This window comes from Mycoplasma sp. 327 (assembly GCF_053851655.1).
Genome location: NZ_JBSQBA010000005.1, coordinates 1 through 57,671 on the forward strand (window position 1 = coordinate 1; position 57,671 = coordinate 57,671).

Annotated in this window: 45 protein-coding genes, 3 tRNA genes and 1 pseudogene (1 of these 49 running past the window's edge); 35 read left to right on the plus strand and 14 right to left on the minus strand. The window is 28.3% G+C overall.

What is annotated here, in order from left to right:
• The first annotated feature begins 147 nt into the window (after positions 1-147).
• Positions 148-885 (plus strand): hypothetical protein, encoded by a 738-nt coding sequence (locus tag ACWXVS_RS01715; RefSeq protein ID WP_438340690.1) that lies wholly within the window; start codon positions 148-150, stop codon positions 883-885.
• A 58-nt stretch (positions 886-943) separates the two neighbouring features.
• On the opposite strand, the gene thrS is transcribed toward ACWXVS_RS01715, so the two are convergent.
• Together thrS and trpS are read right to left on the minus strand one after the other, a co-directional pair.
• Positions 944-2,683, minus strand: coding sequence for a threonine--tRNA ligase (gene thrS, locus ACWXVS_RS01720; protein ID WP_455994717.1), 1,740 nt, complete (start codon positions 2,681-2,683; stop codon positions 944-946).
• Positions 2,670-3,674, minus strand: coding sequence for a tryptophan--tRNA ligase (gene trpS / locus ACWXVS_RS01725; RefSeq protein WP_455994719.1), 1,005 nt, complete (start codon positions 3,672-3,674; stop codon positions 2,670-2,672). Before trpS ends, thrS begins: the two co-directional genes overlap by 14 nt.
• A gap of 253 nt (positions 3,675-3,927) precedes the next feature.
• Between trpS and ACWXVS_RS01730 the strand changes: the two genes are divergently transcribed.
• Genes ACWXVS_RS01730 through ACWXVS_RS01740 form a run of 3 tightly spaced genes read left to right on the plus strand, consistent with a single transcriptional unit; the run spans position 3,928 to position 9,357 of the window.
• Positions 3,928-4,290 carry a hypothetical protein gene (locus ACWXVS_RS01730; RefSeq protein ID WP_455994721.1) on the plus strand — a complete coding sequence of 121 codons (363 nt, stop codon included), beginning with the start codon at positions 3,928-3,930 and terminating at the stop codon, positions 4,288-4,290.
• Position 4,291: 1 nt separating this feature from the next.
• Positions 4,292-8,215: an AAA domain-containing protein gene (locus ACWXVS_RS01735; RefSeq protein ID WP_455994723.1), complete on the plus strand. Its 3,924-nt coding sequence runs from the start codon at positions 4,292-4,294 to the stop codon at positions 8,213-8,215.
• Positions 8,215-9,357, plus strand: coding sequence for a hypothetical protein (locus ACWXVS_RS01740; protein ID WP_455994724.1), 1,143 nt, complete (start codon positions 8,215-8,217; stop codon positions 9,355-9,357). The genes ACWXVS_RS01735 and ACWXVS_RS01740 overlap by 1 nt, the downstream gene beginning before the upstream one ends.
• Positions 9,358-9,393: 36 nt before the next feature.
• Here ACWXVS_RS01740 and def read toward each other — a convergent pair whose 3' ends face one another.
• Positions 9,394-9,951, minus strand: a complete 558-nt coding sequence (def, locus tag ACWXVS_RS01745) for a peptide deformylase (RefSeq protein WP_438340696.1) — start codon at positions 9,949-9,951, stop codon at positions 9,394-9,396.
• 102 nt (positions 9,952-10,053) lie between these two features.
• Here def and ACWXVS_RS01750 point away from each other — a divergent pair, with 102 nt between their 5' ends.
• Complete coding sequence (locus ACWXVS_RS01750) at positions 10,054-11,307, plus strand: CNNM domain-containing protein (protein ID WP_438340697.1); 1,254 nt, start codon at positions 10,054-10,056, stop codon at positions 11,305-11,307.
• 42 nt (positions 11,308-11,349) lie between these two features.
• On the opposite strand, the gene ACWXVS_RS01755 is transcribed toward ACWXVS_RS01750, so the two are convergent.
• Positions 11,350-12,963, minus strand: a complete 1,614-nt coding sequence (locus ACWXVS_RS01755; RefSeq protein WP_455994726.1) for an ABC-F family ATP-binding cassette domain-containing protein — start codon at positions 12,961-12,963, stop codon at positions 11,350-11,352.
• 304 nt (positions 12,964-13,267) lie between these two features.
• On the opposite strand from ACWXVS_RS01755, the gene ACWXVS_RS01760 reads away from it, so the two are divergent.
• A tRNA-Lys gene (locus tag ACWXVS_RS01760) sits at positions 13,268-13,343 on the plus strand.
• Positions 13,344-13,378: 35 nt separating this feature from the next.
• Here the strand turns inward: ACWXVS_RS01760 and ACWXVS_RS01765 are convergent.
• Positions 13,379-15,541: an ATP-dependent Clp protease ATP-binding subunit gene (locus tag ACWXVS_RS01765; protein WP_455994728.1), complete on the minus strand. Its 2,163-nt coding sequence runs from the start codon at positions 15,539-15,541 to the stop codon at positions 13,379-13,381.
• A 228-nt stretch (positions 15,542-15,769) separates the two neighbouring features.
• Here ACWXVS_RS01765 and ACWXVS_RS01770 point away from each other — a divergent pair, with 228 nt between their 5' ends.
• From ACWXVS_RS01770 to ACWXVS_RS01835, 14 genes are all read left to right on the plus strand, one after another.
• Complete coding sequence (locus ACWXVS_RS01770; RefSeq protein WP_438340700.1) at positions 15,770-16,222, plus strand: hypothetical protein; 453 nt, start codon at positions 15,770-15,772, stop codon at positions 16,220-16,222.
• Positions 16,215-17,009 (plus strand): F0F1 ATP synthase subunit A, encoded by a 795-nt coding sequence (locus ACWXVS_RS01775; protein ID WP_438340701.1) that lies wholly within the window; start codon positions 16,215-16,217, stop codon positions 17,007-17,009. The genes ACWXVS_RS01770 and ACWXVS_RS01775 overlap by 8 nt, the downstream gene beginning before the upstream one ends.
• Before the next feature lie 28 nt (positions 17,010-17,037).
• Entirely contained in the window at positions 17,038-17,346 is a 309-nt protein-coding gene (gene atpE, locus ACWXVS_RS01780; protein ID WP_438340702.1) for an ATP synthase F0 subunit C, read from the plus strand.
• A 42-nt stretch (positions 17,347-17,388) separates the two neighbouring features.
• Positions 17,389-17,919 carry a F0F1 ATP synthase subunit B family protein gene (locus ACWXVS_RS01785; protein ID WP_438340703.1) on the plus strand — a complete coding sequence of 177 codons (531 nt, stop codon included), beginning with the start codon at positions 17,389-17,391 and terminating at the stop codon, positions 17,917-17,919.
• A 2-nt stretch (positions 17,920-17,921) separates the two neighbouring features.
• A complete protein-coding gene (locus tag ACWXVS_RS01790; RefSeq protein WP_438340704.1) occupies positions 17,922-18,452 on the plus strand; it encodes a F0F1 ATP synthase subunit delta in 531 nt (176 codons plus the stop codon).
• Positions 18,453-18,465: 13 nt separating this feature from the next.
• The gene (atpA, locus tag ACWXVS_RS01795) at positions 18,466-20,049 is read left to right on the plus strand and encodes a F0F1 ATP synthase subunit alpha (RefSeq protein WP_438340705.1); all 1,584 of its coding nucleotides are present in this window, start codon (positions 18,466-18,468) and stop codon (positions 20,047-20,049) included.
• The gene (gene atpG / locus ACWXVS_RS01800; RefSeq protein ID WP_444705052.1) at positions 20,028-20,912 is read left to right on the plus strand and encodes an ATP synthase F1 subunit gamma; all 885 of its coding nucleotides are present in this window, start codon (positions 20,028-20,030) and stop codon (positions 20,910-20,912) included. Before atpA ends, atpG begins: the two co-directional genes overlap by 22 nt.
• Entirely contained in the window at positions 20,896-22,362 is a 1,467-nt protein-coding gene (atpD, locus tag ACWXVS_RS01805) for a F0F1 ATP synthase subunit beta (RefSeq protein ID WP_438340707.1), read from the plus strand. The genes atpG and atpD overlap by 17 nt, the downstream gene beginning before the upstream one ends.
• Before the next feature lie 2 nt (positions 22,363-22,364).
• Positions 22,365-22,736 carry a hypothetical protein gene (locus tag ACWXVS_RS01810; RefSeq protein WP_438340708.1) on the plus strand — a complete coding sequence of 124 codons (372 nt, stop codon included), beginning with the start codon at positions 22,365-22,367 and terminating at the stop codon, positions 22,734-22,736.
• Between the two features lie 280 nt (positions 22,737-23,016).
• Complete coding sequence (locus tag ACWXVS_RS01815; protein WP_455994730.1) at positions 23,017-25,959, plus strand: hypothetical protein; 2,943 nt, start codon at positions 23,017-23,019, stop codon at positions 25,957-25,959.
• A 57-nt stretch (positions 25,960-26,016) separates the two neighbouring features.
• Complete coding sequence (locus ACWXVS_RS01820; RefSeq protein ID WP_455994732.1) at positions 26,017-28,293, plus strand: hypothetical protein; 2,277 nt, start codon at positions 26,017-26,019, stop codon at positions 28,291-28,293.
• Positions 28,294-28,363: 70 nt separating this feature from the next.
• A complete protein-coding gene (locus tag ACWXVS_RS01825) occupies positions 28,364-29,902 on the plus strand; it encodes a hypothetical protein (RefSeq protein ID WP_455994734.1) in 1,539 nt (512 codons plus the stop codon).
• 91 nt (positions 29,903-29,993) lie between these two features.
• Positions 29,994-31,781 (plus strand): hypothetical protein, encoded by a 1,788-nt coding sequence (locus ACWXVS_RS01830; RefSeq protein ID WP_455994736.1) that lies wholly within the window; start codon positions 29,994-29,996, stop codon positions 31,779-31,781.
• 156 nt (positions 31,782-31,937) lie between these two features.
• Positions 31,938-32,013: transfer RNA gene (locus ACWXVS_RS01835), tRNA-His, on the plus strand.
• Positions 32,014-32,018: 5 nt separating this feature from the next.
• On the opposite strand, the gene ACWXVS_RS01840 is transcribed toward ACWXVS_RS01835, so the two are convergent.
• On the minus strand, positions 32,019-32,597 hold the full coding sequence (locus ACWXVS_RS01840) for a thymidine kinase (protein ID WP_438340723.1): 579 nt from the start codon (positions 32,595-32,597) through the stop codon (positions 32,019-32,021).
• Between the two features lie 110 nt (positions 32,598-32,707).
• Between ACWXVS_RS01840 and ychF the strand changes: the two genes are divergently transcribed.
• The 4 genes from ychF (at position 32,708) to ACWXVS_RS01860 (ending at position 36,396) form a co-directional block, all read left to right on the plus strand.
• Complete coding sequence (ychF, locus tag ACWXVS_RS01845; RefSeq protein WP_455994738.1) at positions 32,708-33,811, plus strand: redox-regulated ATPase YchF; 1,104 nt, start codon at positions 32,708-32,710, stop codon at positions 33,809-33,811.
• A 283-nt stretch (positions 33,812-34,094) separates the two neighbouring features.
• Positions 34,095-34,835 carry a hypothetical protein gene (locus ACWXVS_RS01850; RefSeq protein ID WP_455994740.1) on the plus strand — a complete coding sequence of 247 codons (741 nt, stop codon included), beginning with the start codon at positions 34,095-34,097 and terminating at the stop codon, positions 34,833-34,835.
• Between the two features lie 5 nt (positions 34,836-34,840).
• Positions 34,841-35,572, plus strand: coding sequence for a hypothetical protein (locus tag ACWXVS_RS01855; protein ID WP_455994742.1), 732 nt, complete (start codon positions 34,841-34,843; stop codon positions 35,570-35,572).
• Positions 35,572-36,396: a hypothetical protein gene (locus ACWXVS_RS01860; protein WP_455994744.1), complete on the plus strand. Its 825-nt coding sequence runs from the start codon at positions 35,572-35,574 to the stop codon at positions 36,394-36,396. The genes ACWXVS_RS01855 and ACWXVS_RS01860 overlap by 1 nt, the downstream gene beginning before the upstream one ends.
• 185 nt (positions 36,397-36,581) lie before the next feature.
• Here the strand turns inward: ACWXVS_RS01860 and ACWXVS_RS01865 are convergent, their stop codons facing one another.
• The 7 genes and pseudogenes from ACWXVS_RS01865 to ACWXVS_RS01895 all read right to left on the minus strand — a co-directional run bounded on the left by ACWXVS_RS01865 (position 36,582) and on the right by ACWXVS_RS01895 (position 43,011).
• On the minus strand, positions 36,582-37,169 hold the full coding sequence (locus ACWXVS_RS01865; protein WP_455994771.1) for an IS256 family transposase: 588 nt from the start codon (positions 37,167-37,169) through the stop codon (positions 36,582-36,584).
• Between the two features lie 210 nt (positions 37,170-37,379).
• Positions 37,380-37,700, minus strand: a pseudogene (locus ACWXVS_RS01870) (transposase).
• A 137-nt stretch (positions 37,701-37,837) separates the two neighbouring features.
• Positions 37,838-38,905, minus strand: coding sequence for an alanine/ornithine racemase family PLP-dependent enzyme (locus ACWXVS_RS01875; RefSeq protein WP_455994746.1), 1,068 nt, complete (start codon positions 38,903-38,905; stop codon positions 37,838-37,840).
• Between the two features lie 392 nt (positions 38,906-39,297).
• Positions 39,298-39,371: transfer RNA gene (locus ACWXVS_RS01880), tRNA-Trp, on the minus strand.
• Between the two features lie 21 nt (positions 39,372-39,392).
• On the minus strand, positions 39,393-40,538 hold the full coding sequence (gene metK, locus ACWXVS_RS01885; protein ID WP_438340729.1) for a methionine adenosyltransferase: 1,146 nt from the start codon (positions 40,536-40,538) through the stop codon (positions 39,393-39,395).
• A 224-nt stretch (positions 40,539-40,762) separates the two neighbouring features.
• On the minus strand, positions 40,763-41,743 hold the full coding sequence (gene asnA, locus ACWXVS_RS01890; protein ID WP_455994748.1) for an aspartate--ammonia ligase: 981 nt from the start codon (positions 41,741-41,743) through the stop codon (positions 40,763-40,765).
• Positions 41,744-41,814: 71 nt separating this feature from the next.
• The gene (locus ACWXVS_RS01895) at positions 41,815-43,011 is read right to left on the minus strand and encodes a phosphoglycerate kinase (RefSeq protein WP_438340731.1); all 1,197 of its coding nucleotides are present in this window, start codon (positions 43,009-43,011) and stop codon (positions 41,815-41,817) included.
• Positions 43,012-43,138: 127 nt separating this feature from the next.
• Here ACWXVS_RS01895 and ACWXVS_RS01900 point away from each other — a divergent pair, with 127 nt between their 5' ends.
• The 3 genes from ACWXVS_RS01900 to tuf all read left to right on the plus strand — a co-directional run bounded on the left by ACWXVS_RS01900 (position 43,139) and on the right by tuf (position 45,639).
• A complete protein-coding gene (locus ACWXVS_RS01900) occupies positions 43,139-43,537 on the plus strand; it encodes a hypothetical protein (protein ID WP_455994750.1) in 399 nt (132 codons plus the stop codon).
• Between the two features lie 18 nt (positions 43,538-43,555).
• The gene (locus ACWXVS_RS01905) at positions 43,556-44,128 is read left to right on the plus strand and encodes a diadenylate cyclase (protein ID WP_438340733.1); all 573 of its coding nucleotides are present in this window, start codon (positions 43,556-43,558) and stop codon (positions 44,126-44,128) included.
• Between the two features lie 317 nt (positions 44,129-44,445).
• Positions 44,446-45,639: an elongation factor Tu gene (gene tuf / locus ACWXVS_RS01910; protein ID WP_438340734.1), complete on the plus strand. Its 1,194-nt coding sequence runs from the start codon at positions 44,446-44,448 to the stop codon at positions 45,637-45,639.
• A gap of 53 nt (positions 45,640-45,692) precedes the next feature.
• Here tuf and ACWXVS_RS01915 read toward each other — a convergent pair whose 3' ends face one another.
• The gene (locus tag ACWXVS_RS01915; protein WP_455994752.1) at positions 45,693-47,087 is read right to left on the minus strand and encodes a DNA recombination protein RmuC; all 1,395 of its coding nucleotides are present in this window, start codon (positions 47,085-47,087) and stop codon (positions 45,693-45,695) included.
• A 122-nt stretch (positions 47,088-47,209) separates the two neighbouring features.
• Between ACWXVS_RS01915 and ACWXVS_RS01920 the strand changes: the two genes are divergently transcribed.
• The 8 genes from ACWXVS_RS01920 to ACWXVS_RS01955 form a co-directional block, all read left to right on the plus strand.
• Positions 47,210-47,956 carry a hypothetical protein gene (locus ACWXVS_RS01920; RefSeq protein ID WP_438340736.1) on the plus strand — a complete coding sequence of 249 codons (747 nt, stop codon included), beginning with the start codon at positions 47,210-47,212 and terminating at the stop codon, positions 47,954-47,956.
• Entirely contained in the window at positions 47,956-48,852 is an 897-nt protein-coding gene (locus tag ACWXVS_RS01925) for a Cof-type HAD-IIB family hydrolase (protein ID WP_438340737.1), read from the plus strand. The genes ACWXVS_RS01920 and ACWXVS_RS01925 overlap by 1 nt, the downstream gene beginning before the upstream one ends.
• Position 48,853: 1 nt before the next feature.
• Positions 48,854-50,107 carry a hypothetical protein gene (locus ACWXVS_RS01930; protein ID WP_455994754.1) on the plus strand — a complete coding sequence of 418 codons (1,254 nt, stop codon included), beginning with the start codon at positions 48,854-48,856 and terminating at the stop codon, positions 50,105-50,107.
• Positions 50,108-50,367: 260 nt separating this feature from the next.
• Positions 50,368-53,205: an excinuclease ABC subunit UvrA gene (gene uvrA / locus ACWXVS_RS01935; RefSeq protein ID WP_455994756.1), complete on the plus strand. Its 2,838-nt coding sequence runs from the start codon at positions 50,368-50,370 to the stop codon at positions 53,203-53,205.
• Positions 53,206-53,287: 82 nt separating this feature from the next.
• Positions 53,288-54,229 carry a prolipoprotein diacylglyceryl transferase gene (lgt, locus tag ACWXVS_RS01940; protein ID WP_455994758.1) on the plus strand — a complete coding sequence of 314 codons (942 nt, stop codon included), beginning with the start codon at positions 53,288-53,290 and terminating at the stop codon, positions 54,227-54,229.
• 35 nt (positions 54,230-54,264) lie between these two features.
• Entirely contained in the window at positions 54,265-55,179 is a 915-nt protein-coding gene (locus ACWXVS_RS01945; protein WP_455994760.1) for an NAD(P)/FAD-dependent oxidoreductase, read from the plus strand.
• 5 nt (positions 55,180-55,184) lie between these two features.
• The gene (locus tag ACWXVS_RS01950; RefSeq protein WP_455994762.1) at positions 55,185-56,732 is read left to right on the plus strand and encodes a hypothetical protein; all 1,548 of its coding nucleotides are present in this window, start codon (positions 55,185-55,187) and stop codon (positions 56,730-56,732) included.
• Between the two features lie 12 nt (positions 56,733-56,744).
• Positions 56,745-57,671, plus strand: the 5' portion of a protein-coding gene (locus tag ACWXVS_RS01955; RefSeq protein WP_438340743.1) for a hypothetical protein. The gene runs 627 nt beyond the window's last position; 927 of the gene's 1,554 nt are visible here — the first part of the coding sequence; the start codon lies at positions 56,745-56,747; the stop codon falls past the right edge of the window.

Here is a 57,671-nt window from a genome sequence, read left to right on the forward strand (position 1 = left end):
TGTATAATTAAACAAATTCAAAATATCGGTGGCTCATTTTTCACGCTAATTAATGAAAAATTGTTTATATAAATGAATTAAATTATTTTTTTTGTCTATAATTAAAGCATAATATTATATAAAATATAAAACAATAGAAAGGAAATAATGACCAAAAGTAAACTAGAAAGATATTACATTTCTGAAAAGATTGGTGATGATAAAAAAGTGTCATTTAATTTCAAAAAAGCAAATCAAAAAATTTCAGGTAATTTTACTGAATTTGTTGATGCTGTTTCAGAATTTATTAGAGTTAGTGAAAAATCAAAAAATGATACTCGTGTGTGATTTCATCAAGACGGGGCCTACCGTGGAAGTGTTGATATAAAGAAAGCTCGTAACATAATTGAAAAAATATTAGAAGTTAAAGTTGAAAATGAAAAGGCTATTGAATATATTGAAAAGGAGGATTTGGTGGATAAACCAATGCCAGTTAAAAAGATGAAAACTACCCCTATGATCGATTTAGAAGCAGAAGCATCACAAACAACTTTTTATGTTGAAAATATTGAAACAAGAAAGGCTTCACAAGTTTCGGCTCTTGATGTTAAATCATTTTCAAAATACATAACAATTATTGAAAAGGTTAAACAGTTAGGCAATACATTAGTTGTTTCATTTCATTTAGAAAACGAAGGCAATTCATCAATGACTCATGAATACATTATTACAGGTTTTGCTGAAGAAGCAATGAGCTCATGTTCATCATGCAAAGCAATGCCTCACAATAAAAAACTTGGTTTATGACGTGAAAAAAGAGCTTTCCTTGCTTTATTCACAATATTAACATTATTAATTATTGTTAACATTATTTTAATTGTATTACGTGTAAAGGCTATAATCTAAATTAGATATATAAAAAGTAAAAATTTTAAAAAAGTTAGGATTACCTAACTTTTTTAAATTATTTTAATTCGCGTTTTAACATTGATAATTTAGTTATAAATTCTTCTTTTGAATATATTTCGGTTTTTTCGCTGCCATATTCTCTTACAGCTAATTTGTTATTTTCAACCTCTTGGCGTCCGATAATAACTATAAATTTAGATTTTTGAATTTGTGCATCGCGAATTTTTTTATTTATTCTTTCGTTTCTTAAGTCAACATTAACATTAAAATCTAAATCCAAAAATTCCTCAAATAGAGATTGACAATAATCATTTAAATCACTTACAATTGGCATTATTGTAACTTGTCTTGGACTTAATCAAAACGGTAGAATACCTTTGGTTTGTTCCAATAATGTAGCGATAAATCTTTCATAAGTTCCAATTAAGCCACGATGAATTAAAACAGGTGTTTCAAATTCTTCATTATCATTAACAAACTTCATGTTAAATCTATGAGGGAGCAAGAAATCAAGTTGAAGTGTTGACATTGTTATTATTCTATTTAACGCAGTTCTAACTTGAAAATCGACTTTTGGACCATAAAAAGCTGCTTCACCTATAAATTCCTTGTATTCAATGTTTAATTCTCTTAATACTTCACGAAGGTCATTTTCGGCTTTGTTTCACATTTGATCATCCTTAAAGAATTTTTCTTCATCATTTGGGTCCCTTAAGGAAAGCGAAACATGGTCTATTTCAATTTTAAAATCTTTGAGTGCCTGTAGAATCATTTTATAAAGGTGTTTAAATTCAGATTTAATTTGGTCTGGTCTAACAAAAATATGTCCTTCGGTTAAATCCATAGATCTAACTCTTTCTAATCCAGAAAGGGCACCTGATTTTTCATAACGGTACAACCTAGATTGTTCAGAATATCGTATAGGTAAATCGCGATATGAACGTCTTGTTGAATTAAATAAGATTATATGATGCGGACAAGTCATAGGGCGTGCCACAAGAGTTTCATTATCCATCAATATAGGACTAAACATAACGTCTTGATAATGTGATCAGTGACCACTTATTTCATATAATTTTTTTTCTCCAAAATGAGGAGTTAAAACCTCGGTGAAACCAAATTTTTTATCTAACTTTAAAACATATCTTTGGATTGAATTGTGAATTTTCATTCCATCCTCGAGTCAAATTGGGAAACCTTGGCCCGACAGTTGGCTAAACATAAAAAGGTTTAGATCTTTGCCTATTTTGCGGTGGTCTCTTTCCCTTCTTTCTTTTAGAATTTCTATGTAATCATCAAGTTCTTGTTTAGTTTCTCACGAAGTACCATAGATTCTTGTTAGCATTTTGTTATTAGAATCACCCTTTCAATAGGCCCCTGCAATTGATAACAATTTAAAATGCTTAATTTCTTTAGTATTTTCGATATGCCCACCAGCACAAAGATCTGTGAATAAAATTTCATTAGTTTTTGGGTGTTTGAATTGAAAGAAGGTTATTTCTTTTTTTTCATTTACGAATTTATCATATAATTCTTGCTTGTAGGGTTGATTCTCAAAAGAGAAAAAGTCTTTTTCGACTTTTTTCATTTCATAACCTTGTTCAGCTAGTTTTTTCATTGTTTTTTCAATTCGAGGTAAGTCTGATTCAAAAATTGGATTTTCAAATTCAAAGTCATAGTAAAAACCCTCCTCGATAGCAGGACCAATTGCCAGTTTTGTATTTGGATACATTTTTAAAATTGCTGCAGCTAATAGATGACTAGTTGAGTGATTTAATTTATTATTTGATTTCATTATTTAAACCTAGGCCTTTCATAAATTTTTTAAGAGTAATTGAAGCAGTTTTTGAAGCCTTTTGTGCTCCCTTTTTTGCTTTTTTTTCGATATCTTTTATTACTTCATTGTATTTTGATTGAATTTTAGTTAAAAAATCTTTAACTAAGGTGCCCACTTCTTGCTTTAATTCACCATAATTTTTTTCTTTGAAATGTTGTTCAGCTTCCCTTAAGTCTATATCTTTAAGTGAAGAATAAATTGATAATAAATTTTTAATGCCCGGCTTATCGTCTGAGATGTAAATTTTTCCTTCAGAATCAGTAACTGCTTTCATTATTTTTTTATATCCTAATTCAGGATCGTCCAATAAATAAATTGCTGATTTTTCATTTGCATCTGATTTTGACATTTTTTTAGTTGGGTCAACTAGTGACATAATTTTTGCCCCAACTTCCGGTATATATGGCTCAGGAACCTTGAATTTAATATTGAATTTATTATTTAGTCTTTGAGCTATATTTCTTGTTAATTCAACATGCTGCTTCTGATCAATTCCGACAGGCACTAAATCAGCATCATATAAGAGAATATCAGCAACCATCAATGTTGGATACATTAAAAGTCCTGTTGGAATTGTTTCCATACCATTTGAACTTTTTACTTTTTGAGATTTATCTTTAAATTGAGTCATTCTGGATAATTCACCAATAGTTGTATTTGTTAAAATTAACCAGTTCATTAAACCGTGTTCCATAACATCTGATTGAAAAAAAAGGGTCGATTTTTCAGGATCAATTCCACAGGCAATAAATAAAGCGTATATATTTTTACGATTTTCTTCAAGGATATGTGGTTCAATAGGGAGGGTTAGAGCATGGAGATCAGCGATAAATATATAGCTATCATAATTTTCTTGCAATTTAACCATATTTTTTATTGCTCCAATATAGTTTGCTATGGTTAATTTTCCTGTAGCCGTAATTCCACTTAAAACTCTTTTTTTGTCCATTTTGTGCCTTCTTTTTTTAATAAATTCTTGTATAAATTTTATAACTTTTTTAAAAATATCATATTAAATAATTTATTATTTAATAATCCAACATTATAACTTTTTTATGCTTAAATTAAGTTGAAAAAATAATTAATAAATTTTATTTGATATCTTTGTTGAAAATTACTATTAATTAAATGTTTTTTTGATATTAATTTTAAATTAAAATATAATTTAAAAGTAGAAATTTTTAAGTGAAAAAGGTGTTAATATGAACCCAAAAAACAAATTCTTATATATCTTTTTAATCATAGTTACTTTTGGATTTATTTTAATTTATTGAAAGAAAAAATTTAGACAAACCAAACCCAAGAATTATCTCTCAAAGGAAACTAAATTAAGTTTTAATTTTGATGTGTTTGTTTCGCTATTAGGTGGAAAAGAAAATATTAAATCGGTATCGGCTACACAAAAAATTTTAAAAATTAATTTTTTTGATAAGAGCAAGATTGCTATACCGCAATTAAAAAATCTTGATGGTATAACCGGAGTTGCAATTCAAAGTAAAACTATTTCTTTTGTAGTCGGCAATGTAGCCAAACACATAGAGCACTTAATTAATGAGGTAAATTAAAATGAATAACAATACCAAATATCAAATGTTAATGGCTAATCTGCTAAATATTGATACCTTTGATTCTTCATTGTACAGTTCAATTGATAACGAAAAATATTTTGATGTGTTAAAAAATTTCGGTGAAGAAACTTTTGATCATATATACAATAATTTTAATATAAATTGCACGATTTCTGATATTGCAAATCGGATGATTGCAACAAAGGTTTATGAAGCTAAAAATAAGAATGAAGTAATTGCTATTTTTGAAGACTATAATAAACGAATACCAGAAAATTTATTTAAGATGCTTGGTACAAATTTTGAAAAAGCAAAAGCCATTATTGTTGCTAGTCAGGAAACGGAGTTTCAAAAATCAGTTGTTAAGTGAAAGAAAATTTTAAATAAAGCGCAAAATATCAATATTGAAACCAATATTTGGCCTTTGCATATAGGCTTTTTCTATATATCAATAAAAACAGAAAATAAAACAATTTATGCTCCATTATTTTTTAAAGAGATATTAGTTGAAGTTAAAAATTCATTAGTCACCTTAAGTTCTAGTTCTGACATAAGAGTAAATAGCAAGCTAGTCACGTTCTTGAATCAAGAAGGCTTTTCACTCAATGTTGACTCATTTGATTTTAATAACCTATCAATTCGTGAAGTATTTGAAAGTTTTAAAAATGCTTGAAAACCACTCTTCAATATGCCCTCAACTTTGAAAGAAGGTATTAAAAATTTAACAATTGAAAATATTGAAAATAGCTCAATAGAATTTTATCCCGGAATAGTTCTTGGTTTTTATAATGTTTCGTCAGGATATTTGTGAAATCAAATGAAAAAAATTATTGAAAATGATGAGTTCGATGAGATTTTAAATCCAAATTTTAATAAGAATTTATATCGTGAAAAGGTTAATAGAGTAATTTTTGATAACAAGTTTAAGCTTTTTAAAATTCAAGAAACTAATTTTTCTCAGGATGTTGCAACAATCTCGTCACTATATCAGGATACAATTATTTGAGGTCCTCCTGGGACAGGGAAATCACAAACTATTTCTAATTTAATAACTAATATTATGACAAGAGGCTACACCGCTTTAGTTGTAAGTCAAAAGAAAGCGGCATTAGACGTTTTACGTAGCAGGCTAAAAAAGCTTTCTATTTTTTGCTTATTTGCATTAAATGATAAAAATCTGAGACCTGAGAATTTTTACAAGCCATTGCGTGAATTTATTCATTTGTTAGAAAATTATGAAAATTCAAATGCTGAAGAAGGTCTTAGTGTTTTTAGCGATGAAGATGAAAGTTATGTTGATAATGTAAATTTAATTAAGCAAACTAAAAATATAGATAATATCATTAATTTTTATAGCGCGGTAATGAATGGTAATTTTAGCGTGCAAACATATGAAAACCTTAAAAAAATGGATCATAATCTTAAATATAATCAATGTTGCGAATTTAGTGATAAGAAGCTAATTATAAAAAAACTATATGAAAAAAATTTTAATAAGAAATGCACTATTTTTAGTATTATTCCTAAAATAATTAAAAACATGGCGGAAATAATATCGAATGATCAAAGTTTAATGACTATTGATATTGATGAGGCGCTTAAATATGTAAATCTTGTTTCATTTGAAGAAATTACTAATTTTGAAAAACAATATAAAAAAATTCTCAACAAAAAAACCAATTATTTAAATGATGATAAAAATATTGTTAAGATGCTTCTTGAAAAAACATTTGATCGGATGACCAATTTTAGCGATGAGCAAAAAATGCAATATACTTCCTTTGCTATGGCTATAAGAACTGGCCATTTAAAGCCTTACAAGTTTTTTCACAAACATAAGGAGATGATTAAGATATTATTTCCAATAATTATCACTACTCCTGAACTTGATTTGTCGATGTGGTCTAAACAGGAGTTTGATTTTGCTATTCTTGATGAATCATCGCAAATGTTTATTGAAAAGGGCATTCCAATTTTATATTTAGCAAAGCGAAAAATTCTTGCCGGTGATAGCCAACAAATGCAACCCACAAGATGATTCTCTGCGACATATAGTTTTGATGAAGAAGATGACTTTGGCAATATTGAATCGTTGCTAGATTATGCTAGGGCAAGAGGTGTTTATTCGCTGCTATTAGATAAAAATTACCGTTCTAAAAAGGCGACATTAATGACTTTTTCATCAAAGCATTTTTATGAATCAAAACTTGATGTTATTGATAACTATGAACTATCAGTTTCTAATGAAAAAGCAATTGAGGTTTTTCAAGTTGATGGAACTTGGGATAATAGCATGAATGTTGCTGAGGGTGAAAAGGTTATTGAATTATGCAAGCAAAATCTTGAAAAATATAACAAAATAATCATTCTAGTTTTTAATGTTAAACAACAAGAATATCTATTTAATAGAATATTCGGAAATGATTCAGAATTAGAAGATGCTCTAAATAGTGAAAAAGTTGTTTTGAAAAATATTGAAAATATCCAAGGCGATGAAGCTGATTTGGTTATTATGTCAGTTGTGTATGATAAAAATACTGCTTTATATAACACATACGTTGCAAGAAAAGGCGGGAAAAATGCTCTTAATGTGGCAATATCACGCGCTAAAGAAAAGGTCTTTGTTGTTAAATCGATTTATGCCGATGATATTGAAATTACAGATCGATCAACAGCTGACATGATAGTATTTAAGGAATGATTAAAATTTCTTGACTTATCAATTGATGAGCAAAAAAATTATTTAGATGAGGTTGAAGATTTTTTGGCTACTAAAATTATTTCATTGCCCGAAGATATTAAATTTAAGGTTGATGTACTAGATGAACTTCGCAATTTTATTGATGACAAAAACCTTCAATTTGAAACAGATTACTCTGTTGGAACTAAAACCATCGATATTGTTTTAATTAATAAGCTTAACAACAAGCTTATTCAAGGATTTATTTTAGATAATTTTTTATATAAGAATGATTATCGTAAATATCTTATTTTTAGAGACAATATTAAGTTTCTTGAATCTAAGGAATATCCAATTATTACTATTTCTGAAATTGAATGGCCAATTATTAAAAATAAGATATTTGCATATTTAGAAGCATTGATATCACAACAACAAGTAGAAAATCAAGCTATTATAGAATTACAAAAAAATAATATGTATGAATTAAAAGAATATAAAGAAGTTAATTTTATTCCTCAATCTGGAGAAGAAGATATGAATATAGAAACTAAACTAAAAGATAATAATATTGTTAGTTTGAAAGAAAATAATATAAAAACAGGTGATGAAACAGCAAAAAACAATGATCATATTGATGACGTCGATGATTTTTATGTCGCAGAAATGGATAATCATAATCAAATAGCGGTTGAAATTGATGAATTCGAAGAACAAAATAATTATTTGGAAATTCATCCAGATGAGACAGATGATATTGATTCTCTTACTGATGATTTTAAGGTAGAACAATTTAAGCAAGATGATTTGGAAGTTGCTCAGGATAATGAAGATTATTCTTCCGATGTTATTATGAATTTAAATGAAAATACACATGAAGAATTCGAAGATAGTGAAGTTTCATTAAATAATTTATCATCTGATTTTTCGGAAGATGATACCTATATAATTGATCAAGAAAATGATGAAACTATCTCAAAAACTGAAATTAATGATTTTAAAATAAATTCCAACAAGATAAACAATAAAACAGATGAGTTTAATAATATTGAATTATTAGGATTATCTAGTGTTGAAGAAAATGATTTTGAATTTGAAGAATTAAAAGAAACTAATGTTAGAGCAGATAAGGAAAAACAGGTTGATTTTAAAAAGATAGAGAATACACCGGATAATATAATTGATGAGTTTGGTTTAGTTGATACTGATGAAAAAACAACGGAATTTGAATTTGGGGATTAATGAAAAAAGATAACAAAGATTTGGAATTTGATTGGGTTGATTCGATTGACAAGGATGTTAGCTTTGAAGACCAATTAAAACATAAAAAAGTTGCTCAACGTCTAACAAAAGCAAAGAAGATAAGAAAAATATTATTTTGATCACTTTCAGGTGCTTTGCTTTCTTCTGTTATTATTGCAACAGTCAGTATACAACTTACAAAACCTAAAAAAGCACTTATTTATTGGTTTAATAGTGTTAAAAAATACTCATTTAATTTAAATAATAATAAAAACAAAGATGTTAATATAAAAATAAACAACGATATAAAAATTGATGGCACTCCAGAAAGTGTCATGGCTAAAATTATTAATAATAGTGATTCCGATAATATTAGTCTTTTGTTTAAAAAAAATGTTCAAAAAGAAATAAGTGAATATGCAATTTTTGAAAATAAAAATTCTAATGTTAAATGGAAAATTGAATTTGAAAATTTTGTAATTGATACATTATCTAAAAATACATTGTTTGTTGATCTTGTTTTTAAACATCAAGAAGGGACAAATACTGAATTTGTTATTAGAAATTTTCCTATTTATACAACATTAAAAACAAAACAATTTAATGAAGAAACAATAAAGAAAAAACAAGACCAATTTGATAGTAAATTTATTGAATCAATTAGGAATAAGGTCGCTTATAAGTTGCTTTTACCTATTGATGTAAAAGATAAATTTTCTAATGAAAAAATTAATAGATATAAAGCGGAATTTAGAAAATTTATACAAGACTTTAATGATAAATTTTTTTCTATTAAAAATGACTCATCAAAATTAATTGATTATTCTTGGGCTTTTGGTGAACCACATAAGATAAATAACGGCATTGAACAAATGACGGTTGTATCTAACTTTGTAACAGAAACTAATAATTTTTATTCCCCTATTTTATTTACATCTCCAATAAAAATTGAGGGTTTTGATAATGAAGATTGAAAAACATCAACACGAATAAAATTTAAAGGTAGAATTATTACCTTATCTACAAATAAAGAGAAACTAGGCAGATATCATTCTCAATATGGCATTTATATCGAACCTAACTATGGCAATAACCAAAAGGAAATAGAGTTTGATGTTCCATTATTTTTTGAAAAAGGTTAATAAAAAAAATAGGTTATTATCTAACCTATTTTTCTATTACAAAACTTGCAAATCTTTGTCTTTTGCTCATGGACTCTTTTTATTTATTCTATCTATAAATAATCCACCTTGTAAATGGTCAAATTCATGCTGAAATACGATTGCGCTATAGCCACTTGCTTCAAATCTTTTGTATTTCTTTTCCATATATGAATATCCATCAAAAATAACTCTTGCATATCTAGGGACTAAGCCTTCCTGATTTGGTCAATCTTCGCTAACACTTAGGCATCCTTCACCTTCCGATAAGGCAATTTTATGCTCTGAGTGACCAATAAGTTTTGGGTTTATTATGGCATCATTAAAAATCACATTGTTATTATTATCAACTATCAGAATATAAAATATGTTTTTTGGTATTCCATATTGAATAGCTGCGACACCGACAGCTGGTCTAAATTTTGTATTTTGTTTTTGACTATCGCTGACATGAAAAATCATTTTTTCAATCAAATCAATATTTTCTTGTGATAAGGGAATTTCTACATCTTTTGATTTTTCTCGTAATATTTTTTTAGGTAATTGCACTATACTAACATCTTCAAATTTAAACATAATATAACATTATAAAATATTTAAATATAAATAATAATTATTTTTGCTATTATATAATACTAATGATAGTTATATTTTAAATTTTTGCATGGAGACATTTAGATGGACCTCGAACCTTGACATTACGCTTTATTAATAATTTTACTAGCCATATTGCTCGTTTGTTCTGGAATTTTTTCCGCAACTGAAACGGCATATACTTCTTTAACCAAGGCCAAAATCGAGACAATGATTGAAAAGAATCAAAAAAGATATAAAATAATTCTAAAACAGCACAATTTCTTTAATAGAACACTCGGAACCATTCTGATTGCTAATAATCTGGTAAATATTGGTTCTTCAACATTATTAGTTTATCTTTTAACACAAGCCTTTGGAGCTCCTAAGGCAGGCTTGGCATCAATTATTTCAACAATTGTAATGACACCAATTATTGTTTTATTTGCTGAAATATTGCCAAAATTGGTTGCAAAGCGCTATCCAGAAAAAACCGTTAAATCATTTTATTGGTTTATTGAAATGTTATATTGAATATTTATTCCCATAACATATCCTATTTCTAAAATTGGAAAGAAGATTTATATTACCAATACTGAGGAAGATGTTAAAAACTTATTAAATATCGCACATGATGAGGGTGTTTTGGAATTTAAAGAATCTGCAATGGCCCAAAATGTCTTAGATCTTGATTCAACTAAGGTTTCACAGCATTATATTAAAATGAAAAATGTGGATTTCATCAGTTCTAAGGCTACTATGCAAGAAGCACTAAAAATGTTTAGAGAAACTAATTATTCACGAATACCAGTTGAAAAAGATGGTAATTTAATTGGCATATTGTTGCTTAAGGATATATTTTTTCTTAAAAAAGGAAATATTTTAAATTATATTAAAACTGTTCCTAAGGTTTCTGCTAACTCAATCTTATCATCAGCACTTGAAAAGTTGAGACAATCGCGCGCGCAAATGGCCTTCGTTACCGAAACTAACAGTGATGATAAACCAATAGGTATTATTACTATCGAGGATATTCTTGAAGAAGTTGTTGGCGAAATATATGACGAATATGACAACGATGAACAAATCTACGAAATTAGTCTTGAAAGATGTGAAGCTAAGGGTTCTGTCTTAATGAAGGTTCTATGAAAACAATTGGAACTTTATGAATATCTCGATTATCAATTAACTGATAAGGAAAAGAATCAAACACTTTCAAGTTGGATTGAGTCAAAAAAAGGTCATTCATTAAGAAAAAATACCAAATTTGAACTTGAAGACAAAATAACATTTTTGGTTTTAGAAAAGAAGTCAAGAGAAAAAAAATATGATTATTTCGAGATAGATTGAAGCAATTAGCTAAATTTAAAAATCCGGAAACTAATTTCCGGATTTTATTAATTAATATCCCATAGCTTCTTCATATTCGTCGAGATTTCCATAAAATAAGAAACTTGATTTTGGTTTTATTTCAAGAATAACATTCGCGCATTCTTTAATCATAGCACGATTATAGGTTGTAAAAATGCATGAGCTCTTATATGATTTAACGCCTTCAATTAAGCTATCAATTGACTCCGAATCTAAGTGATCAAGAGGTTGATCAAAAATTAAAAAGTTGCTTTCTTCTAGCATCAATTTAGACATCATTAACCTAACCTTTTCTCCCCCACTTGTTACTTGGACGTTTTTAAAAACACTATCATTAGAAAATAACATTCTTCCCAGAAATGCTCTCATTCTAGCATCACTGTTATCTTTTGTTTCTTGTGTAGTGTTATTTAATGGCCATTTACTTAATCAATCAATAATGCTTTCTGATTCATTAAAATATTCTTGATTATTTGAGGGAAAATAGTTAGGAGAAATAGTTATACCTCATTCAACAGTCCCGGAAGTTGGCTTTCTTCTATTCATTAATATTTCAAGGAATCTGGTTTTAGTAATATCATCATTGCCTACAATAACCATTTTATCACCAGGTTTTAAGGAAAAAGTTACATTTTCAAATAGTGTGTCTCCATTTTCATTTTTATATGTTAAATTATGAACATTTAAAATTTGTTTTCCGGGCAATCTATTTAGTTCAAATTTAATATATGGATACTTTCTTGATGAAGGTTTTAGTTCATCAATCACAATTTTTTCTAATAATTTTTTCCGGCTTGTTGCTTGTTTGGATTTTGAAGCATTGGCAGAAAATCTGGCAATGAATTCACGCAACTTTTGTGCTTGCTCTTCTTTTTTTAGATTGGTTTTTTGTTGCATTTCAACTAATAATTGACTCGATTGCTTTCAAAATGAATAATTACCAACAAATAACTTCGCTTCTGAATAGTCGATATCAATGATATGGGTACATATTGCATCTAAAAAGTCGCTATCATGACTAACAACAATGACAATATTTGGATAATCCATTAAGAAGTTTTCTAATCACTTTATAGTCTTTAAATCTAATCTATTAGTTGGTTCGTCCATGATCAAGATGTCTGGATTTCCAAATAGGGCTTTTGCTAATAAAACTTTAACTTTCTCGTTTGCTTTAAGATTAGACATTTGCATATTTCATTTTTCAGGTTCAATACCTAAATTTGAAAGAAGAGTTTGGGCATCATTTTCAGCGTTTCATCCGCCCATTTCTCCAAAAAGTTGTTCTAAGTGGCTTGCCTTTTCATAATCTTCCATTGTAGCCTCAGGGTTTTCATAAATTTTATTCTTTTCAATATTTATTTGATAAAGTTCCTTATTGCCCATGATTACAACATCAGTAACATTAAAATCATTAAATTCATCTTGGTTTTGGCTCAAAACACTCATACGAGCATTTTTTTCTTTAATAATTTGACCCTCAGTTGCCTCGATCTCGCCACTTAAAATTTTTAGAAAAGTAGATTTTCCTACACCATTAGCTCCAATTATTCCATACACATTTCCAGGCAAGAATTTCAGATTGATATTGGTAAATAATTTTTTATCTGGAAAGATTTTGCTTATTCCACAAACATCTAGCATAGTAAACTCCTTAAAATATATCAGTATATAACTAAAAAATTTTACTAAATTTTGTAGGTTTTTATATTATATTGAAGGCCTCGGATTATATAAACATTATTTATATTGCTTTTTATATTAAAACTTAATCTTTTAATAGACTTTTTTAATTATTTCATAGTATTTTATGCCTTGCGAAATATTAATAAAATTGGTTTAATTTATTGTATTCCTGAAAAGTCTTACATTTATTTGCAATAAATAATTATTTTTTTTAATATCATCAAAGATATTTGTTTATAATTTATTAGGTATTATTTTAAATGCATCCTTAGCTCAGCAGGTAGAGCAAGGGACTCTTAATCCCTGGGTCGTGGGTTCGATCCCCACAGGATGTACCATATAAAAATACAAGGCTAATTGCCTTGTATTTTTTTTAATTACCTTCATGATCTATTTCTATTTTAATTTCATTGTTTACAATTGATAGATAAATAATCGAATCTTCTTTTATTGAGTTGCGTAATATAAAATCTGCAAGTTTATTTTCGATATTGTTTTGAATAAATCTTCTAATAACTCTAGCACCAAAAGCTGTGTTATATGACTTATCTGCAATATAGTCGATAACTCCTTGATCGTATTGCAACTCAGATTTAATATTTATCGAAATACGGTTGGCTAGTTTTTTTAATTCTAAATCAACAATTTCTTTTGTGACTGAGTTACTCAATTTATTGAATGGAACAATTTCATCAATACGGTTAATAAATTCCGGCTTAAACTTAGTTAACAAGATTTTTATAATTTCATCCTTGCTAGGAATTTTTGTCATAATTTGTTCTGATCCAATGTTTGAGGTCATTATAATTATTGTGTTTCGAAAATTTATTTTTCGACCTTTATTGTCGCTTAGTATCCCGTCATCCAATATTTGCAAAAGAATATTTAGAACATCAGCATGAGCTTTTTCAATTTCATCAAATAAAACTATTGAATAAGGGTTTTGTCTTACCTTTTCTGTTAATTGACCACCATTATCATCATATCCAATATATCCTGGGGGTGAACCGATTAGTTTTGATATGCTATGTTTTTCCATATATTCAGACATATCTAAACGAATAATATTGTTTTCATTGTCAAATAGATTGAATGCTAATGCTTTAGCAAGTTCTGTTTTTCCTACACCTGTTGGCCCTAGAAATAGAAATGAACCAATAGGTCGATTAGGATCATTAATATTAGCTTTAGCTCTTTTGATAGCTTCTGAAACTAGGTTGATAGCATTTATTTGCCCTTTAACCCTTAATGCAAGATTTTCACTTAATTTAAGAAGTTTATTTTTTTGCTTTTCAAGCAATTTTGTTACCGGTATTTTAGTTCATTTGCTTACAACCTCAGCAATTTCTCCCTCATCAATTGTTTCTCTTATTAAACGATTTGGCAAATTGGTTAGTTTGTTTTCAATTTCTTTTTTTGAATCATCAAGTTCTGGTAATAAAACATACATAACTTTTGAAGCTTCAAGGTATTTGCCTTCATTTTGTAAAGTGTTTAGCTGTCTTTTTAAATCTTCAATATTGTCTTTTAGTGAGGATAGTTTAGCAATTAAATTTTTTTCTTCTTCTCATTGGCTAGACAGCTTTTTATGCTCTGCCTTGATTTTTGTTAGATGTTCATTTATTTGTTTTATGCGGTCATTATTGTTGTTATTTTCTTTACCAACAGAGTTTTTTATTGCTGCCTTTTCGATCTCCAGTTTAGTTATTTCATAATTTAGTTTTTCAATTGGCTCGGGAATATACTTCATTTCTGTTTTAATAGATGCTGAGGCTTCATCTACTAGGTCTATTGCCTTATCAGGTAGAAAACGATCTTGGATATATCTGGCCGATAGGTTTGCTGCGGCTACTAGGGCTTCATCCTTGATTTTTACCTCATGAAAAGTTTCAAGTCGTTCTTTGATTCCCCTTAAAATGGTAATGGTGTCCTCAATAGTTGGTTCATTAATAAAAATCTTTTGCATTCTTCTCTCGAGAGCAGAATCTTTTTCAATGTGTTTTCTGTATTCGTCGAGAGTGGTAGCGCCAATTAGGTGTAATTGTCCTCTTGCCATCATTGGTTTTAACATGTTACCTATATCCATACTACTATCACCTGTTCCACCAGCTCCGACGATCATATGAATTTCATCAATAAAAAGAATAATTTCGCCATTAGAATCTTTAATTCTTTTTAAAATAGCTTCAATTCTTTCCTCAAATTGACCTCGAAATTGTGTTCCTGCAACAATAGATGAAATATTAAGCTCGTATACTTTTTTATTTTTTAAATTCTCAGGCACTTGGTTATCAATGATTTTTTTAGCTAATCCTTCAACAATTGCTGTTTTTCCAACGCCTGGTTCTCCAATTAAAACTGGGTTATTTTTTGTCTTGCGAGATAAGATTCTTACTAATGATCTTATTTCTTCGTCGCGATTTATAACTGGTTCTAGCTTTCCTTCCAAAGCCAGTTCAGTAAGATTGCGGCCATATTTTAATAATGGGTCTTTATCTTCTTTGTTATCCTCTGCAGGTGTTCATGATGCATGCATATTTCGACCTCCTTAATTTAAATATATATTAATTATAACATAATTTAGCACTCTATTGCTTAAAGTGCTAAATAAAGTGCTAAAAAACTATTTTTTCATATTTGATTTTAGGTTTTAAGGATGTATATTTTTTGGCATTATTTTGTGAATATATTTATAAAAACAAAAAATTCAAAAGTAATATAATTTTACATTAGGTTATTAAAATATAAAAATAACCACTTGAGCATGAATAAAACACATGGAAAAAAAATTTGAATAACTTATACTACATTAAATGTTGCGTTGTTGTTAATATTTTCATCAATGTCATTTTTTGACTACTCGTTATTGTTAGGGTATTTAGTGGGTATAGTTAGTTTTTTATTATTTTTATTATCAGTATATGTGATCCTAAAAATTGTGAAAAATAGTATTAATGTTCAAGGTAAAAAACATTATAAAATAAGGATGCTTATTTCTGTTCTTATATTTTTTGCATTGAATATTTTTAATGGAGCAATATTTGCTATTTTTATTTATATTAATACTTACCTTCACAAAGACTATCCCGGTTTAAATGCTGCTTTTTTTCCATTTAATACAATCACAATGACAGCACCTTATATTCTATTGTCCATTTTTTCAATAGTGTGGGCCGTTGTTACTATGGTTAATAAAAGAAAGGAGCTAAATGGATAAATTACTAAAAATTAATTGATTTGGTTCGACAGAAATTAATAGTAATCAAATATTTTCATTAATATCCTTAGTTTTTATTGTTCTTATTTTGTCAGTTTTAATTTATGTAGCAGTAAAACGACAAAAAGTTGACAAGGCACCTAATGCTGCTTTAATCCTAGTTGAAACAGCTATTATCGGCGGAGATAATTTCTTTAGTGATACACATGAATCGAAGTTTGATAAAGCAAATCCATACTTAATATCATTATTTGTGTTTATGTTCTTTGGAAACATATTATCATTAGTTGGTTTTGCTCCGGTTGGCTCGAGTTTATCTGCGGTTTTAGCTGCCACAGTGGTGTCTTGATTAGGAACGGCTGGTGTTGGGATAGCTTATAACAAAATTAAGCATATTATTAAATTGCTAAATCCATTAGAATTTGCTTCAAATTTCTCACCAATTGTTTCTATGACTTTCCGGGTATATGGAAATATCATTGGGGGAGTTGTTCTTGTTTCATTGGCAACAATTTTCTTAAACAATATATGAGCAAAAATTATTGGTCTTGATGTTAGTGCTGAAGCTTCGACATTCAATCCATTTGGTGTTGTGGTATTGCCGGCATTTAATCTTTATTTTGATTTATTTGATGGTATTATTCAAGCATTTGTTTTTGTAGTGTTGACAATGTCATATTGGGCGCAAGCAGCTGAGGAAGACGTTAAGGAAAAACATAAGAAAAAAATTAGAGATTGAAAAAGTAAAATTATCGCTAATAAACAATTAATTCAAGAAAGTAATTAAAATATTTTTAAAAATATAGGAGAAAAAAATGATTGATAAATTAGATAAAATTTCAGATGTTATTAATAGATTTGACCCAAGTAAAGCCGGTGATGCTAGCGGTCAAAATTACCCCTTTGCATACGGTTTAACAATGTTAGGCGCCGGGTTAGCAATCTTTGGAGCTGGATTTGTTTCGATTGGTCAAGGTATGGCCGTTGCTAAAGCCTGTGAAGCTGTTGGTAGAAACCCAGAAGCTTTATCTAAAGTTCGTACTTTATTAATTTTAGGTTTGGCTATTGTTGAAACTGCATCAATTTATTGTTTAGTTATTGCTTTATTATTAATCTTTGTATAGTTAAATTATTTTTTGATTTATATGAGAGTATTAACTTATCTTATGAAAGCCCCTGAAGGTAAAGGGGGGGTTAGTGAAGAATTAGAAAAAACCTTCTCTGGCTTAACATTTAATTGGCCTCTATTTGTTTTTTCTTTAATTGTGTTAATGCTAATAACCATTATTATTACTTTTTTGGTATATAAACCAATTAAGAAAATGGTTAAAAAGCGTCAAGAATTAATTCAAAGTAATATTGATGCTTCAATCAAAGCAAAAGATGAAGCACTAAAAATACAAGAAGAACATGATTTAAAAATAATTGAGGCTACTAATCAGGCAAGAACTATTATCAATAATGCAAAAGCTGAAAGTGAAAGAATTGTAAATAGTGGTTCAGCTATTGCGAAGAAAAAAGCTGAAATGATGTTAGAACAAGCAGAAATTTTGATTAATAAAAAGCGTGTTGAATTCAGTAAAGAGCAAAAGAAAATTATTATGGAAAATGCTGTTGAAATTGCTAAAAAAATTATTGGCCGTGAAATAAAAGATGCTGATAATGTCAAAATGATTAATGAGGTTATTAAGAAATAGATATGACTGAATTAAATGAAGTAATTAATAATTGATCATTTGCCTTATATGATTTAGCTAATGGGTCTGATCAACTTCAGGAAATTACTAATCAGACTGCTGACATTATTAAGGTTTTGAAACAAAATAAAGATTATTTAAAAATCTTAAATTCTTTTGATATAACGGAAGAAAAAAAGTTTATGTTAATTAGTGAGGCTTTTGATTCATACCATCCATATATATTAAATATTATTAAATTAGCAACCAGAAAACATATTGTTAAATATATGGATATTATATTTCATCGCTTTATTGAATTAGCAAATGAAAAATTAAATATTAAGTATGGTTATGTATATTCAGTTAAACCATTAAGTACTGATAAGATGAAAAACCTTGAAAAAAAGATTTCATCTGATCTAAATGCAAAAGTTACTTTAACTAATCATATAGACCCTGATTTAATCGGTGGAATAAGAATAAAAGTAGATGAGTACTTGATTGATAACTCTGTTTTGGGAAAATTAAACAAGATAAAATCATTAGAATAATGAAAGGAAAGATATGGCTTTAAAACCCAGTGATTTATCAGCTATCATTAAAAATCAAATTAAAGATTTCAACGAAACTGTTAGTTATGATGAAGTAGGTAGAGTTATTACTGTTGGTGACGGTATTGCTCTAGTTAGTGGTTTAACTAATGTTGAATATGGTGAATTAGTAATATTTGATTGCGGTATTGTTGGTATGGCCTTAAACCTTGAAGAAGAGTTGGTTGGTGTTGTTGTTACTGGCGATGATCGTAATATTGTGGAAAATTCACATGTCAAGAGAACACACAACGTTATCTCGGTTCAAGTGGGTGACGCTTTATTGGGCCGCGTTATTAATGCCCTAGCATTACCAATTGATGGTAAGGGTAAAATTAATAGTGAAATAAAGCGACCAATTTTCAAAATTGCGCCTGGTGTTATGACACGTAAGGAAGTTTCAGAACCCTTACATACTGGTATTTTGGCAATTGATGCTTTAATTCCTATTGGAAAAGGACAACGTGAACTAATTATTGGTGATAGACAAACAGGAAAAACAGCCATTGCCATTGATGCGATATTAAACCAAAAAGGCAAAGATGTTTATTGTATCTATGTGGCTATCGGCCAAAAAAATTCAACAATTACCCAAATTGTTGATCAGCTTGAAAAGAATGATGCAATGAAATACACAACTATCATTGCAGCATCAGCTTCTGAAAGTGCGCCATTGCAATATATAGCACCCTATACTGGCGTAACTATTGCTGAGGAATGAATGGCAAGAGGTAAAAGTGTTTTAATAGTTTATGACGACTTATCAAAACATGCCGTTGCTTATCGAACATTATCTTTATTGTTAAGAAGACCTCCCGGCCGTGAAGCATATCCTGGTGACGTCTTTTATCTACATTCGCAATTACTAGAAAGATCTGCAAAACTAAATAACGATTATGGTGGTGGTTCAATAACTGCCTTGCCAATTATCGAAACACAAGCTGAAGATATTTCAGCATATATTCCAACTAATGTTATTTCAATTACTGATGGTCAGATTTTTACCAAAGAATCTTTATTTAATTCTGGACAAAGACCTGCAATTGATATTGGTTATTCTGTAAGTAGAGTTGGTTCAGCCGCGCAAACCAAAATGACTAAAAAGGTGGTTTCAAGTTTAAAGCTAGAATTAGCTCAATATAATGAAATGCAAGCATTTGCACAATTTGGTTCTGATTTAGACCAAAATACAAGAATTATTTTGGAACATGGTGCTAAGGTCTATGAGTTGTTGAAACAGTCACAATTTTCACCATATTCTCCTGGTCAACAAATTATCTTATTGTTCCTTGCTAAGTATCGCTTAATTAATGTAATCCCTAAAAACAACATTATTAAATATCGTCAAGAAATTCTAACTTATTTTGCAACAGAACCTAAAGCAATAAAAATCATGAGAAAGATCGATGAATCTAATGATTGAACTAATGAATTAATTGAAGAAATTTATAATCAAATCATTTTATTTAATGACTTGTTTATAAAGACTATTCCCCTATATAATCCTGAAAACTTTATGCCTATTCCTGAATTACCATGGAAAGCTTGCAAAAAATAAAGCAACGTATTAATTCAATTAATTCTACCAAAAAAATAACGAAGGCTATGGAACTTGTAGCCACTGCTAAGTTTTCAAAAATTAAAAACAAAATTAGTGAGGTTAAATCTTACTTTAAAAATGTTGAAGCTATTTTTATTAATCTTGTAAAAAATTCAACGCAGGATATTGACAAATTATTAAATAAGCATGCATGAAAATTTAGCAATCGTCGTAATTTATATATTATTTTTGGGAGTGATTTAGGTCTATGTGGATCATTCAATTCCGAAATGTATAAAATGATAAATGAAGTTGTTACAGGTGAAGATATTTTGATTGTTATTGGCTCTAAATTGTTAAGCCTAATTGAAAAAAATAAAAAATATCACATTATCCAAACCTTAACACAAATCGGTGATAATCCAACATATGAAATAGCTCAAGTGATTTCAAATAAGATTTATGATGTTTTAGAAATATCACTTTTAAATTCAGTTAAATTAATTTATACCAATTATGAAAACCCATTAAAGGCCGATCCTGTCGTTCAAGAAATTTTTCCAATTTCAGCAAACACGATTGGCAAAATCGAAAAAAATAACCAAAGTTTTCACCAAGATAAAGGGATCAGGGAGATTGTTTTTGAGCCCAACCCTGAAACCATTTTAATTAACTCATTTAGAATATTCTTTGAAGCATCTATTTTTCATGCTTTAACTAATGCAAAATTGGCAGAAACTAGTCAAAGAAGAACAGCAATGGAACAGGCTTCTGATAATGCCGAGGACCTTATTGATGAATTAAAAATTGAATATAATAGTTCGCGTCAATCAAAGATAACACAAGAATTGACTGAAATTGTTAATGGTGTCGGATCTTAAAGAAAGGATAAAGAAAATGACTAATAAAAAAAATAATGAATTAAATTATGGTGTTATTACCCAAATTCTTGGTGCTGTTATTGATGTCAGATTTAAGGAAGGCACTGCACCTAAAATGCTTAACGCCTTGGAAGTTATTGATGAAAAAAACCCTAACAACAAACAAATTCTTGAGGTTGCTCAACATATTGGTAATGACACTGTAAGAACAATAGCCATGAGTTTAACCATTGGTTTAAGACGTGGCATGAAGGTCTTAGACCTTAAAAGACCAATTACTGCACCTGTTGGTAAGGAAATTCTTTCAAGAATGTTTAATGTTTTAGGTCAACCTATTGACTTGCTAGGAGGCGATTTTGAGCAACAAATGCCTATCCATAGAAGCGCACCTAGTTTTGAAGAACAAAAATCCACTTTAGAAATATTTGAAACTGGTATTAAGGTTATTGACCTATTAATACCATACATTAAAGGTGGAAAAATTGGTCTTTTTGGTGGGGCTGGTGTCGGCAAAACTGTTTTAATACAAGAATTGATTAATAATATTGCAAAACAACATGGTGGTTTATCAGTATTTGCCGGTGTTGGCGAAAGAACAAGAGAGGGTAATGACTTATACCATGAAATGAAGGCAAGTGGTGTTTTAGATAAAACTGCATTAGTATTTGGACAAATGAATGAGCCTCCAGGCGCTAGAATGAGAGCACCATTTACTGCACTAACTATGGCCGAGTATTTCCGTGATCAAATGGGCCAAGATGTGCTTTTATTCATTGATAATATCTTTAGATTTACCCAAGCAGGTTCAGAAGTTTCGGCATTGCTAGGTAGAATGCCTTCTGCTGTTGGGTATCAACCAACATTAGCGGTCGAAATGGGGCAATTGCAAGAAAGAATTACTTCTACAAATAAGGGATCAATAACATCTGTTCAAGCAGTTTATGTTCCTGCTGATGACCTTACTGACCCTGCTCCTGCGACCACATTTACTCATCTAGATGCGAAAACTGTTTTAGATCGTGATATTGCAGCATTAGGTATTTATCCTGCTATTGATCCATTGGGTTCTAATTCCCGTATGATGGATCCTAATATCGTTGGTTTAGATCATTACAATACTGCGAGAGAAGTACAAAATATTTTGCAAAGATTTAAGGAATTACAAGATATTATTGCAATATTGGGTATGCATGAATTATCAGAGGAAGACAAGAAGGTTGTTGCTAGAGCACGTAGAATAAGAAGTTTCCTGTCCCAACCATTTTTTGTTGCTGAAAAATTTAGTGGTATAAAGGGTAGATACATTAAGTTACAAGATACCATTAGATCATTTAAAGAAATTTTAAGTGGAAAATATGATGATCTACCAGAAGAAGCATTTTTATATGTTGGTACTATTGAAGATGTTATTGAAAAAGCTAAAAACCTTGGATATGTATTTGACAAATAGTTATGAATGATAAATTCATTGAAATAGTTATAACAACACCAAATTGTGTATATTATCAAGGTAAAGGTAGTATCGTAACATTTACCACTACTGAGGGGCAAATTGGTCTAATGAAAGATGCTGTTCCATTTTTAGCGGCATTAGTTCCCTCACAAATAATTATTAAAGATCAAGATAATAATAACCGGATTTTTTACATCGATCGTGGGATTGTTGAATTTAGAGATAATTTGCTTTCATTGATTGTCAATAATATTGACGTTAAACCAATTGACACAGAAATCAAGTTTAAAAAAACAAATGAAAAGAAATATACTATTATTGAAGAAGTTGTTTTAAAAAAGAAATTGGCAGAACAAAATAAAAAACTATAAATACAGAGAAATCTGTATTTTATTTATTTTTTTAAGGACTCAAATAAGTTATTGGCGTTAGTTTAACTGCCAGTAGATATTTAAAATATATTAGCTAATATAAAAAACTATAAAAATAACTATAAATTAGATTTTTACATTAAACCTAAAGAAAACCCTAAATTTTCTTTAAAAAAAATTCCAAAACAAGTTAGAAAATAATGATTATTTTCACTCTGTACTACAATATATAATATATATAATTAAATTACAACTTAAACTTTCATAAAGGTATTAAAGAATGCGAAAATCTAGTAAATTATTAATAACATTATGTACCCTTAATGTGGGTGCTATTATTGCATCAGTAGGAATTTCTATTTCTACAACTATTAAACAAAAACCAAGAAACGCTCTGATTAAAAAGATTAAAGAAATTCAAGAAGAATTGGTAACTAATAAAAGACTTAGTGAAGAACAAAAGGTTGCTATTAAACAAGCTATCGAAGAAGCTAATAAGGTTCTTATTGGGCAAAACGTGGATGATACTAATTTTGAAAATGCTATTTCGCAATTAGTTAGTTCATATGAAGCAATCATACAAAATTTTGAACCAGTCCCAGATATTAAAGAAAAGGAAAATTCTAAAAATAGATATAATGCAAAGTTGCAGCAAGCTATGAAATTGTCTTCTATATTAGTTGATTCAAAATATGAAGAAGTTAAGAAAAAAATAGATGGAACTATTCAAAGAAACACCAATTTAATTAATGATAAAACTACAAAGGATCAATATGACCGAGCTGCAAAGGAATTAGAAGATGCTATTACTGAAGCTAATAAGCAAAAGAAAATGATTGATGATAGCAAAGATTCTGAATTAGAAAAAGCCAAAAAAGCGTTTGAATCTAAAAAAAGTGAAGCTGATGAATTATCTAAACAATTAATAGAATCTAAATTTGTTGAGGTTAAATCTACATTTGATAAAGAGGTTCAAGAAGCATCGCAAAGCTTATCAACAAAAGATCAATACAATGATGCTATTAATAAATTAGAAGAAGCAATTAACAAAGCCAAAAAAGCCAAAGAAACAATTTTGGAAACTGAAGTGTCAAAGGCAGCTTATGATGCCAAAGTTGCAGAGGTTGAAAAGTTTGAAAATGATAATTTTTCAGATAGTAGATATAGTTCAGTCAAAAATAAGCTACATTCAAAAGTGGAAGAAATAAAAACTAAATTAGGTAGTGGAAAACATACAAAAACAGAGTATGATGAAGCAACTAAGAAATTAGAAGATGCTATTACTGAAGCTAATAAGCAAAAGAAAATGATTGATGATAGCGAAGATTCTGGATTAGAAAAAGCCAAAAAAGCGTTTGAATCTAAAAAAAGTGAAGCTGATGAATTATCTAAACAATTAATAGAATCTAAATTTGTTGAAGTTAAATCTGCATTTGATAAAGAGGTTCAAGATGCATCACAAGGTTTATCAACAAAAGATCAATACAATGATGCTATTAATAAATTAGAAGAGGCAATTAAAAAAGCCAAAAAAGCCAAAGAAACAATTTTGGAAACTGAAGTGTCAAAAGCAGCTTATGATGCCAAAGTTAAAGAGGTCGAAAAGTTTGAAAATGATAATTTTTTAGATAGTAGATATAGTTCGGTCAAAAACAAATTGCATTCAAAAGTGGAAGAAATAAAAACTAAATTAGGTAGTGGAAAACATACAAAAACAGAGTATGATGAAGCAACTAGAAAATTGGAAGATGCTATTACTGAAGCTAATAAGCAAAAGAAAATGATTGATGATAGCGAAGATTCTGAATTAGAAAAAGCCAAAAAAGCGTTTGAATCTAAAAAAAGTGAAGCTGATGAATTATCTAAACAATTAATGGAATCTAAATTTGTTGAAGTTAAATCTACATTTGATAAAGAGGTTCAAGAAGCATCGCAAAGCTTATCAACAAAAGATCAATACAATGATGCTATTAATAAATTAGAAGAGGCAATTAAAAAAGCTAAAAAAGCCAAAGAAACAATTTTGGAAACTGAAGTGTCAAAAGCAGCTTATGATGCCAAAGTTAAAGAGGTTGAAAAGTTTGAAAATGATAATTTTTCAGATAGTAGATATAGTTCAGTCAAAAATAAGCTAGATTTGAAAGTGGAAGAAATAAAAACTAAATTAGGTAGTGGAAAACATACAAAAACAGAGTATGATGAAGCAACTAAGGAATTGGAAGAGTTAATTGCTAGTGCTTATGATAAAATACTAGAAATCGGAGCTAGATTAAAATTAATAGAAAAATTGCATGAAAAAGTTGCAGAAGCAGAAAGAATTGCTACTGAGCTCGGTAGTAACAATGAATATAAAAATATTAAAGACGATTTAGAAAAGGTGGTTAAAGAAAAGAAAGATTCAGTAAATGTGAATAATACTAGAGAAGAAATTGGTAATGCAATTGGTGAGGTAGATAAAGCCATCAAAATAGCTAAGTCAGAAAAGAAAAAAATTGATAAGAAATTAAATACTGAAAAAGAAAAAAAGGATGCTGAAGCAGAATTTATGGCCTTGGTAGTAAAGGTCGAAGATTTTTTAAAAACATTAACAAAATCTAGTCAAATGAGCATTAAAACTAATTTAGAAGATGAATTAAATAAGCAAAAACAAATAGTTAATAGCGAATCATCAACACCTAATAAAATCAAAAAAGCAACGGAAAAACTTACAAAAATATTTGAAAAAGCTAAATTAGAAGTAAACAAGGACGAAGAACCTGATGATGGATTAACACAAGAACAAAAAAATATAGTTAATAAGTTAAATAATAAAACATTATTAAAGACAGATAAAATTACAGAAGAAGTTAAAAATTATATTTTAGAAGTACTTAAAGACAATAGCAAAGTACCTGGTGAAAATTTTCATTATTATTTCGGATACATTGAATTTAAAAATAAAAGTTTTGAGTTCTCATCGAAAAAGCCTACTAGAAAGAATAAAAACAAAATAAAACATAAGAATCTTGGTATTGGATTTTTTGATGAGGAATTTATTAAACTTGTCTATGAAAAGGAAATAATTTTTCCAACTAATAAAACAGGTAAAAGTGCTCGAAAGGCGTTAGCTCTTGAATTAAAAAGTGATGGAAAAATAGTATTGCCATTTAAGTTTAAAGATCATACCAAGGTATATGAAATTGAATTATTTACAAGCAATGAGAAACCTAGCGACTATAAATAGGTTCAATGAGTTTTAAATATATAATTAGTAATTATTTTTATAAATAAGGAGTACGTAATGAAGTCTAGTAAATTATTAATTGCATTATGCGGAGCCAATGTTGGAACTATTGTCGCAGCCGCGGGAATATCAATCTATACTGTACAACAATCTATGCCTAGAAATGTTTTAATTCAAAAGATTGATCAATATGAAAAAGAATTAAAAACTAATATTTCGTTTAACGAAAACCAGAAGACAAAAATTAAGCTCGCAATAGAAGCTGCCAAGGCTTTTCTTTCTGGCACTTCTTCACAAAACTTAAATTTTGAAAATGCCATTGCGCAATTAGTTAATTCTGTTGAAGAAATTAAACAAAATCCAAATACTGAAGAAATGGATATTGACAAGTTAAAGAGGTTTGCAAAAAAATCGTATAATAACAAGTTACAAGAAGCTAAACAATTACAAATACTATTATCATATCCAAGGTATGAAGCTATTAAATCTAGACTTGATTTATTTATCTATGAGTCAACAAAAAATATAAATGATGGCAGTTTAAAAAGCGACTATGACGAAGCAAAACAAAAACTAGAAGTAGCGATAAAAGAAGCTATACAAGCTAAACAAGAAATTGATACTCTCGAAAATACTAAAAATGATTTTAATGACAAAGTTAAAGAAGCAAAAGAACTATCAAACAAGCTTTTAGCTAATAAGTATTATGATGTTAAAGCAAAATTAGATCTATCCATCAAAGAAATAACTAATAATTTAAATAACAAAAGTAAAAAACATGATTATGATGAAGCCAAAATTAAATTACAAATAGCAATAAATGAAGCTTCGAAATTAAAAGAGCAAATTGATTTGGAAGAAAAGAATTTATTGGAAGCTAAAAATAAATATGAAGAAAAAATTAGTGAAGGAGATAAATTATCAAAAGAACTTGATGGTGATTTATACAAAGATATTAAACAAAAATTTGATGAATCATTTAAGAAATTAAAAGACCAAGTTACAAACAAGAGTACTAAACAACAATATGATAGTGCTACAAAGTTAATAACTGAATTAATAGAAAAAACTAAGAATGATAAAAAAACAATTGATGATAAAATACAACACCAATTAGAAGAACAACAACAGATTTTTTATAATAAATTATCCAATGATTTTCTTGATATATATGATGTTGAATTAGCTGGTGACAAATATAAAGATATAAAAGATAAATTACAGGAAGAAGTTCAAGCGATTGTTAATAGTGTTAGTGATAGCAGTACCATTGATGATTTTAAAGAAGCAATAAAAAAACTAGAAAAAGCTTTTGACAATGCAAGAAAAGCAAAAATAGAACTTGATAAGCAAACCACACCAAAGGTTGATGCTAAAAAAGATTATGAAGAAAAATTAAAGGAGGCTGAGGAATTATCAAGTTCTCTTAAGGAAGCTAAATATGAAAATGTCAAGAAAAAATTAGATGATTCATTAAACCAAATTAAAGCAAAGATTAATGATAAAACCACTGACGAAGAATATAAAAGTGCAACTAAGGAATTGGAAACTGCTATCGAATCTGCTAATAATGAAAAAAAGGAAATAGATAAAAAAGAAATTTTAAAACAAAAAAATGATGAAGCAAAAGCTGAATTTAAAAAACTTGAAACTGAAATTACTGAATTTATTCAAAAATCATTAACAAAGCCTGAGCATACTCAACTTAAGATGAAACTTGAAGCTGAATTAGAAAAAAGCAAAAATGACATTAATAAAGAAAATTTAACAGCCAAAAAAATTCAAACAATTACAAAGAAACTTATGACTTTTTTTGAACAAATTAAGAAAGAATCTCAAAGAAGCGAACAGGCATCAGAAAATTTAAATCCAGAACAACAAAAAATAGTTGATAAGATTAAGGATAAAACAATTATAAAAGAAGCTGCCGTTACCGAGGATGTAAAAAATTCAATTATTGAAATATTTAAAAAGAAATCTAGAGTTAATGAAGAAAAGGTAAATTATTACTTTGGATATATAAGTTTTGATAAAAAAACTCATGATTTTAAATTCTCAGAAAAAAGACCAAAAGGAAAGATTAAGGCGAAAAATCTTGGCCATGAAATATTTGCTAGCGAATTTGTTAACTTAGTATTAAAGAAAGAAATTGTTTTTCCAACTTCATCTAAAGCAAGCAATGCTAGAAAAGCCTTATCGCTTGAATTAAAAGAAGACGGAACTGTCGTATTGCCCTTTAAATTTAAGGGACATGAAAAAAATTATGAAATAGTGTTATTCAAAAGTGATGAATTAAAGAATATGCTTAAAACAAATCCTAGCATTGTAGAATAATAACAGTTTAAATGATTTAATAAATTTGTTTAGTAAAATTTATTTTTAAATTTAGGGAGATTATAAAAAAATGAAAAAGTCAAGTAAATTATGAATCACGTTAGGTTCTATTACAGGCGCAGTAGTTTTACTTGCTACCGGTTTATCGGTTGGTTTAGTTATGAAAGCAAAACCAAAAAAAGAATTAGCACAACAAATTCAAGCTTTTGAATTAGAATTAGAATCTAATAGTAAGCTTAACGAATCACAAAAAACCGAGATTAAAAAGGTAATTGATGATGCTAAGAAAGTGTTAAATTCTGACAAATCATCAAATATTAATTTTAGAGAAGCATTATCAAAACTCGTTAGTCAGGTTAGTGAGATTAGGAAAAAAAGCTTTGATTCAAAACCTGATTTATTATTAAGCGAAGCTAAAAAAATATATGAATCTAAATTGAATGAAGCCAACGAATTACTAACTACGCTTTCAAAAGATGAATATAAAGAAATAAAAACAAAATTGGAATCATCTATTAATTTAGCAAAAAAAGGAATTAGCGATAAAAGTACAAAAGAACAGTATGAAAATGCTACTAAATCATTGATAAGTGCTATTGAAACTGCTAATAGTGAAAAACAATCAATTGATGTTCATAATTTAAATAATTCTAATAAAAATTTAGAAAATGCTAAAGAAGAATATGACAAAGTTATTTCTAAAGCTAATGAACTAATTAAAACATTAGAAGCAAAACCTGAATACGCAACTATTAAGAAGACATTAGAAGAAAAAGTTAATAAAAATAAAAAAACGATAACTAAATCAAGTTCTAAGGATGAATTTCTTGCTGCCACAAATGAAATTAATGACGCAATTAATCAAGCTAAGGCAGAAAAGAAAAAAAATGATAATAAATCAAAAACTGATGATACTAAAAAAGCAGCAAAAGCCGATTTTTATAAATTAGAAAATGAAATTAAAGAGTTTATTAAGACATTAAAAAAGCCTGAACAAGATGGTCTTAAAAATAAATTAGAGGCTGAGTTAAATAAACAAAAAAGTATTGTAGATCAGGAAAATACAACTTCTCGCAAAGTTAAAGATATTACTAAAGGTCTTAAAAAATTCTTTGAACAAATCAAAAGAGACGCACAAAAAGCAGATACTACAGAAGAAACTTTAACAGCCGAGCAAAAGGCGTTAGTTGAAAAAATAAAAAATAAAACAATTTTAAATAATAGCACCATTAGTGAGGATGTTAAAAAAGCTATTATTGAAATATACAAATCTCCTAAAAGTCATGATAAAAATGAACACGTGAGATACTTCTTTGGCTATTTAAGCTACAAGAGGCCAAAAAAAGGGCAAGAACCAACCTTGCAATTTTCTGAAAATTCAAAAGGAAAAAAGAAAGATCTTGGAAATTTATTTGCTAAAGAATTTATGGATTTAATAAATAGAAAAGATGTCTTATATGCCGGTTCAAATAGCAGAAGAAAAGCATTATGTCTTGAATTAAAGGAGGATGGCAAAGTTGTTCTACCTTTTAAGTTTAAAGGCAGCGATAAGATATATGAAATAGAACTATTTACTAGCGATGAATTAAAGAAAATGACAAATAACTAATTTAGTTATGTTATAAATTAGGTAAAACCTGTACAATAAATGAATTGCACTAATAATAATTTTTGCGCTAAAAATGTGGGAGAAAATTAAAATGAAAAAATCGAGTAAATTACTAATTTCGTTAGGTTCTATTAGCGGTACAGCTGTCGTGCTTGCAACTGGTTTATCAGTAGGGATCGTGTTACATGCTAAACCTAAAAAAGAGCTATCTCAGCAAATCGAAACCTTTGAGCAAGAATTAAAATCTAATAAGAAACTTAATGATTCACAAAAGTTAGAAATTAAAAAAGCTATCGATAACGCTAAAAAGGTGCTAAATTCTGATAAGTCAACAAATTCCAATTTTAAGGATGCATTATTAAAGTTAGTTAGTCAAGTTAGTGAAATTAAGAAAAATACTATAGATGTAAAAAATAATAATTCATTAGAAGCTGTTAAATCCTTATATAACACTAAATTGGATGAAGCAAATAAGTTATTATCCTCGTTGCTAGATGATAAGTATAAGGAAGCTAAAATTAAACTTGAATCATCTATTAATACTGCTAAAAAAGAAATTTCTGACAAGTCTAGTGTTGAGCAATTCAAGCAAGCAGCAAATAAAATAGCCAATGCTATTGATACTGCTAAAGAATCCAAACAAATGATAGATGGACAACACGGTAGTGATAATACAAATAATATTTTAGAAAAAACAAAACAAGAATATAAAAAGCAAAAAGATATCATCGATGATCAATTAACATATTTGAGTGGTCCTAAGTATGCGGAAATAAAGTCCATGCTGGAAAAGGAAGTTAATGAAATAGTTAAAAGTATTAATGATAATAGTACTGCTGAACAATTTGAAGCAGCAACTAAAAAATTAAAAGATGCATCAGAAAAAGCAAAAAAAATGGCTGAACCAATCGATGATGAAATCGAGGCAAGAGTTGAATTTGATAATAATCTTAATGCCGCTAAAAAAATAAGCAAGGAATTGGAGTCAGATTCTAGATATAAAGCAATAAAGGATGAATTGGATAAAGTCATTCAAGAAAATGAAAATGCTATTAATGATAAAAGTACTAAGGAGCAAATTGATTCTATTTCATCAGTATTAATTGAAGCTACACTTAAAGCCAAAAATGCAAAAAGGGATATTGATGATGCACAACAAGAAAAAGATTCTAAGCTACAAGCACTAGCCTCATTCAATAAAATAGCTAAAGAAGTGGAAAATTATTCAAAAACTCTTACTAACCAAAAACATGATGATATTAAAAAGCAATTAGACGATGAATTAAAAAAACAACAGGAAGTTGTTAAACAAGATAATTCAGATTTTGAAAAAATAGAAGATGCTACCAAAAAATTGTCTAATTTACTTGAGCAAGCAAAAAACAACTTAAATAAAAATACAGATGCCAAGAAAAAACAACCGGATGCAAATGTCAGGGAAAATCTAACTGAGGAACAACAAAAAATAGTTGATAAAATAAATAATAATTCAATTGTATCAACTAGTTCAATTACTGAAGATGTTAAAAATGCAATTATTACTATATCAAAAGGAAATAGTAGGTTGTCAAATGAAAGAAAACATCACTACTTTGGCTATGTTACTTTTGATCAAAAAAATGGTTTTATGTTCTCCGAAAAGAAACCCAACAAGAAAAACAAAGCAAAAAACCTTGGATCGGGAATTTTCTCAAAGGATTTCGTTGATCTTTGGCGTAAAAAAGAAATACTTTTTGCAAGTAATTCTAATAAGAAAAATAGTAGAAAAGCACTTTGCTTAGAAAAGAAAGCAGATGGTAAAATTGTTCTTCCATTTAAGTTTAAAGGTCACTCTACTATTTATGAAATTGAACTTTTTCAATTAGATACAAAAGCTTAATTTATCAAAAAAACACGCAAAATAAATGTGTGTTTTTTTGATTGCAACTACTAAAAACTCAAACTTATAAAATTTGCTTTACATTGTAGATAATAAACCTAAAATTTGTAAAAAAACGTTTATTTATGTTAAAATAATAAAGCAATTTAGAAAATGGCGTTCGTGGCGAAGTGGTTAACGCTCCGGGTTGTGGCTCCGGCATACGAGGGTTCGATCCCCTTCGAACGCCCCATTTTTTTATTTTATTTTTTGAACATTTTCACCTAATAAATGACACTTACGACATCTAGCTTCATATTCATTGTAATTACCTAATAAATTTAAGCTCTTATTTTTTATTTTTCTATATGAAGTAGTTGCAACATTTTGACATATTACGCAAATAGCATGCAATTTAGTAATTGTTTCAGCAATAGCCATTAAATTAGGCATCGGTCCAAAAGGTTGACGTCGATAATCTTGGTCAAGTCCAGCAATTATTATTAAATATCCCTTGTTTGCCAAATCATCGGCTACTGAAATTAAATTATTTCCAAAAAAATGAGCCTCATCAATTAAAATTGCATCATATTTAGCTTTGTCAAGCAATTCATAAATATCTTCAATTTGTTTAATTGAAAAAGTTCTTTCTTTTAATCCACAGCGACTTACTATTTCGCTATCAGAAAAACGATTGTCATATTCAGGCTTAATTACTAAACTATTAAATTTAGCATATGATAATGTTCTTAATCTTCTTAGCAGTTCCTCGGTTTTCCCACTAAACATGGGACCTGTGATAATCTCAATCATACCTTTTGAGAATCTTTTATACATAATAAACCTACCTTAAATTCTGTGAGTTATTTATTGTTATAATAATAAATTATTTTCTTATATTACATTAAAATTATTAGTATAAATTTTTTTCTTTATCGGAGGTTTTTATGTCATTAAAAGCAGGGATTGTGGGATTACCAAACGTTGGAAAAAGCACACTTTTTTCAGCCTTAACATTAAATGAAGCAGAGTCAGCTAATTACGCATTTACTACTATTGAACCTAATATTGCAATAGTTAATTTAGAAGATTCAAGATTATATAGTTTAGCATCTCTTGTTAATGCTAGAAAAATTGTTCCAGCAACATTTCAATTTGTTGATATTGCCGGACTTGTCGAAGGGGCCTCGAAGGGTGAGGGATTAGGTAATAAGTTTTTATCTAACATCCGTGAAGTGGATGCAATAGTACACGTAATTAGATGTTTTGAAAATGATGATATAGTTCATGTGAGAAATCATATTGATCCATTGGCCGACCTAAAAATAATTAATTTAGAACTAATTTTAGCAGATTTGCAGATGGTTGAGAATGTTCTAGGACGTATTGGCAAAAAGGCAATTAACTCAAATGATAAGGAATTAAAAAAAGAATATGAACTTTTGGTTAGAATTAAAGATTATTTATCTGATGAAAAAATGCTAAAGGATATTGACTTTTCATCTGAGGAATTGGCAATTATTAAAAATTATCAATTTCTTACAATTAAGCCTACTATTTATGTTGCTAATCTTGATGCAAATTCATACAAAAATCTATCAGAAGCAAAACATTTTTTAAGATTAAAACAAGAATTAGAAAAAAATAATGAATATATAATTCCAATTTGTATAAAAATTGAATATGAAGTATCTAGCTTTTTAAATGAAGAAAAAACAATGTTTTTAAATGAATATAATATCGATAAATCCGGACTTGCCGAACTTATATCTAAGAGTTTTTATTTATTAGATCAAGCTACCTATTTCACTGTTGGAGAAGTTGAAACAAGAGCTTGAGTGTTTAAAAAAGGAATGAATGCGGCTGAATGTGCCGGGATTATTCATACTGATTTTGAAAAGAAATTTGTTAAAGCTGAGGTTATTAAGTGCGATGACTATATTGCTTGTGGTGGTGAAAAACAAGCGAAAGAAGCGGGTAAAATGATGCTAGAAGGCCGAAATTATATAATGAAGGATGGAGATGTTTGTTATTTTAAGATAGCTAAATAAAATTACAAAAGAAATTTTTATAATGTATTTGTTTATTAATGACAGGGATAAAATATTAATTTTTATTTAATGTTTTAATTTTTAAAATATTAAATTGTAAGAATGAAGTATTTTATTAATGAATATTTTATAAAAAATAAAGGTTAATAATAGAACCAATAGGCCTAAAACTAGTTAGGGTTTTGGGTCTATTTTTTGATATTAAATATGTATTTTTTTGTAAAAAACGCCTCATTTATTGTTGAAAAAATTTAAAGTTTTAAAATTAAGTTAAGGGGGATATATGAAAAAGATAAGTTTTTTACTAGGATTGCCGCTAGTGGTTAGTCCAATATTGGTTATCTCTTATACTAAAAATAGTAACAATACAGATGAAGCATTAGAAATAAAATATAAGGAAAAAGTTGGTGCTTATTGTTTGTACGATTTTATAAGACTAACAGGGCGACAAGATACCAAAATTAAATTTATATCAGGTAATTTTTTTAATATTGATAAATATAACTATATAGTCGGCTATGAAAATGGTGGTTATTCAATCTTTGATCATGGTAGAGAAAAAATAGTAGAAGTTAATCCTTATTATATTTTTACGCCAGAAATGATGCTAATGTTTCCTAATAAGGATACAATAATATTAAGAAATAGCGAAACATCATTTGATTATACAAATATTCGCGATAGGGATAAACCATTTCCCGGTGACGTTCATAGGCCTATTAAGAAAACCAAAAATGTGACCGATGATTGAAAAGATCAATCTAAAAAAATTGAAAAAAATTTTAAAAATGTTAATTTTAGCAATTTTAATATTTGGAATTTAAACACCGTAAAAAATTCTAGTTTAACAGATTTCAAGAAAAATGGTATAAGAAATGAATACAACGGTTTTTTATATGCTGATGATGAAATTAGGCATTCATGATTTTTTAAATCAAATAACAATAAGGTTTTTGGATTAATGATGCTAAATATTACACAAACGAAGAAGACTGAGATGGAATATGCGGCTATATTGCCATAAATCAGATGATACTTTATAATAATTATTTTTTAAATCCTAGATATTTAGGATTTCAAGAAGAAGAAAAATATATAGATAAAACAGAATCCTTTGATGCAGGAATAATATATGATTATGACTCAATGCCATGGGAAATTATAAATGGTGACCTTGTTTATGATTATGAGTATGAAAAAACTCATCAGCTCAGAACATATTTTTCCAATTTAACTAATAATGAAAAAGTTAAATATTTAAAAGAAAATTATTTTTCTCCAAAATTAAATGATGTTTATATGAAAGATCTTTTAGAAAAATTTAAATTCAAGAAGGGTACAACATACTGAAATAGGAAAGAAATTATTAAAAATCTATTAAACAAAAAATATGTTGATTATACATTTAGTTATTGATATAACAGAAGCAATAATATTGTAAATTTTATTAAGGATAAAAAAATACCAGCATTTCTAGTTTCGGATACAAGAGAATTTAAGAATGGTGGATATGAATTGAATGGCGAATCTTCGCATATTTATGTAGCTTATGGAGTTTATGAAGATGGAAGAGCACTAGTTAATTTTAATTGATATGACAAATGAAATCAAGTTATTATTGATACAAACAACATTAAATGGCTTGAATATTTAGAAAATAAAGATCAAGGTGAACTAGGAAAATATTTTTGGGATGGTGCTAATTTTGTTACTGGAAGTGAAATTACAGAAAGATTAAAGGATTGCGAGTTAATAAAATAATGAAAAAGAAAACAAAAATTGCATTAATAGGCGCGCTGGTGCCAACTGTTGTGATTGGTGCTCCATTGCTTGGCTTTAGCATATATTCGGTGATAACGCATTTAGATCGTCTTAATATGCCAATCGGACCATCAATGCCTCATAGAAATTATTTAGAAGATGTAACCCTTTATAAGGATGCCTTTAAGGGCGATAACATTTTAATTAAAAATCCTTTTAAAAAATATGAATTTAAAACCTCTAATAAAATAGAGGAAGTTAAAAAATATATAAATAGCATTAAGAAAGAGGGTTTTTATGTTATCCCATTAAAAATTAAACTTATAAATACATCAAAAGATAATAAAGGAGATTTTAGAGAAGAATTTGAAGAAAAAATATCAAATTTAAAGGATATAGTGCTATTTTATCTTCCTAAAAAAATGATTACTCAATTTCTACCCTATGGGTTTGAATTTGAGCAATGATATGCTACACCATTTCAGGATTTAGAAGATTTTAAAATTTTTAAAACAAGCTCAGAAGACACTTATAAAGACGTAACAAATTGAAAAAAAACAATTCATTCACCTTATCCCAGTTTTTTACAAACAAGATCTTTTCTTTCAGCTATTAATAAACATAAGGTTAAATATAATGATAAGGAATTGGACATTGCAGATATTATAATAATCGGAATAGATAACGATAAAAAAGATGCAACTTTAAAAATTTTTATAAATAGATACATACCTAGTGATTATTCAAAAATAAAGGAATATGAAGAATTGGAAGCAAAGGATGGTAGCGAAAAAGAGATAAATATTTATAATTTGCATTATTAATAGGTAGTGTAGTAAATTTTGTGTAAATTTATCTCCTGCTTACTTTTTGAGTAAGAGATTTGAGAATAGCTTACATAAATCTAAATTTATTATGTAAAAATAACCAAATAACATAACAAAATCGGAGAATTTAATCTCCTAAATGTTATTTTGGTTATTTTAAATTATTATTATTATTATTATTATTATTCGAAAATTATTTGCAATTGGTTATAAACAACCCCTCAGTCAGAAACGGATTTCTCTCATTTTTCAACTTGATTTTGAATTGCAAAATAAATTATTTTTATTAAAGAGTCATCAGTAGGAAATGGAGTTTTATTTTTAGAAATTTTTCTAATATTTCTATTTAAATTTTCAATAACATTTGTTGTATAAATTAGTTTTCTAATTTCCGCTGGAAAATTAAAAAAAGTAACTAATTCATCGAAATTATTTCTTCAACTTTTGACTGCATAATGATATTTAGAATCTCATTTTTGTTCAAAAATTTCAAGAAATCTTGAAGCCTCATCCAGGTTGCTGGATTTATAAATATTTTTCATATCTTGGGTAAATTCTTTTAAATCTTTATAGTTAACATGTTTTGCCGAATTTCTTATTTGATGAACTATGCACTTTTGAATTTGTGTTTTAGGATAAACAGCTTTGATTGCTTCGCTAATTCCCACTAAATTATCACCCGCCATGAGATATATCCCATGAATGCCCCTTAATTTAAGGTCATTTAGTACTTGAATTCAATATTTTGCACTTTCAGATTCTCCGATTAAGAACCCCCCAAAACATCCTTATATCATTCCAAAGAGTATCTCATAACTATGTAAACTGGCTTTTCAACAAGTTTATTTTCTTCTTTAACTTTAAATCTTATTCACCAATAAAAAACATGGCATAAGTTTTTTCTAAAGGTCGATTTTTTCACTCCGCTATGTGTGAAAATTATCTTTATCAATTACTCTGTTAACGAAAGCAGCATCAACTTAAACTCCGTACATTTCCTTAAGAGTTTGAGAGATAACTCTCGTTGAAATTCCTTTTGAATAAAGACCGATAATTTGGCTTTCAATTTTAGAAATATCATACTGGTATTTTGGAACTATTGTTGGTTTAAATTAAGAGTTTCTATCCCTCGGAATTTGAAGTTCAATTTCACCTAAATTTGATCTTAGATTTTTAGAATAACTACCATTTCGATAGTTATCTTTTATCGCTTTTTCATGCTCATATCTATCGTAACAAGGTGTTTTTTCATTTCTTATTCTGGTATTATTGAATAAGATCTTTGGTATTTTGCTTAATAATTTTGCAAATCTTTTCCTAAGTTGCTAATTTATATTTATCATATAATTCTTTTGCTCTTAGCATTTTAATTTCTTTTTTGGCATATTAAAAAAATCTCTTTTTCAATAAGTTTGGTTATTTTTTTACAAAAATTAAACTATTTTTCAAATTCTTTAATTACATATGAAGAATTGAATAGATATAATAAACTTCCTCAGTCAAGATCAAAAGTAACGATGTCACCGGCTTTATATTCAATATCTGAATCTTGAGCATTGATAATCATATGATCTGAAGATCCACCTAAAATTTTTAGTTTTTCATCATATGGGATCATGGCATCAAACATTGTATCCAATTTACCAATTGCCAAAATAATTCTTTTTATATCACCAATGTTTTCAAAATAAGGAACATGTCCAAACGCATCAATTCCACAAGCACCAATTGGCATTGAGCTTTTATAATCAACTTCAACAACTTCAACTTCGCATCTAAATGCATCACGATACATTCCATCAATTGTTTGACGATACATATCTTCAGTACCAAAAATCATTGCAAAACCCATTCTTAAAACATTGATTTCTTCTGGCATACGATTTTCTCACACCATATGTAAACTTAATGAATTTCCGCCTGACATATGAGTTAATTTGATATTAAGTTCACTCTCAATTTGATGTTGGATTTCAACGAATTGTTTCATTGTTTCATCAGATGGTATTCTAGCACCATAACACCCAAAATTGCATCCTAAACCAATTAATTTAACACCTTTCATTTCATTAATTAATTTAGCTGATTTTAAAGCATCTTCTGGCAAAACGCCTTCTCTTCTATCACCTAAGTCCACCATTAAAACAATTTCATGCGGCTTTTTATTGTTTTTTAAACAATAATCACTAATTTTTTTAATAACATCTAAATCGCCATTTAATGATGAATCACATAATTCAATCATTTTTGGTATTTCAGAAATCATTGGTATTCTTAAAAGTTGTTTGTGACCCGGTATATCTTTATATATTTCAAAATTATCTAGCCGTGAATCTCCAAAGTTTTTTATGCCGGCCTCAGCATATAATTCCGCCATTCTTCTATTTCCGCAAAAACCTTTAGTTACTGCTAAAACTTCAATATTTTTAACCTTGCAAATTTCGATTGCTCTTTTAACGTTAGTTTTGAATTTAGTTTCATTAATAATAATTTTTGGGTATCCCATTTTTATTCCTTTATTTTAATTTAATTCCTATATTATTTGCTATTTTTAATAATTATAAATTCTTTTTTGCCATTTCTTAATAAGGCATATTTTTGTTCGTAATTTGTAAATTATCAATCATTTTGCAACATCCTATAGTTTAAAATCATTATAGGAGTTAATGTGAAATATAAAAAATAGAAATCCAGAATTTAACAGATTTTGAGAAAAAAAGAAAAGATATTTATACCGATATAACTAATGAAAAAATTAAAAATAAACCAAATCGCCATAGAACACGAAGTTATCCGTTTTACATTTCCTATTAAAACCTATTAATAAGAAATGCTTTACTTTTTTAAAAAAACAAGATACATTTGTAATGCATCTTGTTTTATAACAATTTTATGATATGGCAGGGGATGCAGGAATCGAACCCGCACAAATGGGTTTGGAGTCCATTGTTCTACCATTAAACTAATCCCCTAGACACATATAAAATTATAATTTATCTTTTTATATTTTTAAAGAAATCTTTTATTTCATTTATTTTGTCAATTTTTTCTCAACTTAAATTAAGGTCATTTCTACCAAAATGACCAAAAGTTGCGGTTGGTAGAAAAATTGGATTTAATAAATTTAGTGTGTTTATAATTCCTTCAACACTTAAATCAAATAATTTATAAACGGCATTAATTATTTCCTGTTCTGTATATTTAGAAGTACCAAAAGTTTCAATATAAATTGATTGTGGTCTAGGTAATCCTATGGCATAAGATAATTGGATTTCCATTTTTTTTGCAATGCCAGCAGCAACAAAATTTTTGGTTATATATCTTGCCATATATGCTGCAGAACGGTCTATCTTGGTTGCGTCCTTGCCTGAAAACGCCCCACCACCATGTCTTGCAAAACCACCATAAGTGTCGACAATTATTTTTCTACCAGTCAAGCCAGTATCTCCGGTTGGCCCCCCTATTACAAATCTACCGGTGGGATTTATTAATAATTCATAATCTAAATTGAAATTATGTTCTTTTAAAACATAGTCAACGATATTTGTTTTTATAAAGGTTTTAAATTTATCATAATTAAAATTTTCCTCATGTTGAATTGACATTAAAACTTTTTTAATAGTATATGTATTTTTTTTATCGTCATATTCAACTGTGACTTGGCTTTTCATATCTGACTTTGCATATGGAAATTTTTTATGTCTTCTTAAATTTTCGGCACGCTTTACTAATTCATGAGCTAGCACAATAGGTCATGGCATATAATACTCATTTTCGCAAGTGGCATAACCAAACAAAATCCCTTGATCGCCAGCACCTAATTCTTTATTGTTGTCCTTGTTTACTCCTTGAGCAATATCAGGACTTTGTTCAGTAATTGCGTTAATTATTTTAAAATCGTTTTCCTTATAGCCTAAATTTTTAAGTATTTTTCATGCTTCCTTAATAGTATCAATATAACCTTTTGTTGAAATTTGGCCACCAATATATATGAGGTCATCATTTGCTATAACGTCACATGCTACTCTTGAATATTTATCTTGCTTTAATAAAGCATCGACAATCGCATCTGAAATTTGGTCACAAATTTTATCTGGATGTCCCGCACCCACAGATTCGCTTGTTAATAATCTCTTCATTGTATTTCTCCTTTAAATTTCTATAGCTATAATTAAAAACATAAAAAAACAACTCTATTTTATAGGTTGTTTTTTGACTAAATAAACTTACAAATGATACATGTTAGATTTTTTGTAAAAATCTCTGACTATCCACCTTATTCTATATGAACAGGTTGGCATGTTTCATCGCCGTCAAGCTAACAACTCTTTATGTATTTTAATTATGATAAAAGTATATCATTTTATAAGAGAATTATGCCATTTTCATTGATCGTTTTTTTAGTCTCATCATTTCAAATGCTAACTTGAACTTCACCAATATGTCTTTTTTCTAATAAAAACATTGCAATTCTTGATTGCCCTAGTCCCCCACCGATAGTTAAAGGCAATTTGTTTTCTAAAATAGCCTTATGATATGGACTTATTTTTGCTATTTCATAGTCATTTAGTTGATATTGTTTTCTTAGTGAATCACCATCCACTCTAATTCCCATACTGCTTAGTTCCAAAGCGATATCGTTGATTGAATCATAAACAATTAAATCACCATTAAGCATCCAATCATCATAGTCCTTAGCTCTTTTTGAATGTGGCTTATTATCATTTAATAGATAACCAATTTGGTAAATAAAAATAGCTTTGTGTTCTTTTGCTATCTCGTATTCTCTTTCCTCAGGCGAAATATTTGGATAGAGATTATATAGTTCATTTGAACTAATAAAGAAAATTTTTTCTGGAAGTTTTGTTGCGAAAATTTGATAAATTTTATTAATGGTTTTTTCTGTTTCTTTAAGGCATTTATATATTTTTTTAACAACCTTTTTAAGAAAATTAATATTACGATCCTTTTTATTTATAACTAATTCTCAATCTCATTGGTCGACATAAAAAGAATGGGTTTTATCAATATTTTCTTGTTGTCTTATTGCATTCATATCAGTATAGATACCTTCATAAACGTTAAAATTATATCTTGCTAGGGCATCTCTTTTTCATTTTGCTAGTGAGTGAACAATTTCGATATCTTCATTAATATTTTTAGGTCTAAATATAACTGGTTTTTCTCCTGAGAGACCATCATTTAAGCCACTACTACTTCTTAGAAACATAGGTGCTGATACTCTTGTAAGATTTAAGGCTTTTCTTAATTTATGTGAAAAAACGTCTTTTAGTTTTTCAATCGCAAACTGAGTTTCTTTTAATGTTAAACATGTTTTTTTCATAAAAGAATTTTAACAAATTAAACAAAAAAGTCCATTGAAAAATGAACTCTCTTTTAATTTATATTAAACTATTACTCTTTATCTTGAATTGCTTCAAAACCGGGCATTTTATTACCTTGAATGAATTCGATAGAAGCTCCGCCACCGGTTGAAATAAAACTGAATTTTGATTGGTATCCTAGTTTGTTAATAGCAGTTACTGAATCACCGCCACCGACAACAGAGTAAGCTCTTTCATTATTTGCAATAGCTATAGCAATACCTTTTGTTCCATTTTCAAAGTTTTTGAATTCAGTTACTCCCGCAGGTCCGTTTCAAAATATTGTTTTTGCGGAAGCGATAATTTCGTTAAATAGCTCAACTGATTGTGGGCCAATATCTAATCCCATATATCCATCAGGAATGTTGATATTATCTTTTGTTGTAAATAAAGGAGTTTTATCAGCGAATTCATCAGTGTAAGCATTGTCAATTGGTAAAACAATTTTGTCCTTATATTCAATTAAATATTGTTTTGCCATTTCTACTTTGTCATCTTCACAAATTGATGTTCCCACTTTGTGACCCAACGCTTTTTGGAAGGTATATGCCATTCCACCAACAACTAGAACTTTATCAGCAACATTGAATAATTTTTCAAGTACCTTGATTTTGTCACTAACTTTTGCTCCTCCAATAATAGCAACATATGGTCTTTCGAATCCATCTAATATTTTAGATAAGTGTAAAACTTCATTGTTCATTAATAAACCAAGTGCTGATTCCTTGATGAATTTTGCAATACCTGCCGTTGAAGCATGAGCACGATGTGAAGCGCCAAAGGCATCATTAACATAAACATCTCCTAGGCTAGCTCAATATTTTGCTAATTCTTCATTGTTTCCCGACTCAGCCTTATCATTTAAATCCTCAAAACGAGTGTTTTCTAAGAAAATAATTTCTCCTGGTTTTAGGTTTGAAGCTGCCTTTTTAACTTCTTCACCTCTAGTTTCAGGAATAAAGTCCACTTTTTTGCCTAGAATTTCAGAAAACTTTTCTACAACAACCTTTAACGATTTATTTAATTTGTCTTCAGGAGCTTTTATTCTTCCTAAATGTGAAAGCATAATTAGTGATGCGCCATGGTCTAAAATGTACTTGATTGTTGGCAATGCTGCATCGATTCTTTTTGTGTCCATAACCATTCCGTTAGAAACAGGGACATTAAAATCAACTCTTAGAATTACTTTTTTTCCTTTAAGTTCAATATCCTTGATTGTTTTTTTCATTTTATCTCCTATATTTTTTAGTAATTTAATATAAAATTTTTATTAATATATGTGTAATTATAATAAAATAATCTTAATTAATAATCAAACATATTAAAATGATGATTTATTGATTGTTAGGAGAAAGATGGCTCAAAAACAAAAAGATACAAGAACCCTGAATTATGATCCTGAGAGCGATAATATCTCAAGAATCATTACTGAATTTCAGTCATATAAGAAGAATGCTAAATTTTTTAAGGATTATTCTGAGATGGAAATTTTTAATTATTTTCAAAAGATGAGATTTATGAATATTATGGATGAAAGAAATAAGGAAATAATTAAGCAAGCCCAGAATAGACAAACACAATTGCAAATGAAGTATCAAACATATATTGAGTTCGATAGATGATCTGATTCTCCACAGGCAACACAAGCAAAACCAATTAGTAAACTAAGAAGAATTTTGGCAATTATTTTTGTAATAATTATTCAAATCATTGTCTTGATAGTAATTATTAAATTAGCAAATGGTAATTCATAAAATTAGATGAGGTTTTTAATGGTTGAATATATTATTTTATTTTTTGTAATCTTTATTTCGGTTGTTTTATCAGTTAATTATATTATTAACATTGTAAATGCCAAGAAGAAAAATAAGTCTATTAAAAAGAGCCTTGGAAGCTCAACTAAAATTAGAATAATTTATCAATTGAGAGAAGCGTTAGAGAAGCTTTCGGCAACAAAAACTGGTGCAATTATAACAATTGAAAATAATGATAATTTAGACCCGCTAAGAACAGATGGAATTATTTTGGATGCGAATATTTCTTCCTCGATCTTAATTTCTATTTTTAATAAACATAGCCCCTTACATGATGGCGCGGTTATTATAAGAAATAATAAAATTTACTATGTTGCTACATTTTATAAAATAACTAAGAAGTCAATTGATAATAAATATGGTGCAAGACATCGAGCCGGAATGGGAATTTCTGAAATGAGTGATGCTTCAACATTAATTGTGAGCGAAGAAAACGGTGGTATAACGCTTGCTGAAAATGGCGTACTACAGTCTGTTCCTTTAGAACAATTGCAAATAGTTTTAGGTAGAATTTTAAGGGATTCTAATTAATAACTATTAATTTAGTATTATTATATTTTGTGATTTTTTGATAATTAAAAAAGAAAAAACGACTTAAATTAAATTGAAAAATTTATATTACTTTTTTAAAGTTTTTATAATAAAAGTTTAAAAAAATTTTAAAAATTTTTATTTTTGTTAAAATTATTTCATTACTTATTTACTTTAAAAATCAATGTTAAACGCCTTAATTTGGACAGGACATAGATGAAAGGCTATGCTTAGGTGGTTAAACGCGTTTAATCTTAAAGATTTTAATATCTATAAAAAAATTAAAAATTTATATAGTTAACTCGAAAGGAAAGAAAATGGCAAAAGTAGATTTTGACCGTTCAAAAGCTCACGTTAACGTTGGAACAATCGGTCACGTTGACCATGGTAAAACAACATTAACAGCTGCGATAGCAACAGTTTTATCTAAAAAAGGTTTATCAGAAGCTAGAGATTACGCTTCAATCGATAATGCCCCAGAAGAAAAAGCACGTGGTATTACAATTAACACCTCACACATCGAATACCAAACAGAAAAGCGTCACTATGCACACGTTGACTGTCCGGGTCACGCTGACTATGTTAAAAATATGATTACAGGTGCCGCTCAAATGGATGGTGCAATATTAGTAGTTGCTGCTACTGATGGTCCTATGCCTCAAACACGTGAACACATTTTATTGGCAAAACAAGTTGGTGTTCCTAAAATTGTTGTTTTCCTAAACAAAATTGATATGTTTAGTGATGATGAAAGAGAAGAAATGATTGGTTTAGTTGAAATGGATATCCGTGGATTGCTAAACGAATATGGTTTCGATGGAGACAATACACCTGTTATTGCTGGTTCAGCTCTTAAAGCATTACAAGGCGACGCCGCTTATGAGCAACAAATTATGGACTTAATGGATGCTGTTGATACATACATTGAAGAACCAAAACGTGAAACAGAAAAACCATTCTTAATGGCTATTGAAGACGTTTTCACAATTACAGGACGTGGAACAGTTGCAACTGGTAGAGTTGAACGTGGTGTTTTATCACTTAACGAAGAAGTTGAAATTGTTGGATTAAAGCCAACTAAGAAAACAGTTGTTACCGGTATCGAAATGTTTAGAAAGAACCTAAAAGAAGCTCAAGCTGGGGATAATGCTGGTTTATTACTACGTGGTATTGATAGATCAGAAATTGAACGTGGACAAGTTTTAGCAAAACCTAAAACAATCGTTCCTCACACAGAATTTGAAGCTACAGTTTATGTTCTTAAAAAAGAAGAAGGTGGACGTCACACACCTTTCTTCCAAAACTATAAACCACAATTCTACTTCCGTACAACAGACGTTACAGGTGGAATTGCATTCATCGGACAACGTGAAATGGTTATGCCAGGGGATACAGTTGAATTAAAAGTTACTTTAATTGCACCTATTGCTGTTGAAGAAGGAACAAGATTCTCAATCCGTGAAGGTGGTAGAACTGTTGGTGCCGGAACTGTAACAAAGATTACAAAATAATTTTAGTTTGAAAAATATGTTGCACAATATGTGCAACATATTTTTTTATTTTTTTAAATGTCATCAGAAATTAGGGCATTTATTTTATTTTTCTTCTTTTCAGTGGTTTCCTTTATAACGGGGGCAGGAATGCCTAATTCATTAGAGTTTTTGCTAATTTTATTAATGACTTCGTTTGTATATTTATATGCTTTTCCAATCTTTTTAGATGCTTGTCCAATAGAATCTAAACCATCAATAATATTGTTATTAACAGCATTGTATTTATTTTGAATTTCGATAAATAAATCTTTAATTTTTTCAATATCTTTTGCAACTCTATAATTTTGGTTTTGAACAGAGTAACTATATATAAAAGCCATCATAAAACTTGGGCCTATTATTAATATTTTATAATCATTGAATATTGCAGGTATAAAGTTATTGTCTTGAATTAATGTTAGGTGTATGCTTTCAGATGGCAGAAATAATATGGCAAAAGGTGTAGTATTATGATATGGCTTGATATATTTATCTCTAATACTTTTAGCCATTTCTTTAAGTTTATCTCTTAATTTTTTAAGAGCATCCTTTTTATCTACTTCATTTTCCTTATCAATATATTTATTTCATGTATCTAAAGGAAATTTACTATCAATCGGGATAATGATTTCTTGTTCTTTGCCATCAATAATATTTTTTGACCTAATAACAAAATCTACTTTTTCATCACTTTTTGGATCAATTTTATATTGTTCAAATCAGAGATTATTTTTAAGTGACGGAAAATGGTTTTCTAAAATTTGTCTTAATGAGAATTCACCAAAATTTCCTACAGTTTTATTGTTTGAAAAAGCTTTGTTAAGATCAATAACACTTTTTTGAATAGTGCTAAATTCAGTCATGCCTTTGTTCATTTCATCCATCGAGCTCTTGATATTATTAAAATGTTCATTGATTTGTTTTGTTAATTTATCTTCAAAGTGTTTATCTATTTTTGTTTTAATTTCTTCAAATCACTCACGATTTCTTTTAGTTATATCTTCAAGTCTTGTATTAACATTTTCTCTTAAAACATTTGATAATTTATTTAGATCTTCATTTTGAGCCTTATTACTTTCTTTTATAACACTAGCTATTCGAACCAAATTATTGTTGATTATTTCATTATAAGACTTTCCAAATTCATTTATTGTTTTGTTTAATTCATTTTTTAAATTATTTATTTTATCACCCATGATTTCAGCTAAAAAAACTTTTTGATTTAGTTCTAACTTATCTAATTTTATTTCAATATGGTTATTAATTTCATTTAGATGGTTTTGGATTTCATTTTTTATAATTTCCTCAGTTTTTGTTTTTGCCTTTTCAGCTCTTAATCTTTGTGTGATTAAATAAGATAATATGGAAACTATTCCTATTAGTGCTAATGCACTAATTACAATCAAGGCAATTAAAAGATTATTCATATTTTTACCTCCTTATTTTTAGAATAATGCTATTAATAATTTAAACATAAATAATGTAATATTTTTTGGTTATTTCAAATATTCAAAAAATAGCCTTAATTATTATAAAATTTATTGTAATTATGAAGAAAATGCAAAAAAAAATATTTCTATCATCATTAGTTACATTACCTGTTTTTGCAACTGCACCATTAGTTGTTTCATGTAAAAATAAAAATCAAGTTGAAGAAGATAAAAGTCTTGAATTTAGTGCTATTAAACAAAAATATGAAAAGCTTAATTGAGATGATTTTCTTTTGGCTAAAAAAGTAAAAGATGAAAATATTTCTTATAAGGATTATACTTATGAATCATTCTTTGAGTGGGGTAGTGAAAAAGGGTTAAACGCCTTGGATAAAATAGAAATAAATGGTAAAAGTTCTGATTTAACATCAAAAGAGTCACAAGCATTGGATAATAATATAACTGCTAAAAAATATATTTCTAAGGATTTTATTGATCTTGTTGATAACTATAATAAAACAAAAAATGATGATGAAAAATTGATAGTAATTTTGAGAAGTCAAAAACTCCCCTTGCCTGAAGCAGCCATATTAGTTTGAACTTGGTTAACAAAGAAAAAATATTTAAAAGAAGCCAAAAAAATTGAGGAATTAAAAAATATTAGTAGCAACAAGATTGTTCTATATGGCCATTGGTTTTATAATAGAGAATATGATAAAAATAATGATAGCAATAAAAAGTGGAAAATTGTTGGATATGTTGTCCCCACAATTAGCTTTAGTGCATTATTTTTATATATAATAATAGCAATATTGGTTAAGCGCAAGAAAATAGCTTTTAAAGCTAAGAAAGGAAGAGCTAAATAATGTATGCAATAATTAATAACAAAAAACCTGTTATTTTTAGCGATGTAGATGGTACGCTGTATCGAAATTTTGATTTAAGACCAGATACCGAATATGATATTAGGTTTGCTATTGATAATGGTGCTGATTTTAACATATGCACCGGAAATCCGGTGCAAGAGCGTATGTTAAATTTAGCTAAAAGACTAAATGTGAGATATCTTCTTTGTTCATCTGGTGCTGAAATATATGACGTGAAAAAAGCAGAGATTATTAAGAGTTGAAATATTGAATTCTCTTATTTAGAAGAAGTAATTAAAATTGCAAATGAGTTAAATTTACAAGTTATTTTTTGAGATGACAAAAATTATTTTTATCTAAAAGATGAAAAAATTATAATTGACGAGGTTATAAATTATCATTTTGTTAGTGACAAAAATAAGAAAATGATACCTAAATTGTGAAAAGGTGAGTTTATAAAACCTATTAAAATTGAGTTGTATGCCATTGACGATCAGCCATCAACAACACTATATGAAAAAATATATGATAGTATCAAACACCTAAAAGATAAAATGGAAATTATTGTGACCCATTGCAATATAGAAATTAATTCGTTAGGAGTTAATAAAGGAAGTGCCGTTAGATGAATGGTTGAAAATATTTATAGCAATGAAGAAGTAATGCTAAAAGAAGTAATGACTATCGGAGATAGTAATAATGATACCCCGATGTTAAAACTTACTGATTATTCATATGCAATGGATAATTCATCTAATGAAGTATTAAAAACTGCTAAACTTTTTACAAGTGATGTAGCACAAAATGGGTTAGGGGAAGCTATTTTGGACTATTTATATCGATTAAAGAATATTACAAGAAAATATATGTTTCATGAATTTATAAAGGAGAAGTAAAATGAAGGTAACAAGAATTGGACAAAATTATATTTTAAAGGTTAATAATATTAATAAATTATCTCCTTTTTTTAATGAAACTAATGTTAAACTAGTTGACTTTTTGGGCGAAGATCAGCCGTTAGAACTAATTATATCTGATAATTTAACATTTGAGGAATTGGGTAGATTAATTCTATCTTTCTATGGATATAATAAGAATCCATATTATCCAATCTTTGATACAAGTGAATTTGATGAGAAAGAACTTAGAGAAATAACTTTTGAAACAAGAGCTCAAAAAGGCTTGATTGTCAATGTTGATGACTTTTTATTCAAAAAAATAGAATATCTTGATAAGAAATCAAATTATTTTACAGCAATATTATCTGATTTTTCGGTTGTTTCGTTTGAATTTACTCTTAAGAAGGGCATTAAATACGCTGGTGTATCATTGGCTGAAAGATTTAGCGCTATGCTAAAACAAAACACAGATGCGGTATTAAAACATTCATTAAAATTTAATAAAACAAATAGGGTCGAAAATAGTAAAAACACAAGCGTTTTTGGTATGCAACTAGCAAAATCTTTATATGATAATAATTACGTATATGCTTTCCATAATTCTCTTGTTCCTTCCTTTGGGGAAGTTTCAGCTACGACGGAATTTTTTGATTTCGGTCTTCTTTCAAGATTAGAACTTTCAACCATATCTAAAGAAATTTCATCAATTTTTGAATGAAGAAGTAAAGATAAAATATATCAGTCATACTTTGAATACATTGCCCCTAGTTTAAATGACCATGAGTTGCTTAATATGGGTTCAATAGGTAATTTCTTTGGTTCGAAAGAATTATCGGAATCTGAACATAATGATGTAAAGAAAATTCAAGAAATTCTAAATAATCCTGAAAAATATGCAAAATCTGAGAAAGAAATGATTGAAAAAGTTAAGAATGGTGATTTAGACTTGCCTTTTGATACTTCAAAAATTCAAACTCGTGATGATTTGAGATACGCATTTATAGAAAGTTTCGTTGAGCCTTTAATTGATATGGGAATTGATGAAGCAGAAATCGTTCAAACATTGAAGGAATTTGTTGCTCAGGTTAAACAAGGAACTTTTGTTCCTGGTGTGCCCGCAATGAACATTACGGACTTTGAAGATGAGTCATTTATAAGAACTGTGCTTGAAATATATAGAGAAAAGAAGTCAGGAAGAGAAAAAACAAGAGAGCAAGAACAAGAAACAGTAGATGAAGATGAAATAAATTAGGTTAGTTCTTATAATATATTATTTTCATTATTTGCTTGTATTATAGAAATATAAAAAAATGGGCCCTAATTAAGCTAAAAATGGTCTATTTTTTTAAATATGATAATAAATATTCTTAATTTAAAATGGTAAACATTCATTATTAAATAATTAGAAATCAAATCAATCAATCATGAATATCGTATTTTATTATAGATATTCATTTTTTAATTTTTTATTTACTATTTAAAAACACTATTTTATTAATATAATTCTATATTATGAAACATAATAATATTATTATTAAAAATGCAAGAGAAAATAATTTAAAAAATGTTAATCTTGAAATACCAAGAAATAAATTTGTCGTTTTCACCGGGCTTTCAGGGTCTGGAAAGAGTTCGCTAGCATTCAATACCATCTATGAAGAGGGTAGAAGAAGGTATGTTGATAGCTTATCAAATTATGCTAAACAATTTTTAGGTGGAACAAAAAAACCTGATGTGGATAGTATTGAAGGATTGAGTCCTGCCATTTCTATTGAGCAAAAAACGGTCCACAATAATCCTCGTAGTATTGTTGGCACAGTAACGGAAATTTATGATTTTTTGAGATTGTTATATGCAAGAATAGCAAAACCTTATTGTCCAAATCATAAAATTGAAATTACAGCGCAAAAAAGCCGAGATATTATTAATTATGTTTTGTCGCAAAATGAGGGTTCTAAAATATTTATATTATCTCCAATAATTAATAATCAAAAGGGATCTTTTGCTACTACGTTAGCAAAACTAAAAAAGGACGGTTTTCTCAGAATAAAAGCTAATGGTACTATTTTGGAACTAGAAAAAGACCCAATTTTGGATAAGAATAAAAGGTGAAACATCGACTTAATCATTGACCGCTTTAGTTTATCAAATGATAAAGAAACTATGTCACGTGTTGCTGAGGCTGTCGAGATTGCTTTATCTTATTCTAATGGATTGGTGACTATTGAGGTTGTTGGAGGGCAAACAAACACATATTCAACAACACATAGCTGTAAATACGGCGATTTTAATATGCCAAAAATTGAACCACGACTTTTTTCATTTAACTCACCAAATGGAATGTGTTATAAATGCAAGGGACTTGGTGTCTTGCAAAAAGCATCATGAGATTTAATATGTCCAGATAAAACAATGTCAATAAATGAAGGTGCAATATTAATTTATAAAAATATCATTAATTCTCGCAATCTTGAGTGGCAGGAATTTGATAGAATGTTAGGCTACTATGGTATTCCAAAAGACGTGCCAATAGGTGATTTATCTAAGGAACATATAAATATTTTAAAATATGGCTCGATGGAGGAAATTTCCTATACTATTATTTCTGAAAATGGAATTAAATATGAACGTAACAAAAGGATTGAAGGTGTTTGTGAAAAAATTGAGCGTAAATACCTTGATACTTCATCAAATGAAATGCGAATGTATTATTCTCGTTATTTGTCTGATACTCAATGTGATGAATGCTACGGAAAAAGATTGAATAAATTTGCCCTTGCTACTAAAATTAATGGTTTGGATATATATGAATTATGCAATATGTCCATTGAAGAACTTAAAGAATTTATTAATAATATAATAATGACTGACCTCGAAAAAGAAATAACTAATCTTATTTTGCAAGAAATAAACCATAGAATAGATTTTCTTATCAATGTTGGATTACAATATTTAACCCTAAATAGAAAAGCAGAAACGCTTTCTGGCGGTGAAGCTCAAAGAATTAGGTTAGCAACACAGATTGGTGCTAATTTAACAGGTGTCTTATATGTTTTGGATGAACCCTCAATTGGTTTGCACCAAAAAGATAATGAAAAATTACTGAATTCATTGCGAAAAATGGTTAATTTAGGTAATTCCTTGATTGTTGTTGAACATGACGAAGATACAATAAGACATGCTGATTTTATAGTTGATATTGGTCCAAAAGCCGGTGAATACGGTGGAGAAATTGTTGCTAGTGGCAATATTCAAAAAATAATGAGTACAAATGAGAGTATTACTGGCCAATATCTTGCAAAAAAACTTGAAATTAAGGTGCCAAAATCAAGGCGTTCTGGTAATGGTAAAGTATTAACATTAAAAAAAGCTACTGCTAATAATCTAAAAAATATAACGCTAAAATTTCCGTTAGGTAAATTTATTGCAATTACTGGTGTTTCTGGGTCTGGTAAATCTTCCTTAATTAATCAAGAATTGGTTAAGGAATTGGAAAATGCGTTGAATAGAAAGACTTATTATAGCCTTGTTAAAAACGAAAAAATTAATGGATTTTTAGAAGTCGATAAGTTAATTAAAATTGACCAAAGTGCAATTGGGAGAACACCAAGATCTAATCCTGCTACATATACTGGTGTATTTGATGATATTAGAGAAATATTTGCTAATTTAGAAGAATCAAAAATTAGAGGATTTACTAAATCAAGATTTTCATTTAATATACCCGGAGGTAGATGCGATAAATGTGAGGGTGATGGAGTTATTAAAATTGAAATGCATTTTTTACCCGATGTATATGTGACATGTGATCACTGTGATGGCCAAAGATATAATTATGAAACTCTTGAAGTAAAATATCATGGAAAGTCAATAAATGATGTGCTAAATATGACTATCGAAAAGGCATATACATTCTTTATTCAAAAATCTAAAATTAGAGATCAATTGCAAACATTAATTGATGTGGGTTTAGGATACATAAAACTTGGACAAAATGCAACAACATTATCTGGTGGCGAAGCACAACGAGTTAAATTAGCAACTTATTTGCAAAAGAAACCTACTGGTAAATCGTTATATATTTTAGATGAACCAACAACTGGCCTTCATTCTTATGACGTACAAAATTTATTGAATGTTTTGAATAGAATTGTCGATAATGGCGATACAGTTATAGTTATTGAACATAACCTCGATGTAATTAAGAGTGCCGACTATATTATTGATTTGGGCCCTGATGGAGGTAAGTATGGAGGCAATATCGTTGCAACTGGAACACCTGAACAAGTTGCTGATGTTAGCTACTCATATACTGGTCAGTATTTAAGTAAGATATTAAAATCATCATAAAAATTTATTAAATTAAAATATAATTTTATATAAATTATATATAAGTAATTCTTTATTATTTTTTATTATGAAGGGAGAAAGTATGAAGGATTATGCAGGCGTTAGTCTTCAAGTTGGCCCTTTTCACGTATATTCTTTAACTTTAATGTTAGGTATGATATGTGCAATACTGACAGTTGCTTATTTCTGAAGAAGAGAAAAATATTCCTTTGAGCAATTAGCAATTCTGATTTTTATTGCTTTGCCTACCGCTATTGTTGGTGCGAGATTTATCTTTGTCGTTCAACAACTAATTGAACATAGAGGATGACCAAATGGGCCTTGATATACAATATTTTATGTATGGCAAGGAGGTTTATCTATTCATGGTGGGGTTATTACTGCTACAATTTGTTGTGTATTATACATTGTATTTTCAAAAAATCCAAAGAGGATAAATTTAAGAAAAGCATTTTCTATTATTTTACCTGCTGTTTTCATTGGTCAAGCTATCGGTCGTTGAGGAAACTTTGCTAATCATGAAGTTTATGGACAAATTATGTCTGAAACATCGTTTGCATTTAAGATATTACCTAAGTTGATTAGAGACCATATGTTTATTAATGGACACTATCGTCTTCCATTATTCCTATATGAATCAATTGCTAACTTATTTGCTTATATCTTGCTTGTTTGAATTTTAAACAATTACAACTGATTAAGACCCGGAACTACTGGGGCATTATATATTATTTTTTATGGAATTCTACGTTTTGGAATGGAACCATTACGTCAAGATAATTATGGTATCTATAAGGTAATTTCAGCTTTATATATGGTCGTTGGTACGGTTTTATTAATTCTATTTGAATTTGTAATTAAGCTAAACTTTAATGTTTATAAGGTGTATAAATATAAGAAAGAATGAACTCATAAAATATTCTACTTTATTGTTTATGAACCTAAAAATGACAACAAAGGTCTATTAAGAAGAGATCTAATAAGTCGTAAAGAAGCAGAGGATCAAAAAATAACGTTAGCCTAAAAAACTAATGTTTATTTTTTTAAAAAAGGAGAAAAATGAAAAAAGTATTTGATGTTTTAATTATTGGTGCAGGTCCAGCTGGTTTAACAGCAGCTTTATATTTATCTAGAAATGAGTATAATGTAGCTTTTATTGAATCATCTGTTCCCGGCGGTAAAATCGCTCAACAATCTAAGATTGAAAACTATCCTGGTTTTGATTTTATAAGTGGTTTTGAATTAGCAACAAGTATGTTAAATCAAGCAAGAAAAAATGGAGCCAAATATATTTATGGAAAAGTTGTAGAAATTAGGAACATTAGCGATAATGAAAAATTAGTTATTTTAGAAAACGGTGATGAGTATTATGCACAAGTTGTTGTTATTGCTAGTGGAATGACTAATTTAGTACCAATATCAATTGAAAATATTGAAAAATTTAGGGGACGTGGAGTTTCTTATTGTGCTGTATGTGATGGCGCCTTATATAAAAATGAACCATGTGCAATTATTGGTGGTGGAAACTCAGCATTTGAAGAATCGACTTTTTTAGCAGCAACCGCATCAGAGGTGCACATTTTTGTAAGAGACATAGTTAGAGCTGAAGCAAAAATTATTAACGATGCAAAAAAGCATGCAAATATTTATATTCATTATAACTCTGAAATATTAAAACTTCAAGGTGAAGATAAATTAGAAAGTATTATTGTCAAAATTGATGGAAATATTCAAGAAATGAATATTAAGGCGGTTTTTCCTTATATTGGTTTTAAGGCTGCGACATCGTTTATTTCTAACAAAGAAATGTTAGATGAGCGTGGTTTTATAATAGTTGATAAAAATATGGAGACACAATCCAAAAATATCTTTGCCGTTGGTGATGTTGTAGCTAAGGATATCAGACAAATTACAACTGCAACTAATGACGGCACTATTGCGGCAAGAGTTATTTCCTCACGTATTATCAAATAATAAGTATGTCAAAGAAAACAATTTTTAAAATTATTCCTACGATTTTTTTGCCACTCAGCGTGGCTTTTTGTAATTCTTGTCAAGTCAGCGAAGATGATAATGTTAATTTAATGGTTCCGTTTGTAGAAACCCATGAAAAGAAAGCATTTGCCACTATTGTAGAGTTAGTTAATAAATTCAATGATACCCTTGATTCAAAATATGCCAATCACAAGATTAGAATTCGCAACTCATTTGACAAAAAAAACATTAATAATAAAGTTATTTTAGAGCTAAATATCAAAGATAGTAGAACACCTTCCTTAATTCTTTCCTACCCTTCTATTGTTTCGGCTATTCATTATAATAACCGATTAGTTGAACTAACCGATATTGCAAAAAAGAGCAATATTGAGAAAAAGATTTTAGATTATAATAATCGTCTTGGTTTTGATAATCAAAATGAAATTTTTAGCCTACCTGTTGGCATTAGTTCAGAGATGCTTATTGTCAATAAAAGATTATTAATTAATTATTTTTATTCAATTTATGACAAAATCAAAGAATCATCAGAGTCTTTTTTAGCTAGATTTAAAAATTTTAAAATTATTAATATAATAAGAAGTTTCATACCAACTAGTGCAGATAAAAAAAATGAGGAATTAATTAATTATTTAAGTAATAAAATACTTTGCTATGATGATATGTTTAATGAGTTTGTTGATCTTATAAAAAAAATGGAAATTAATGAGGATAATACAAGTATTTTATTTGTTAAGCATATCGAAAATTATATTTTTGAGACCTTATTTAAAAAAGCTGGATCTGACTTTAATAATTATTTTCTTAAATACAATCAAGATTTTAAAATAGATTATGCCAATATTTTTAAAATAAATAGAAATGAGTATGAGGAATTTAGAGAAACTCTTATGAACTTCTATACTGCCCTAAAATCAAAAAAAATTGATATTGATGTTACAAAAAAAATAACTATTGAAGGGCTACAAGACCAACTTTTTACGTTCATAACAACTAGAGCATATAAGTATAATCTAAAATATTTCTTAAATCATCAGGATGATTTTTTGATTTTAGATGTGCCTCATCGTAAAACTAAAGAAGATAAAAAAGGCTCATTTTTTATCCAAGGTTTATTTCTCTCTGCAATCAAATCGGCTGTAGGCGCGAAAAATGAGGTCATAAATCTTTTTTTAGATTGAATGTATAATCAAAATAATAGGCATGAGCAAATTATTGATGGGAGGCCTCTTTATTTAACGCCAATTGAATATTTGAGCTATCAACTTGATTATATTTTTCCTACAAAAAATTTTAAAAATGAGATAAAAAAACACAACTATTCAAATACTGCGAATGATTTAGTTTTAAAAAATATCTTTGATAATGACCTGATCCCCTTTAGTGATCTCATCGATATAAAAGAATCTAAATTTAGGGAATATATTAAAATATTAGTTGAGAATAACCTTATTGAAAAAATAAGAAGGGATATATCACCAAAACAAGCAATAGATGAATTTCTTGTTAAGCTAGAAGAACTTATAAAATAAAGGATAAAAAATATGAAGCTGAAATTATTTCCTAATTTCTATGAATCTACAAACAATAAAATAAATAGTAATTTCGTTAGTAGAAACAATCACATTATTGCTAAAATTAAGGCAGGATATGATAACTTTAATGAGGTTACTATTAAATTATTAGGATTTGCTATTAAGAATGTTTTATCTAATGTTAGCAAGGATAAAAAATCAATTTTAATTGCAAATGATGGCAGCCATAAATTTTTAGCTTTTTTTGAAAATGAATTAATTGATAAAATCAATGGTGATCATATAGACTCATATGGTTATGAGAAAAATGAACCTGTTAGTAGAGCATTTTGTTCATTTACAAACAGTGTTAGCGAAGCTTTTGTGGTTATCATATATCTTCATAAATATGATAATAATAATTTTGCTATTTCGTTATATGGTAAGAATAATGAACCATTAAATCATAAAATAATTGAATATATTCTAGACGAATATACAAAAGTATCAATAGACTTAGTTAAGGATAGCAATACGCAAATGCGTAATTTAAATTTTAGGAAAATATTAAAGGAATACACTGATTTTCTTTTAAGTAAAAACTTTACTAAAAACGCTAATCATATTCTCAAAATAGGTGTAATTTCCAGCGCACTACAAGATTCATTTGTTAAGAAAATTCTTGGAAAAAATGATATTGCTTATACAGTTTTAAAAGATACATTTAAGCTTGATAAGCCTAATTATTTGAAATTTTCAATTTTTAAACTTGCATTACTTAAAAATGTCGATTATATTTTTAAATTTTCGTTTGACTATGAAAAGGTCTATTTATATAGAAGAAATAATAAACAAAAATATTTTATTCAATATGATTTGGTTGATATCTCTGACCTTGTGATAAATTATTTATCCTTTACTAATAATTATACAAATACAAACAATGACTTTAAAAAT